The 54,460-nt window shown below is 62.2% G+C and carries 58 protein-coding genes, 1 tRNA gene and 1 pseudogene (2 of these 60 only partly in view); 19 read left to right on the top strand and 41 right to left on the bottom strand.

The window, feature by feature from the left end; genetic code table 11:
- The 3 genes in view from NKH05_RS10725 to NKH05_RS10715 are tightly spaced (at most 60 nt apart) and all read right to left on the bottom strand, a layout consistent with a single transcriptional unit that may run on beyond the window.
- On the bottom strand, positions 1-106 hold the 5' end (the start) of the coding sequence (locus NKH05_RS10725; protein WP_023719850.1) for an ABCB family ABC transporter ATP-binding protein/permease. 1,781 nt of this gene lie to the left of the window's left edge; 106 of the gene's 1,887 nt are visible here — the first part of the coding sequence; its start codon is at positions 104-106; the stop codon falls past the left edge of the window.
- 21 nt (positions 107-127) lie between these two features.
- Complete coding sequence (locus NKH05_RS10720; protein WP_352481836.1) at positions 128-502, bottom strand: ArsR/SmtB family transcription factor; 375 nt, start codon at positions 500-502, stop codon at positions 128-130.
- Positions 503-562: 60 nt separating this feature from the next.
- Positions 563-2,062: a LysM peptidoglycan-binding domain-containing protein gene (locus tag NKH05_RS10715; protein ID WP_023719852.1), complete on the bottom strand. Its 1,500-nt coding sequence runs from the start codon at positions 2,060-2,062 to the stop codon at positions 563-565.
- Between the two features lie 114 nt (positions 2,063-2,176).
- On the opposite strand from NKH05_RS10715, the gene NKH05_RS10710 reads away from it, so the two are divergent.
- A complete protein-coding gene (locus NKH05_RS10710) occupies positions 2,177-2,788 on the top strand; it encodes an LOG family protein (RefSeq protein ID WP_353025377.1) in 612 nt (203 codons plus the stop codon).
- Between the two features lie 70 nt (positions 2,789-2,858).
- Here the strand turns inward: NKH05_RS10710 and NKH05_RS10705 are convergent, their stop codons facing one another.
- Complete coding sequence (locus NKH05_RS10705) at positions 2,859-3,491, bottom strand: LysR family substrate-binding domain-containing protein (RefSeq protein WP_352588864.1); 633 nt, start codon at positions 3,489-3,491, stop codon at positions 2,859-2,861.
- The gene (locus tag NKH05_RS10700; RefSeq protein WP_352588655.1) at positions 3,398-3,775 is read right to left on the bottom strand and encodes a LysR family transcriptional regulator; all 378 of its coding nucleotides are present in this window, start codon (positions 3,773-3,775) and stop codon (positions 3,398-3,400) included. The genes NKH05_RS10705 and NKH05_RS10700 overlap by 94 nt, the downstream gene beginning before the upstream one ends.
- A 118-nt stretch (positions 3,776-3,893) precedes the next feature.
- Here NKH05_RS10700 and NKH05_RS10695 point away from each other — a divergent pair, with 118 nt between their 5' ends.
- The gene (locus NKH05_RS10695) at positions 3,894-4,184 is read left to right on the top strand and encodes a muconolactone Delta-isomerase family protein (protein ID WP_023719855.1); all 291 of its coding nucleotides are present in this window, start codon (positions 3,894-3,896) and stop codon (positions 4,182-4,184) included.
- A 54-nt stretch (positions 4,185-4,238) separates the two neighbouring features.
- On the opposite strand, the gene rarD is transcribed toward NKH05_RS10695, so the two are convergent.
- The 8 genes from rarD to cysS form a co-directional block, all read right to left on the bottom strand.
- On the bottom strand, positions 4,239-5,171 hold the full coding sequence (rarD, locus tag NKH05_RS10690) for an EamA family transporter RarD (RefSeq protein WP_352481840.1): 933 nt from the start codon (positions 5,169-5,171) through the stop codon (positions 4,239-4,241).
- A gap of 127 nt (positions 5,172-5,298) precedes the next feature.
- Complete coding sequence (locus NKH05_RS10685; RefSeq protein WP_352856246.1) at positions 5,299-5,838, bottom strand: hypothetical protein; 540 nt, start codon at positions 5,836-5,838, stop codon at positions 5,299-5,301.
- A 4-nt stretch (positions 5,839-5,842) separates the two neighbouring features.
- Positions 5,843-7,465 carry a citramalate synthase gene (gene cimA / locus NKH05_RS10680; protein WP_353025374.1) on the bottom strand — a complete coding sequence of 541 codons (1,623 nt, stop codon included), beginning with the start codon at positions 7,463-7,465 and terminating at the stop codon, positions 5,843-5,845.
- Positions 7,462-8,418, bottom strand: a complete 957-nt coding sequence (gene pip / locus NKH05_RS10675; RefSeq protein ID WP_352856244.1) for a prolyl aminopeptidase — start codon at positions 8,416-8,418, stop codon at positions 7,462-7,464. Before pip ends, cimA begins: the two co-directional genes overlap by 4 nt.
- Entirely contained in the window at positions 8,415-8,891 is a 477-nt protein-coding gene (locus NKH05_RS10670) for a GFA family protein (protein ID WP_023719860.1), read from the bottom strand. Before NKH05_RS10670 ends, pip begins: the two co-directional genes overlap by 4 nt.
- Positions 8,888-9,379, bottom strand: a complete 492-nt coding sequence (locus tag NKH05_RS10665; RefSeq protein WP_353025372.1) for a GFA family protein — start codon at positions 9,377-9,379, stop codon at positions 8,888-8,890. Before NKH05_RS10665 ends, NKH05_RS10670 begins: the two co-directional genes overlap by 4 nt.
- Positions 9,380-9,385: 6 nt before the next feature.
- Positions 9,386-9,772, bottom strand: a complete 387-nt coding sequence (locus tag NKH05_RS10660; RefSeq protein ID WP_352856242.1) for a VOC family protein — start codon at positions 9,770-9,772, stop codon at positions 9,386-9,388.
- A complete protein-coding gene (gene cysS / locus NKH05_RS10655; protein ID WP_352494858.1) occupies positions 9,769-11,238 on the bottom strand; it encodes a cysteine--tRNA ligase in 1,470 nt (489 codons plus the stop codon). Before cysS ends, NKH05_RS10660 begins: the two co-directional genes overlap by 4 nt.
- Positions 11,239-11,657: 419 nt before the next feature.
- On the opposite strand from cysS, the gene NKH05_RS10650 reads away from it, so the two are divergent.
- Positions 11,658-11,807: a hypothetical protein gene (locus NKH05_RS10650; RefSeq protein ID WP_023677745.1), complete on the top strand. Its 150-nt coding sequence runs from the start codon at positions 11,658-11,660 to the stop codon at positions 11,805-11,807.
- 57 nt (positions 11,808-11,864) lie between these two features.
- On the opposite strand, the gene NKH05_RS10645 is transcribed toward NKH05_RS10650, so the two are convergent.
- Positions 11,865-12,626 (bottom strand): SOS response-associated peptidase, encoded by a 762-nt coding sequence (locus NKH05_RS10645; RefSeq protein ID WP_352814821.1) that lies wholly within the window; start codon positions 12,624-12,626, stop codon positions 11,865-11,867.
- 123 nt (positions 12,627-12,749) lie between these two features.
- Between NKH05_RS10645 and NKH05_RS10640 the strand changes: the two genes are divergently transcribed.
- From NKH05_RS10640 to NKH05_RS10625, 4 genes are all read left to right on the top strand, one after another.
- Positions 12,750-13,175 carry an NUDIX hydrolase gene (locus NKH05_RS10640; RefSeq protein ID WP_352481843.1) on the top strand — a complete coding sequence of 142 codons (426 nt, stop codon included), beginning with the start codon at positions 12,750-12,752 and terminating at the stop codon, positions 13,173-13,175.
- 48 nt (positions 13,176-13,223) lie between these two features.
- Positions 13,224-13,601, top strand: coding sequence for a TIGR02301 family protein (locus NKH05_RS10635; RefSeq protein ID WP_023719865.1), 378 nt, complete (start codon positions 13,224-13,226; stop codon positions 13,599-13,601).
- Between the two features lie 374 nt (positions 13,602-13,975).
- The gene (locus NKH05_RS10630) at positions 13,976-14,233 is read left to right on the top strand and encodes a hypothetical protein (RefSeq protein ID WP_023719866.1); all 258 of its coding nucleotides are present in this window, start codon (positions 13,976-13,978) and stop codon (positions 14,231-14,233) included.
- A gap of 96 nt (positions 14,234-14,329) precedes the next feature.
- Positions 14,330-15,133, top strand: a complete 804-nt coding sequence (locus tag NKH05_RS10625; protein WP_023719867.1) for a hypothetical protein — start codon at positions 14,330-14,332, stop codon at positions 15,131-15,133.
- A gap of 34 nt (positions 15,134-15,167) precedes the next feature.
- Here the strand turns inward: NKH05_RS10625 and NKH05_RS10620 are convergent, their stop codons facing one another.
- Entirely contained in the window at positions 15,168-16,499 is a 1,332-nt protein-coding gene (locus NKH05_RS10620; protein ID WP_352856240.1) for a dihydroorotase, read from the bottom strand.
- A gap of 83 nt (positions 16,500-16,582) precedes the next feature.
- Here NKH05_RS10620 and ygfZ point away from each other — a divergent pair, with 83 nt between their 5' ends.
- From ygfZ to NKH05_RS10605, 3 genes are all read left to right on the top strand, one after another.
- On the top strand, positions 16,583-17,443 hold the full coding sequence (gene ygfZ / locus NKH05_RS10615; protein WP_352856238.1) for a CAF17-like 4Fe-4S cluster assembly/insertion protein YgfZ: 861 nt from the start codon (positions 16,583-16,585) through the stop codon (positions 17,441-17,443).
- Positions 17,443-18,075 carry a YfbR-like 5'-deoxynucleotidase gene (locus NKH05_RS10610; protein ID WP_352856236.1) on the top strand — a complete coding sequence of 211 codons (633 nt, stop codon included), beginning with the start codon at positions 17,443-17,445 and terminating at the stop codon, positions 18,073-18,075. The genes ygfZ and NKH05_RS10610 overlap by 1 nt, the downstream gene beginning before the upstream one ends.
- Before the next feature lie 64 nt (positions 18,076-18,139).
- Complete coding sequence (locus tag NKH05_RS10605) at positions 18,140-20,278, top strand: putative bifunctional diguanylate cyclase/phosphodiesterase (protein WP_352856234.1); 2,139 nt, start codon at positions 18,140-18,142, stop codon at positions 20,276-20,278.
- Between the two features lie 91 nt (positions 20,279-20,369).
- Here NKH05_RS10605 and NKH05_RS10600 read toward each other — a convergent pair whose 3' ends face one another.
- From NKH05_RS10600 to NKH05_RS33110, 10 genes and pseudogenes are all read right to left on the bottom strand, one after another.
- Complete coding sequence (locus NKH05_RS10600) at positions 20,370-20,642, bottom strand: DUF3303 domain-containing protein (RefSeq protein WP_023719871.1); 273 nt, start codon at positions 20,640-20,642, stop codon at positions 20,370-20,372.
- 22 nt (positions 20,643-20,664) lie between these two features.
- Positions 20,665-22,128, bottom strand: a complete 1,464-nt coding sequence (locus NKH05_RS10595) for a RimK family ATP-grasp domain-containing protein (RefSeq protein WP_023719872.1) — start codon at positions 22,126-22,128, stop codon at positions 20,665-20,667.
- Entirely contained in the window at positions 22,125-23,231 is a 1,107-nt protein-coding gene (locus tag NKH05_RS10590; protein WP_352856232.1) for a peptidase C39 family protein, read from the bottom strand. Before NKH05_RS10590 ends, NKH05_RS10595 begins: the two co-directional genes overlap by 4 nt.
- 208 nt (positions 23,232-23,439) lie before the next feature.
- Positions 23,440-24,234 carry an anti-sigma factor family protein gene (locus NKH05_RS10585; RefSeq protein WP_352481851.1) on the bottom strand — a complete coding sequence of 265 codons (795 nt, stop codon included), beginning with the start codon at positions 24,232-24,234 and terminating at the stop codon, positions 23,440-23,442.
- On the bottom strand, positions 24,231-24,749 hold the full coding sequence (locus NKH05_RS10580) for a sigma-70 family RNA polymerase sigma factor (protein ID WP_352856230.1): 519 nt from the start codon (positions 24,747-24,749) through the stop codon (positions 24,231-24,233). Before NKH05_RS10580 ends, NKH05_RS10585 begins: the two co-directional genes overlap by 4 nt.
- A gap of 153 nt (positions 24,750-24,902) precedes the next feature.
- Positions 24,903-27,626 carry a DUF2339 domain-containing protein gene (locus NKH05_RS10575; RefSeq protein ID WP_353025367.1) on the bottom strand — a complete coding sequence of 908 codons (2,724 nt, stop codon included), beginning with the start codon at positions 27,624-27,626 and terminating at the stop codon, positions 24,903-24,905.
- An 84-nt stretch (positions 27,627-27,710) separates the two neighbouring features.
- Complete coding sequence (locus tag NKH05_RS10570; protein WP_352494851.1) at positions 27,711-27,935, bottom strand: PaaI family thioesterase; 225 nt, start codon at positions 27,933-27,935, stop codon at positions 27,711-27,713.
- Between the two features lie 5 nt (positions 27,936-27,940).
- On the bottom strand, positions 27,941-28,717 hold the full coding sequence (gene recO, locus NKH05_RS10565; RefSeq protein ID WP_352788928.1) for a DNA repair protein RecO: 777 nt from the start codon (positions 28,715-28,717) through the stop codon (positions 27,941-27,943).
- Positions 28,718-28,832: 115 nt separating this feature from the next.
- Positions 28,833-29,921: a porin gene (locus NKH05_RS10560; protein ID WP_352481853.1), complete on the bottom strand. Its 1,089-nt coding sequence runs from the start codon at positions 29,919-29,921 to the stop codon at positions 28,833-28,835.
- A gap of 362 nt (positions 29,922-30,283) precedes the next feature.
- Positions 30,284-30,987: pseudogene (locus NKH05_RS33110) on the bottom strand (antitoxin Xre/MbcA/ParS-like domain-containing protein).
- Positions 30,988-31,336: 349 nt separating this feature from the next.
- Between NKH05_RS33110 and NKH05_RS10545 the strand changes: the two are divergent.
- Positions 31,337-32,140, top strand: a complete 804-nt coding sequence (locus NKH05_RS10545) for a CPBP family intramembrane glutamic endopeptidase (RefSeq protein ID WP_352814816.1) — start codon at positions 31,337-31,339, stop codon at positions 32,138-32,140.
- A gap of 105 nt (positions 32,141-32,245) precedes the next feature.
- Positions 32,246-33,742: a winged helix-turn-helix domain-containing tetratricopeptide repeat protein gene (locus NKH05_RS10540; protein WP_352856223.1), complete on the top strand. Its 1,497-nt coding sequence runs from the start codon at positions 32,246-32,248 to the stop codon at positions 33,740-33,742.
- A gap of 45 nt (positions 33,743-33,787) precedes the next feature.
- On the opposite strand, the gene era is transcribed toward NKH05_RS10540, so the two are convergent.
- The 9 genes from era to rpoZ form a co-directional block, all read right to left on the bottom strand.
- Positions 33,788-34,714, bottom strand: coding sequence for a GTPase Era (gene era, locus NKH05_RS10535; RefSeq protein ID WP_352814812.1), 927 nt, complete (start codon positions 34,712-34,714; stop codon positions 33,788-33,790).
- On the bottom strand, positions 34,711-35,436 hold the full coding sequence (rnc, locus tag NKH05_RS10530) for a ribonuclease III (protein WP_031194250.1): 726 nt from the start codon (positions 35,434-35,436) through the stop codon (positions 34,711-34,713). The genes era and rnc overlap by 4 nt, the downstream gene beginning before the upstream one ends.
- Before the next feature lie 4 nt (positions 35,437-35,440).
- On the bottom strand, positions 35,441-36,190 hold the full coding sequence (gene lepB, locus NKH05_RS10525) for a signal peptidase I (protein ID WP_023719884.1): 750 nt from the start codon (positions 36,188-36,190) through the stop codon (positions 35,441-35,443).
- A 77-nt stretch (positions 36,191-36,267) separates the two neighbouring features.
- A complete protein-coding gene (gene acpS, locus NKH05_RS10520; protein WP_023719885.1) occupies positions 36,268-36,681 on the bottom strand; it encodes a holo-ACP synthase in 414 nt (137 codons plus the stop codon).
- Positions 36,678-37,259: a DUF2062 domain-containing protein gene (locus tag NKH05_RS10515; RefSeq protein ID WP_352856220.1), complete on the bottom strand. Its 582-nt coding sequence runs from the start codon at positions 37,257-37,259 to the stop codon at positions 36,678-36,680. Before NKH05_RS10515 ends, acpS begins: the two co-directional genes overlap by 4 nt.
- Before the next feature lie 229 nt (positions 37,260-37,488).
- The gene (locus NKH05_RS10510) at positions 37,489-37,869 is read right to left on the bottom strand and encodes a VOC family protein (protein ID WP_352856218.1); all 381 of its coding nucleotides are present in this window, start codon (positions 37,867-37,869) and stop codon (positions 37,489-37,491) included.
- Between the two features lie 13 nt (positions 37,870-37,882).
- Complete coding sequence (gene pyrE, locus NKH05_RS10505) at positions 37,883-38,461, bottom strand: orotate phosphoribosyltransferase (protein WP_023719888.1); 579 nt, start codon at positions 38,459-38,461, stop codon at positions 37,883-37,885.
- An 86-nt stretch (positions 38,462-38,547) separates the two neighbouring features.
- A complete protein-coding gene (locus NKH05_RS10500) occupies positions 38,548-40,776 on the bottom strand; it encodes a RelA/SpoT family protein (protein WP_352856216.1) in 2,229 nt (742 codons plus the stop codon).
- A 110-nt stretch (positions 40,777-40,886) separates the two neighbouring features.
- Positions 40,887-41,288 carry a DNA-directed RNA polymerase subunit omega gene (gene rpoZ, locus NKH05_RS10495; RefSeq protein ID WP_352481861.1) on the bottom strand — a complete coding sequence of 134 codons (402 nt, stop codon included), beginning with the start codon at positions 41,286-41,288 and terminating at the stop codon, positions 40,887-40,889.
- Between the two features lie 279 nt (positions 41,289-41,567).
- Between rpoZ and NKH05_RS10490 the strand changes: the two genes are divergently transcribed.
- Together NKH05_RS10490 and NKH05_RS10485 are read left to right on the top strand one after the other, a co-directional pair.
- Complete coding sequence (locus NKH05_RS10490) at positions 41,568-42,149, top strand: LabA-like NYN domain-containing protein (protein WP_023719891.1); 582 nt, start codon at positions 41,568-41,570, stop codon at positions 42,147-42,149.
- Complete coding sequence (locus tag NKH05_RS10485) at positions 42,146-42,904, top strand: uracil-DNA glycosylase (protein ID WP_245278617.1); 759 nt, start codon at positions 42,146-42,148, stop codon at positions 42,902-42,904. Before NKH05_RS10490 ends, NKH05_RS10485 begins: the two co-directional genes overlap by 4 nt.
- On the opposite strand, the gene NKH05_RS10480 is transcribed toward NKH05_RS10485, so the two are convergent.
- The 4 genes from NKH05_RS10480 to dapA all read right to left on the bottom strand — a co-directional run bounded on the left by NKH05_RS10480 (position 42,854) and on the right by dapA (position 45,707).
- The gene (locus NKH05_RS10480; RefSeq protein WP_245278618.1) at positions 42,854-43,375 is read right to left on the bottom strand and encodes a hypothetical protein; all 522 of its coding nucleotides are present in this window, start codon (positions 43,373-43,375) and stop codon (positions 42,854-42,856) included. The two genes, NKH05_RS10485 and NKH05_RS10480, sit on opposite strands and share 51 nt — an antisense overlap.
- Positions 43,376-43,484: 109 nt before the next feature.
- Positions 43,485-44,213: a GH25 family lysozyme gene (locus NKH05_RS10475; protein WP_352856214.1), complete on the bottom strand. Its 729-nt coding sequence runs from the start codon at positions 44,211-44,213 to the stop codon at positions 43,485-43,487.
- A gap of 107 nt (positions 44,214-44,320) precedes the next feature.
- Positions 44,321-44,800: an SsrA-binding protein SmpB gene (gene smpB / locus NKH05_RS10470; protein ID WP_023719895.1), complete on the bottom strand. Its 480-nt coding sequence runs from the start codon at positions 44,798-44,800 to the stop codon at positions 44,321-44,323.
- A 25-nt stretch (positions 44,801-44,825) separates the two neighbouring features.
- A complete protein-coding gene (gene dapA / locus NKH05_RS10465) occupies positions 44,826-45,707 on the bottom strand; it encodes a 4-hydroxy-tetrahydrodipicolinate synthase (protein WP_023719896.1) in 882 nt (293 codons plus the stop codon).
- Between the two features lie 225 nt (positions 45,708-45,932).
- Between dapA and NKH05_RS10460 the strand changes: the two genes are divergently transcribed.
- Positions 45,933-47,966, top strand: coding sequence for a lytic transglycosylase domain-containing protein (locus NKH05_RS10460; protein ID WP_352856254.1), 2,034 nt, complete (start codon positions 45,933-45,935; stop codon positions 47,964-47,966).
- Between the two features lie 399 nt (positions 47,967-48,365).
- Positions 48,366-49,259 (top strand): alpha/beta fold hydrolase, encoded by an 894-nt coding sequence (locus tag NKH05_RS10455; RefSeq protein ID WP_352856212.1) that lies wholly within the window; start codon positions 48,366-48,368, stop codon positions 49,257-49,259.
- Between the two features lie 306 nt (positions 49,260-49,565).
- On the opposite strand, the gene NKH05_RS10450 is transcribed toward NKH05_RS10455, so the two are convergent.
- Together NKH05_RS10450 and NKH05_RS10445 are read right to left on the bottom strand one after the other, a co-directional pair.
- Complete coding sequence (locus tag NKH05_RS10450) at positions 49,566-50,624, bottom strand: site-specific integrase (RefSeq protein ID WP_198030509.1); 1,059 nt, start codon at positions 50,622-50,624, stop codon at positions 49,566-49,568.
- 236 nt (positions 50,625-50,860) lie between these two features.
- Positions 50,861-52,045, bottom strand: a complete 1,185-nt coding sequence (locus NKH05_RS10445; RefSeq protein ID WP_023719899.1) for a porin — start codon at positions 52,043-52,045, stop codon at positions 50,861-50,863.
- Positions 52,046-52,494: 449 nt separating this feature from the next.
- Between NKH05_RS10445 and NKH05_RS10440 the strand changes: the two genes are divergently transcribed.
- From NKH05_RS10440 to NKH05_RS10430, 3 genes are all read left to right on the top strand, one after another.
- Positions 52,495-52,585: transfer RNA gene (locus NKH05_RS10440), tRNA-Ser, on the top strand.
- 94 nt (positions 52,586-52,679) lie between these two features.
- Entirely contained in the window at positions 52,680-52,931 is a 252-nt protein-coding gene (locus NKH05_RS10435; protein WP_023721031.1) for a GIY-YIG nuclease family protein, read from the top strand.
- A gap of 98 nt (positions 52,932-53,029) precedes the next feature.
- The gene (locus tag NKH05_RS10430) at positions 53,030-54,181 is read left to right on the top strand and encodes a porin (protein ID WP_352481864.1); all 1,152 of its coding nucleotides are present in this window, start codon (positions 53,030-53,032) and stop codon (positions 54,179-54,181) included.
- Positions 54,182-54,456: 275 nt separating this feature from the next.
- On the opposite strand, the gene NKH05_RS10425 is transcribed toward NKH05_RS10430, so the two are convergent.
- A protein-coding gene (locus tag NKH05_RS10425) for a tetratricopeptide repeat-containing sulfotransferase family protein (RefSeq protein WP_023718349.1) crosses the window boundary here: on the bottom strand, positions 54,457-54,460 show its final stretch. It continues 1,649 nt past the right edge of the window; the window shows 4 of its 1,653 coding nt (coding positions 1,650-1,653); the start codon falls outside the window, past its right edge — the gene reads right to left on this strand; the stop codon is at positions 54,457-54,459.

The raw sequence follows: 54,460 nt of genomic DNA, 5'->3' as shown, positions 1-54,460 counted from the left end.
CCCGCGCCCTCAGGTCGGCGCGGTCGGCCGGCCACATATAGGGCCAGAGATTGCGCAACGTTCTGAAGGTCGAGCCGGAATCGGCGGAAACGGTTTTCTCGGCCATTCTTGTTTACCTTTTTATATCTTAGCGGCCGGAGCAGCAGGAATCGACCAGCGCGGCCAGCGACGCGGAAACATCGGCGAGCGCAGCACGGTCGAGCTCATAGCGCGAGCGCTGGCGGTCAGGCTCGAAGCGGATAAGCCCGGCTTCGACCAGAATCTTCAAATGCTGGGAAACGGTGGACTGCGCCAGGTCGAGATGCTCGACGACCTCGCGACAGCAGCAGGAACGGCTTGCGGAAAGGTGTTTGAGAATTTCGATCCGCGCCGGATGCGAAAGGGCCGCGAGCCGGACAGCGACGGAGCGGCTATCCGGCGTACAGTTGGCCGGCGTGCAGTTGGCCGGCGCGTGTTCATCTGCCGCGCGGCGTCGGTCCGTTACGAGAGAGGATTTGGTCATCGTCCATCGGCGATAAACGATGACTGGCCCTGCCGCAAGCTATCCTGATGGGCAGAACGGCTACTCAGTCTTGACTGGCGCCGTCGTCATCTGGTCGCCCATTGCCTTGAGATCGGCGGGCTCGCCTTCTTTCGATTTCTCCGGCACCTTGAACACCTGCCCCGGCCAGATGCGGTTCGGATTGCTGATCTGGTCCTGGTTGGCGAGATAGATGGTCGAGTAGCGCATGCCCTGGCCATAGACCCGCCGCGAAATCCGCCACAGCGTGTCGTGGCGGCGGATGATGACTGCGCCATTGGCATGTTCGAGCTTGGGGCCCACGGTCTCGGGAGCTTCGCCCGGAGGCGTCGCGACGGCCATTTCGGCCGGGGCCTCGGTGGCAGGAATGGGGGCAGTTGCGGGCGTTTCGGCGGCTGTCGCCGGTGCGGCTTCGGTGGCCGGAGCGTTCGGCTCGGCTGGTTTTACCTCGGCAGGCTTTGGCTCGGCGGGTGCGACGGCGGCAACCGCCTCGCCCGGCTCGCGTTCGAACGGCACGGCGGCACGAGCCACCACCGTCACCCCGTCGGCGTCGAGCGCGTCGACATGGATGGTGTAGGTGCCGACCGGGACGTCGCGTGTCGCTTCGACCAGGAAGTGGCGGTCGGGCGAGGTCTTCGCGTCGCCGAGCAGGATATCATTGGCATAGGCGCGCACCTTGCGGCCGGGATCGGCGACCCCGGCAACGAAAATCTTGTTGCCGTCGATTTCGACGGCTTCGACGACGACCTTGGGCTCCGCCGTGGAAGTAGCAGGCGCTGCCGGTGTGGCGGGCGCTGCCGGAGCCGGTGCGGCTTCAACAGCGGCCGGCGCGGCAGAAGCAGGCGCTGCTGGAACATCAGCCGCCGGGGCGGCCGGCGCTGCGGCAGCCGGCAATTCGGTGCCGGTGGCGGGTGGCTGAACGGCCGCCTGTTCGCCGGTTGGCGGCGAGGCGTCAGATTTTGCCTCAGGGGCAGGAACAGTGAGCAGTTCGGACGGCTTTCCCGGCTCCTCGACCATTGCCAGCACTTGACCGGTGGAATTCTGGGGAATCGAAACGACGGCGGTCTGCGCCGAGGCGGTCACGACATTGTCGGCCGTAGAGCGAAGCGTGATCGTATAGTCGCCGGGCTTCAGCGGATCGTCGAGAATAATGGCAAAGGCGCCGTCGGGACCGGCGACCGTCGAGCCGAGCACAGTCGAACCGTTGAGAATCTCGACCTTGGCGTTGGGCGCTGCATTGCCGGCGACGACGATCGAGCCGTTGCTTTCGACGCGCACGATGTCGAAGGTCGGCACGATCGCACCTGCAGCGGCCGGCGCGGCGGGCGTCGCCGCATCGGTGGACGCGGCGGGCGCAGACGGCAGCCGCCCCTCGGTTGCCGGAGCGACCGGTTTCGAAACCGGCGGCGTCAGCGCCGCGACTTCCGCAGGCGGGGTAGAATTGAGATACGGGTCGAGTGCGCCCGATACATAGGCGGTTCCCGCCGCAGCGACGGAGCCGCCAGCCGCGAACAAAAACGCCTTCAACGGATTAATTGCCATGTTTCCCTGCCCCTTAGCCACCTAATTTCGGTCTAGCCTGTTTTGCCAAAGCCGACAAGAAAAAGCCCGCTCCGGGGCTTGACCATGCCAATAGTCCCTATCACCAATCATAACATGAACACGATTCGATCTGTCTGCGTCTATTGCGGCTCGTCCCCGGGCCGAGATGAAACCTATATCAAGGCCGGACACCTGCTTGGCCGCTCGATCGCCAAGTCCGGCCTGCGTCTGATTTATGGCGGCGGCACTAAAGGTATCATGGGTGCCGTCGCTGAAGGGGCATTAAAGGCCGGCGGCAAGGTAACGGGCATAATTCCACGTTTTCTGATCAACCGGGAGGCGACCGAAATCGCGCTTGACCGGCTCGACGAGCTCGTCATCACCGACAACATGCACGAGCGCAAACACAGGATGTTCGAGAAATCCGACGCCTTTGTGGCGTTGCCCGGCGGCATCGGCACCGTCGAGGAGATCGTCGAGATCATGACTTGGGCGCAGCTCGGACATCATCGTAAGCCGATCGTCTTCGGCAACGTCGGAGGGTTCTGGGATCCGATGCTGGCGCTGCTCGACCACATGGCAACGGAAGGCTTCATCCACACCGCGCAGCGGGTCAAGCCGCTGGTGGTCGAGGACCCGGAAGCGATCGTAGCCGCCATCATGGTGGCGGGATCCTCCGTCGATGCACCGACGGAGGGCGTGCAGTCGGTGATTGATAAAATGTAGAGTGAGTAGGGAGTAGGGAGTAGGGAGTAGGGATAGACACGCGCGCCGGTTCGGAAGGTGTTGTACTTTACTATTCACTATTCACTATTAACTCCTTCATTAACTCCTTCCCTACTGCCTTCCTTAAGTCCGCGATGACCGCCCGCTTGTCCTGACGTCGCCAGGCGAGATGGATCGAGACGGTGCGTTCGAACCACGGCAGATCGCGAAACACGATCTGAGGCGGCGCGGCACTCCGCAGGCTGGCCTGCACCGTCGCCAGCCCAAGCCCGGCGCTGACCAAGCCCAACGACGTCAACGGATCGGTCGTCTCATAGGCTATGTCGGGCAGGAAACCGGCCTTCGCACAGGCGGCGAGAAATTGGCTGCGGTTGGTGTCGTCAGGCTGGCGCACCACCGTGATCCAGGTGCGTCCGTCCAGTTGCTGCGGCAGTATCTCCGCGATTTCGGCCAATGGATCGCTTTCCGGCATCGCCAGAACCAGAGGCTCGCGCATGATGAGCAAGGCGGCGATGTCGGGATCGTCGGCAGAAGGAGGCGTGTAGACGAGGCCCAGATCGAGCGATCGTTCGCGCAGCGCTTCGATCTGCGCGGCGGAACGCTGGCCCTTCAGTTGAAGATGAAATTCGGGCCGGTCGCGGCGAAACTGGCGCAGCATCCGAGCGACAAGCCCGGCATGGACCGCACCTTCGACATAGCCGATGGCGAGACGGCCGACCGTACCGCTGGCGAGATTGCGGCCGAGCTCCTCCAGCCGTCTTGCATGGGCCAGCAGCGCACGCGCCTCGGTAAGAAAGGCGCGGCCTTCGGATTGAGATGAACACGCTGCCTCGCCCTCTCGAATAATGTGATGCCCAGTTGCTGCTCCAGCTGCATGATCTGGCGGCTGAGCGGCGACTGCGAGATGTGGAGCAATTCGGCGGCACGCCCGACATTGCCGGTTTCGGCCACCGTGATGAAATAGCGGAGCTGGCGCAGGTCGAACATTGTTGCTCCGATGCTCAAGTCCCGTGAGGTCTCAACTTTAGCCTAATCAGTCTTGGACTGTCTGGCCAGCCGAAGCGAATATTTTCGCCATTCCAACGGCCAACATCAGGAGATTCCGATGCAGTTCTTTGCCCTTCTTGTGCGCAACACCGAAAAGTTCACCGACGCCGATTTCGCGCCTCTGCTGCCCGGCGAGGCCGAGCAGCGCCGCACGCTCTATGCCGAAGGCGCCGTGCGTCAGGTGTGGAATCGAGGCGACATTCCCGGCAGCGGCATGATGTTCGAGGCCGGCAGCGATGCCGACGTGCGCAGCCATCTCGCAACCTTGCCGCTGGTCAAGGCCGGCATGATGGACATTGCCGCCGTCGTGCCGCTGCAGCCCTATCCAGGCTTCGGGCCGAAGCGCTGAGCGACCGTGAAAGAGGCGGCTGCCGGCATTAGGCCCGCCAGCCGCCTTTCTTCGTTACGCGGATCGAGCGGATGCGGCGACGGTCTTGCGCGCCGAAGAAAACATCGACCAGGAGTACATCGCCAGCGCCGCCCAGATCAGGCCGAAGGCGATGGCCTGAACGCTGCCGAAGGGTTCGCCGAAAATCAGCACCGCGATCAAAAAGACGATTGTCGGCGCGATATATTGCATGATGCCGATGGTGGAGAGGCGCAGCAGCCTGGCGCCGAACGCAAACAACAGCAGCGGCACGGCGGTGACCGGTCCGCAGCCGACCAGCAAGGCGGTGTCGTTCAAGGAGCTGGAGACGAAATGATCCTGTCCTGTGGCGATCAGGAAGACGATGTAGCCGAGCGCCGGCACCGACAGTAGCAGCACTTCGAGCAGGAAGCCCTGGCTTGGACCAATTGGCAGCGTCTTGCGGAAGAAGCCATAGGCGGCAAAGGAAAAGGCCAGCACCAGCGACACCCAGGGCAGCTTGCCAGCGTCGATGGTTAGCACCGCGACGGCGATTGCCGCGAGCACCACCGCCGCGATCTGCAGGCGGTCGAGCCGTTCGCCGAGCAGCAGCGCGCCGACAACGACGCTGACCAGCGGGTTGATGTAATAGCCAAGCGCGGTCTCGATCGTGCGGTCGACCGCGATCGCCCAGACATAGATGCCCCAGTTGACCGAGATCAGCGCCGCCGTCAGCAGCGCCATCGAAATGATGCGCGGCGAACGAACGGCCGCTTTGAAATCGGCAGTGCGGCCCGCCCAGACCAGGACGGCGGCCGCGATCGGCACCGACCAGACGATGCGGTGGGCGATGACTTCGGCCAGCGGCAGATGCGCGACAGCCTTCATGTAGAAGGGCAGCAGCCCCCAAAGCAGGTAGGCGCCGAGCGCCAGCAAGAAGCCGCGACGAGCTTTGGTATCGGCCTCGATTTGAAGTACTTGGGTAGCCATGGCCCAAGGCTATGCGCCAGCGGCCCCGGCAAGACCATCGCAAAGTTCTGATGGATCAATGGAGTCTCGCTGATGGTTCAAGAACCCGGAGTTTTCACCAGTTCATTGAAATGCGCGAAGCCCGCAGTCATTTGGTCTCGCCGGGCGCAGGCACCAATTCCATGAATTCCGCTCCAACGGTGTCGTGACGAAAGCCCGTCACGCATTCTGCCACCTCGATCGGAATATCGGCGATAAAGTCTATGGCGGCAGCACCTGCGTCCTCGCGATCCTGATCTGCGAAGCGCTCGCGGCGGATCTCCTCGAAACAGGATGGAAGGTTTCCTGTCGCTTCCAGGTTGCGCGCACCGTCTGCGCTGGCGTGTCGTATGCTCCAGACTTCGTGCCCGTCGCGCCACTGTTCGGCCCATTGCAGCATGACCGTATCGATATTGTGAACGACGACAATGTCCCTGCCCGTCGAAAGGTTAGCCAGGCGCTTCTCGTCCACCAGGTCCATGTTCACGTCGTTAAAAATGACGACAGACCAATTTTGACCAACCGTCACGCCATTGTAGTCAAAATCAAAAACCTCGTCCGATTGTCCGCTCTGAGCCAGACCGAAAGCCAGCGCTGCCTTCGCGAGTGGCAGACCATTGAATGCGACCCAGCTTATCGTGAAGCCCATTTCCTCACTCCGCCGCGATCAGCCCGGCCATGTCGCGGTTCTTCATCAGCTTGTAGACGATCGAATCCATCAGCGCCTGGAACGAAGCATCGATGATGTTTTCGGAGACGCCGACCGTCCACCAGCGCGCACCGGTGCCGTCATGCGATTCGATCAGCACGCGGGTAATCGCCTCGGTGCCACCATTGAGGATACGCACCTTGAAGTCGGCCAGCTCGAGATCGGCGATCTCGCTCTGGAATTTGCCGAGATCCTTGCGCAGCGCAATGTCGAGCGCGTTGACCGGGCCATGGCCTTCGGCGACCGACATCTTCTCCTCGCCCTCGACCAGCACTTTCACAATCGCCTCCGAGACCGTCTTCAGCTGGCCGTTGGCGTCGACGCGGCGCTCGACCATGCAGCGGAATGAAGTGACGCGGAAGAATTCCGGCACGCCATGCAGCATCTTGCGCGCCAGAAGCTCGAAGCTGGCGTCGGCGCCTTCGTAAGCGTAGCCCTCCGCCTCACGCTCCTTGACCACGGCGATCAGCGCGTCGAGGCGATGGTCGTCCCGGGGCATGTCGATGCCGCGCCGTTTCAGCTCGGCCATGAAATTCGCCTTGCCGCCTTGGTCCGAAACCATGACGCGGCGGCGGTTGCCGACAGTCTCTGGCGGCACATGCTCGTAGGTCGCCGGCTCCTTGGCCAGCGCCGAGGCATGGATGCCGGCCTTGGTAGCGAATGCGGAGGCGCCGACATAGGGGGCCTGCGCTTCCGGCGCACGGTTCAGCAACTCGTCGAAGGCGCGGGACAAGCGCGATATACCGGTCAACGCCTCCGCTGAAATGCCTGTTGCAAAGCGGCCGGCAAAGGCAGGCTTCAACGACAATGTCGGCACGATCGAGATCAGATTGGCGTTGCCGCAGCGCTCGCCTATGCCATTCAGCGTGCCCTGGATATGGCGCACGCCGGCCTCCACGGCGGCAAGCGAATTCGCCACCGCCTGGCCGGTGTCGTCATGGGCGTGGATGCCGAGATGGTCGCCCGGTATGCCGGCCGCGATCACCTTTTCGACGATGGCGCGCACCTCGGAGGGCTGCGTGCCGCCATTGGTGTCGCATAGAACCACCCAGCGCGCGCCGGCATCGTAGGCCGTCCTGGCGCAGACCAGCGCATAATCGGGGTTGGCCTTGAAGCCATCGAAGAAATGCTCGCAGTCGACCATCGCCTCCTTGCCGGCACTGAGCGCCGCCTCGACCGAGGCCTTGATCGCCTCGAGGTTCTCCTCATTGGTGCAGCCGAGCGCGACGCGGACATGGTAGTCCCAGCTCTTGGCGACGAAGCAGATGGCATCCGACTTCGACTGGACCAGCGCGGTGAGGCCGGGGTCGTTCGAGGCCGACACTCCTGCCCGCTTGGTCATGCCGAAGGCGACGAACTTGGCATCGGCCGTGCGACGCTCGGCGAAAAAGGCGGTGTCGGTTGGATTGGCGCCAGGGTAACCGCCCTCGACGTAGTCGATGCCGAACTCGTCGAGCAGCTTGGCGATGGCGATCTTGTCCTCGACGGAAAAGTCGATACCCGGCGTCTGCTGACCATCGCGCAGCGTCGTGTCGAACAGATAAAGGCGCTCGCGAGCCATCGTCATTTCCCGGCAAACACGTCCGTTGCGCGGATCAGCCTGTCGAGGATGCCCGGCTCCGAATAGGCGTGGCCGGCACCTTCGATCAGATGGAAATCCGCTTTCGGCCACGCCTTGTGCAGCGCCCAGGCATAGCGCGCCGGGCACGGCATGTCGTAGCGGCCGTGAACGATGCTACCCGGTATATCCTTAAGCTTCCATGCATCACGCAGCAGCTGTCCCTCTTCCAGCCAGCCGGCATGGACGAAATAGTGGTTCTCGATGCGGGCGAAGGCCAGGGCATAATCATCCTGGCCGAAGGGACCGCTGGTTTCCGGTTCCGGCAGCAAAGTGATCGTCTCGCCCTCCCACAGGCTCCAGGCGCGAGCGGCCTCGACCTGCGCCACAGGATCGCTACCGACCAGCCGTTGGCGGTAGGCGGCCATCATGTCGCCGCGCTCAGCCTCCGGAATGGGCGCCAAAAACCGCTCCCATTTGTCGGGGAACATCTCCGAGACGCCGAACTGGTAGTACCATTCGAGTTCGGCGCGGGTCAGCGTGTAGATGCCGCGCACGACCAGTTCGCTGACCCGCTCGGGGTGTGTCTCGGCATAGGCCAGCGCCAGCGTCGAACCCCACGAGCCGCCGAACACCAGCCATTTGTCGAAGCCGCACATGTCGCGCAGCCGCTCTATGTCGGCGACCAGATGCCAGGTGGTGTTGGCTTCGAGCGAGGCATTGGGCGTCGATTTTCCACAGCCACGCTGGTCGAACAGGATGACATCGTACAGCGTCGGATCGAACAGCCGCCGGTGCTTTGGCGAAATGGTGCCGCCCGGTCCGCCATGCAGGAATACCGCCGGCTTGGCACCGCGGGTGCCGGAGCGCTCCCAATAGACCTGATGGCCATCGCCAACGTCTAGCATGCCGGACTCGAAAGCCTCGATCTCGGGATAGAGGGTGCGGAATTCGCTGCTCATAGTTTCAGGCCCTGGTGCGGCCAGTTGGCCGTCTCGTGATCGGGATGCTGGAAGGAGATGATTGACTCCTGTCGCGCGTAGAAATCCGGATCGTCGTGGATTGGCGCGTCGAAGATCGTCTCCACCCAAGGCAGCCTGGCGGCGTAGTTGACCTGGATCTGCGGCGCCAGATCGGAACGGTCGTCGAAGGCGCCGATGGCGATCTCGAGCGCGCCGGGCTGGCGGTAGGTCAGCGGCGTGCCGCAGCGGGCGCAGAAGCCGCGATCGATGTTGACCGACGACTGAAAGTAACTCGGCTCCTCGCGCAGCCATTCGACGCCGTCGCTCGGCACTGTCACAAGCGCGCCGAAAAACGAGCCGAACTGTTTCTGGCACATGCGGCAATGACAGATCGAGGGGCGGCCGAGCGCGCCGTGGATGCGGAAGCGCACGGCGCCGCACTGGCAGCCGCCGGTACGAACGGTTTCGGTCATGATCTTTCCTCCGGCGGCCATTGTTCGGTGTCATGGTCGGGATGTTGGTAGGAGACGAGGTCGGCGAGATAGGAGGCAGACGAGACGTCGGCCATCGTTTCCTCACCGGGCAATTCGTGGACATGATCCACATAGGGGAGCTTGGCTTCGACACCCCATTGGGTCGTCGGCGCGATCTCCTCGGGGTGGTCGAATGCGGCGATGGCGAGCGCCACGCCGTCGGTCGCTTCGAAGGTCAGCGGCGTGCCGCATTCGGCGCAGAAACCGCGCAACGCCGCATTGGACGAGCGGAAGCGTTTGGGCTCGCTGCGCGTCCAGTCGAGTCCTGCGCCGCGCACCGAGACCAGCGGCAGGTAAAAATTGCCGCTCGCCTTCTGGCACATGCGGCAATGGCAGACGGAGGCATCGCCGAGCGCGCCTTCGACGCGGAAGCGCACTGCGCCGCACTGGCAGCCGCCCGTATACACCGGTCTGTTGTCAAGGCTCATCGCATTTTACTCCGGAGCATGGCAGACCGCCTCGACATTGTTGCCGTCGGGATCGAAGACGAAGGCGCCATAATAGTTCGGATGATAGTGCGGGCGCAGGCCCGGCCCGCCATTGTCCTTGCCGCCGGCGGCGATTGCCGCCGCGTGAAAGGCATCGACCTCGGCACGGCTGCGCGCCGTGAAAGCGACGTGTTGATGATCCTTCGGCTTGTCCTTGCCGACATGCAGCCAAAACACTGGCCGGTCGCGGCCGTAGCCGCCGACCTTGGCGCCGCCGGTATATTCCTGCGGCACCATGTAGAGCAGCGAGGCACCAAGCGGCGCCATCGCCCTGTCGTAAAAAGCTTTCGACACGTCGAAATCCAAAACGGTGATGCCGAGATGATCGATCATCTTTTTACCTCCCAGGTGGTGATGCGTTCGCCGGTGACAGGGTCCTTGCCGTCCTTCAACTGGATGCCTTGCGCCAGCAACTCGTCGCGGATGCGGTCGGCCTCGGCCCAGTTCTTGGCGGCGATCAGCGCGAGGCGTTTGGCGATCGCTTTGGCAATGGCGTCTTCATCCACCTTGGCTGTTGCGACGTCGAAGCCGAGGAACAGCAGCGATGCCTTCAGCAAAGTGGCAGCATCGTTGTCTTCGGCGGCTGCGTTGCTGCTACCAGCGTCGAAATCAACAGCATCGCCAGCCAACTGGGTCAGCAACTGGAATGCGGGATAGGTGGCGAGGTCATCCGACAGCACTTCGATCACATCCGCCGGCACCGATTTTGCCGTTGGCGGCGCCAGATCGGCCGCTCGCTTCCATTTGCGCAGCGTATTCTCCGCCTCTTCCAGCTTGCGTACGGAAAAGTCGATCGGCTCGCGATAATGCGTCATCAGCATCGCCAGCCTGAGCACCTCGCCCGGCCATTTGCGGCCGCCAAAAGTCTCCGTCTCCAGCAGTTCGGTGATCGAATAGAAATTGCCCAGGCTCTTGGACATCTTCTGGCCCTCGACCTGCAGGAAACCGTTGTGCATCCACACCTTGGCCATCGTTTCGGTGCCGTGGGCGCAACGTGACTGGGCGATCTCGTTCTCGTGGTGTGGAAAGATCAGGTCGAGACCACCGCCATGGATGTCGAACACCTCGCCGAGATAGGCGGCCGACATCGCCGAGCACTCGATGTGCCAGCCCGGCCGACCCCTGCCCCACGGACTCTCCCAGCCCGGTTCCTCGGGCGAAGACAATTTCCACAGCACGAAATCCTGCGGGTTCTTCTTGTGCGCATCGACGGCGACGCGGGCGCCTGCCTGCTGCTCGTCGAGATTGCGCTTCGACAACTGTCCGTAGTCCGGCATGGAAGCGGTGTCGAACAGGACTTCTCCAGCTGCGACATAGGCATGGCCGCGTTCGATCAAGCGTTGAATCAAGAGGATCATGTCGACCTTGCCGTCGGGCCTAGGCTCGACGAACTCGGTGGCGCGCGGCTCGACCGTCGGTTCCAGGCAACCGAGCGCCGCCACGTCCTTGTGGAACTGATCGGCGGTCTTTTCGGTGACCCGCCTGATCGCTTCGTTCAGCGACAGCTTGCCCAAGGCAATCTCGCCGCCGAAATCGCGCAGCGCGCGAGCGTTGATCTTGTCGTCGACGTCGGTGATGTTGCGGACGTAAGTGACATGCGCTTGCCCGTAGAGATGGCGCAGCAAACGGAACAGCACGTCGAAGACGATCACCGGCCGCGCATTGCCGATATGGGCGAAGTCGTAGACCGTCGGGCCGCAGACATACATGCGCACGTTGCGCGGATCGATCGGGAAGAAATCCTCCTTGCTCCGCGTTAGCGTGTTGTAGAGGCGCAGGCTCTTCGATGCTTCAGACATACGTGCGTTCCGGTGCGTTACTTTGTTTGAGCATGATCTTTTGGGATCGTGCTCTGGATGGAGTCGGTCACGCCGAGGCGCAAAATCGAGCTCCAGCCTGCTGGCCGGGGCGTTTGTCCAATCTGGGAGGAGATGAGGCGAAAACGTCCAGGACCAGCGCGAGGCTAGTCGATAATGCAAATGCCACAAATGGCGAAAGACGTTTTCATGGCCGGCTTTATCGCCTTGCCCGGTGTTGCCGTCAAGTCGCTACCTTCGCCAAAAATATCGTTGGCTCACAGGAAATGAGCCACTGAAACATTTTATTAAACAGATCGGCACTGTCATGAAACATTCGCCGGCTAGATCAGCAAGCGTCACGATTTGGTCGGATTCGGCCAGCAAACGCAGACACGAAGACGTTACCAGGGAAGAGAATAATGCCTAAGCAAGAATCCAACCGCGCCAAGCAACCGGCGCTCGCCAGCCATTACCGGGCGATCGGCCCGGCAGCAATCGTCGCAGCTCTTCTGCACACCGCGAAGAAGAAGAAGCCGGCACAGAAGATCGTGTCGCCACGCGCTGCCTGAGAATGCCGTCGGGTGAAGATTGAGGCGCTCACGGTGTCCTGGAAATAGTAGCTTTCGCTAAAATAATGTCATTTGACTGTCGTTCGCGCCGGACTTCTGGCGCTTGACCTTCTCGGGCTCAGGCTCGACGACGCCCTTCTCCTGAATCTCCGGCCCGGTATTGGCGACCTTGTTGACGAGGTCGGAAACCGGGATCGCTTCGAAGAAATCGGGCCGGGTGGGTCTCAGCAGATCGGCCACATCACGCGGCTCGAGCGTGCGGCAATCCAGCCAGCGCGCGAAATCCTCGGGATGGATCACCACCGGCATGCGGTCGTGGATATGGGCAGTATCGGCATTGGCGTGGGCGGTCAGAATGGCGCCGGTGTCCATTTCCGAGCCACCCGGCTCGGCATACGTCTCAATCAGCCCGGCGAAGGCGACAAGCCCTCCATGCTTTGGCCGCATCCAATAGGGCTGCCCTCTTCTGCCAGCGGTTTGGTGCCATTCGTAGAATCCCGAAGCCGGTACCAGGGCGCGGCGATGGCGCATGGCAGCGCGAAACGACGGCTTTTCCGAAGCCCCCTCAGAACGCGCGTTGAACAGCAGCGGGAAGTTACGCGTATCCTTGACCCAGGCCGGGATCAGGCCCCAGCGCACCAGCATCGAGCGGCGGTCGGGCAGGTTCGAGCCCGGCGCCTGCGGCAATCCGGCGAGCGCCATCAGCACCGGCTGCGTCGGCGCGATATTGTAGCGGGGCGGAAACTCCTCCAACTCCGCCAGACCGAGAAGGGCGGCGGTCTGGTCCGGAGTGGCGGTCAAGGCAAAGCGTCCGCACATGAATTCAGCTCTCGAATGGGTGACATGTGAAAGTGACCATGGAACCTGCCTTTCGCAACCGCTAAAGCTGTTCGCCGACGGCCGGTCCACAACGGGCTATGCCAATCGAGCGATCGGGAACCCATGGAAGCACGTAAGATCATTCCGGCAGTCTCGGTCTGCGTCGTGCGCGAGAACACGGTGCTGCTGGTCAAGCGGGCCAGACCGCCCTCGCAGGGCCTTTATGCCTTTCCCGGTGGCAAGGTCGAAGCCGGCGAGACGCTGGAACAGGCAGCAAGGCGCGAATTGCTGGAAGAGACCGGATTGCAGGCGCGCAACTACCGGCCGCTGCGGGAAATCCACATCGACGGCAGCGGCGACGGGCATCCGGTCGACTACCGGCTGACGGTGTTTGGGGCCAACTATGCCGGCGGCGAGGCGGTGGCCAGTGACGACGCCGAAACCGCCGCCTTCTATACACTGGCCGAAATGACAGCGATGCAGCTTGCCGATGCAGTGTTTGATATCGCCGACGACCTGCTGGCCACCAGCAAGGGCGGCGCGAACTGAGCTTGAGAATCGCCTTGCAGGCAACAAATTGTTTCAGCACAAGGGCTCATGAACCGCACATCACCGTTTCTCGCCGCCTGCCTCGCCGTTAGTGTGGTTGTCGGCTTGCGTCCTGCCATTGCCGCCGAGGCGCCGTTCGAGCCCGGGCTGTTGCGGCTGGCGGAAGTGCTCGGCTCGTTGCATTTCCTGCGCAATCTATGCGGCGAGAAGGGCGACCGGTGGCGGGCCGAGATGGAAAAACTGATCGCATCAGAAAATCCGAACCCTGAGCGGCGCGCCCGCTTCATCGCCAGCTTCAACCGCGGCTACCGATCCTTCGGCGGCAGTTATACGCAATGCACCGCCTCGGCGACGGAAGCCATCAGCCGCTACATGAAGGAAGGCGAGACACTGTCTCGCGACATCGCCTCGCGCTACGGGAACTGACGGCGGCAGCTGCCGTTCCGGCAAAGCGGAATCAAGCGTCGGCGCTGTTGGCGGCGGACGCGTTCGACACTTCTCCGCTTGCCTCGGGTGAGGTCTTGGTGCAAACCTGATGTTGCACTTTTGCAACTATGTTAACGAAACGTTAGCGCGCAGATGTGAAATTAACTCAAACTGAAGGTTTCCGTCCCCTTGGCCGGCCTAATCGGCTAAGTTTGAAACGGATCGGACGCAGGTTTGCTTAATGCGACGGGTTTTGTAGAAAACGACCAAAAAAATGTCGCATTTACAAGTACTTACTTCGCCTGCGTGTAAAAGGGACAACTCAAGCTTGATCCCTATCCAACGGATCACCGCTTGAAAGGGTGGACATCGCAATGGAACATGGCGTCAACGACATCGACGCGCTGGTCAGGGAAGAAAAGCGCCTGACCGCCGTGGAAAGCCACAGCGAAGCCTGGGCGGAAGGATTGTCGGCGGGGATCGAGCCGGAAATCATCGCCGAGGCAGCCCTCGAAACGGCATTCGGCGAGATGCTGCGAACCAATGGCGAGACCTCGGCGCTTGCCCTGCTCGATCGCATGCGCGAAAAGGTGGTTGCCGGGGCCTTCGAGCCCGAAAGGCTGCGGCACTGACCCCGGTTCTTTGACGACGGCGCGTCGCCGGACATCATGTCCGGGCACATCATGTCCGGGCACATGAGTGGGCCTGGAACCAGGGAGTAGCAGGCGGTGAATTTTTCGATATCAGGCAAGCCGCGCGGCCTGGTCCTCAGCATTTGGCTTATCGCCTCCTGCGCCACGATTCCCCTTGCACTGTTTCTTGCGAGCAGTCCCGCTCACGCCCTCAGCGAGATCAAGCGCGAAGACCTGCCTTCGCCGGTCACGCCGCCGCCCGACGGCGACATGTCGCCGCCCGGAAGTACCGTGCCGATGCCCGGCCCGCTCGGCACGACGCCACCTGCAGCCAGCCAGCCGACTCCGTCCGACGAGCCAAGGCAAACCGAACCGAAAGGGCCAGCGGACGACGGCGGCATGGCCAATCCGCATGTCGATCCGGACGCGCCTGTGCCCGAAGTCGTTTACGACCTTGCCAAGTTGCCGGAACCGGTCAGGCGCATGCACGATCTGATCGTCGAGGCGTGCAAAAGCGGCGACATCGAAAGACTGCGGCCGCTGATCGGCACGGGCGACATGATGACCCAATTGTCGCTGGGCGACATGGAGGGCGACCCGATCGCCTTCCTGAAAGGGCTTTCGGGCGACACGGAAGGCCAGGAAATCCTCGCCATCCTGGAAGAGGTGCTCAATGCCGGCTATGTCCATGTCGATGCAGGCACGCCGCAGGATCTCTACGTCTGGCCGTATTTTTTCGCCCTGCCGTTGGACAAGCTCGATGCCAGGCAGCGGGTCGAGTTATTCAAGATCGTCACTGCCAGCGACTATGACAACATGAAGCAGTTCGGCGCCTACATCTTCTACCGCGTCGGCATCACGCCGACCGGGCAATGGACGTTCTTCGTCGCTGGGGATTGAGTGGTCAGGCCTGGCCCTTATTGAGGCAGGGAGCTTAGCCCGCCAACGCCTCGGAAAACTCCACCGCCCTGCCTTGGCCTGGCGTGGCAATCTCGCCTTCCCACATCACGCGCCGGCCCCGAACGATAGTGCCGACCGGCCAGCCGGTCACCTGCCTGCCGTCATAAGGCGTCCAACCGGCCTTGGAGCCTTGCTGGGCGTTGGCGATGATCTCGCGGCGCTTCAGGTCGACGATGGTCAGATCGGCATCGTAGCCGGCGGCAATACGGCCTTTCCTGGCGATGCCGAAAATGCGCTGTGGGCCATGGCTGGTCAGGTCGACAAAGCGCTGCAACGTCAGCCGGCCGGCGTTGACATGATCCAGCATGATCGGCACCAAAGTCTGCACGCCGGTCATGCCTGACGGCGACGCCGGATAAGGTTTTGCCTTCTCGGCCAGCGTGTGCGGCGCATGGTCGGAGCCGAGGACATCGACAACGCCTTGCGCAATGCCCTGCCAGACCCCCTCGCGATGGCGCGCGGCGCGCACCGGCGGGTTCATCTGGATCAGCGTGCCTAACTGCGCATAGTCATCTGCGCTCAGCGTCAGATGATGCGGCGTCGCCTCGCAAGTCGCGACATCCTTGTGCTGTTCGAGGAAGCCTATCTCTTCGGCGGTCGAGATGTGCAGCACATGGATGCGGGCACGGACCTGGCGCGCGATGCGCACCAGGCGCTCGGTGCAGCGCAATGCGGCGATCTCGTCGCGCCACACCCGATGTGAGGACGGATCGCCCTCGATGCGCTCGCCGAGCCGCTCGCGCAGCCGGAACTCGTCCTCGGAGTGAAAGGCGGCGCGGCGGCGTGTGTTCCTCAGGATCGAGGCAACGCCTTCGTCGTCCTCGACCAGCAGGTCGCCGGTGGACGAGCCCATGAACACTTTTATGCCGGCCGCACCCGGCAGCCGCTCGAGATCGCCAGCGTCTTTTGCATTGTCGCGGGTCCCGCCGACCCAGAAGGCAAAGTCGCAATGCATGCGGCCGGTGGCACGCCGCACCTTGTCGGCAAGAGTCGCCTCGCTGGTGGTCAGCGGATTGGTGTTCGGCATCTCGAAGACGGCGGTGACGCCGCCAAGCACCGCTGCCCGCGAGCCCGTCTCCAAATCTTCCTTGTGCTCCAGTCCCGGCTCGCGGAAATGCACCTGGCTATCGACGACGCCCGGCAGGATATGCAGTCCGCGGCAGTCGATTGTCTCGCCGGCCGACGCCTGGCGGAGATCGCCGATGGCAGCGACGCGCCCACCATTGATGCCGACGTCGCGAAAACCCTCGCCGTCGTGGTTGACCACGGTGCCGCCTGTCAGGATGAGATCGTAGATGGGGGCCATGCGGATCAGGTCTCTTGCGGGGGAAGTGCCAGCGGCTTACGTAATGGCCGACAGTTTTGCAAGATCAGGCTCGTTTTCCCACCATGCCCTTTGCGTCGCTCAGAGATCGCGCACTCGTTTCCGTGTCCGGACCGGATGCCGAGCACTTTTTGCAAAACATCCTGACTACCGACCTCGACGTGCTCGGCAGCAGCGAAGCAAAACCCGGCGCCCTGCTGACGCCGCAAGGCAAGATCCTTTTCGACTTCCTGATCTCGCGCGCCGGCGAAAATGCTTTCCGCCTCGAATGCCGTGCCGAGACCGCTGACGATTTCATGCGCCGGCTGACGCTCTACAAGTTGCGCGCCAAAGTCGAAATTGCCCAGCTGGATCAGCCCGTTGTGACCGTCCTATGGGAAAGCGATTCAACTGCCTCGCAAGTTGAATCAGCACCGTTTGCGGATGCACGGTTCGTCGATACTATCGTTAAGCGCTTCTACGATGGCACTGCCGAAGGAGGCGACCTTGCCGCATGGCAAGCCTTTCGCATCGCCCATGGCATTGCCGAAAGCGGCAGCGACTATGAGCTCGGCGATGCGTTTCCGCATGACGTGCTGCTCGACGAGATCGGCGGCGTCGGCTTCAAGAAGGGCTGCTATGTCGGCCAGGAGGTTGTCTCGCGCATGCAGCATCGCGGCACTGCCAGACGCCGGGTGTTGATCGTCTCGGCCGAACGCTCCCTGCCCGCCTCGGGCGCAGAGTTGACCGTGGAGGGGCGGCCGGTCGGCACGCTTGGCTCGACCGCCGGCACGACAGGCCTCGCCATTGCCCGCATCGACCGGGTCAAGGCAGCGTTCGACGCCGGCCTGCCGATCCTGGCTGACGATGTCGCCGTGTCGCTCACCATCCCGCCCTGGGCGAAATTCAGCTTTCCGCAGGAAGCCGTCGGCGCGGAGGAGGCCTGATGGCGGCCGATCGCGCCGGGGCGCCGCCGCGCGCCTGGCAGCGCATGCTGTCCGGGCGACGGCTCGATCTCCTCGACCCCTCGCCGCTCGACATCGAGATCTCGGATATCGCTCACGGCCTTGCCCGCGTCGCGCGCTGGAACGGCCAGACCAGAGGCGAGCACGCCTTTTCGGTCGCCCAGCATTCGCTGCTCGTCGAAACGCTTGTCGGCGAGCTGATGCCGGATGCCGACGCCGATGCGCGGTTGGCGGCGCTGCTGCACGACGCGCCGGAATATGTCATCGGCGACATGATCTCGCCGTTCAAGTCCGTGATGGGCGGCAGCTACAGGGACTGCGAGATCAGGCTGCAGCGCGCCATCCATCTGCGCTTTTCGCTGCCAGCGGAACTCGACGCGGGACTGCGCGAGGAGATCAAGCGAGCGGATCAGATCGCCGCTTATTTCGAAGCGACGCTGCTTGCGGGTTTTTCAACGGCAGAGGCGACGGAGTTCTTCGGCCGGCCGCGCGGCTTCAATGCCGAGCGCTTCGATGTCACGCCGCGCTCGGTGACCTGGGCGCAGAATGCCTTTCTCAAACGGTTTGCGGCGATCGAGAAGTCGCGACGGCAGACTGCCGTTCCAGCCGGCTGAAAACGGTAAATTAACCGGCAAGGACAAGAGTGCCGTGGTTAACCACGGTCCATAGGCGCGCTACATGCCCGTTGCCGGTATCAAGGCAGGTTCGTCCGTCCGCCGACGACGGGTCAAAGGCGTTGGTCTGCCGCAACGGATTGAAGACGAACTGCGCGAACAGAACGAGCGTTTTTCGGCAGCGGTCGAGAACATGTCGCATGGCCTGTGCATGTTCGATGCCGATGAACGGATGATCATCTGCAATAGGAACTACATCAGTATCTTTCGCCTCGACGCCGATGTGGTACAGCCCGGCATCCGGTTTTTCGACATCCTCCAGCACAGCGTGGACATCGGCATCGCCTCGCAAAGCGCTGAGCAACTCTATGCCATTCGCAAGCCCTATATCGACCAGGCAAAACCTTCCACCTATGAGGAAACGCTTGCAGACGGGCGTATCGTCAACATTTCGCACCGGCCGCTGGCGTCGGGCGGTTGGGTATCGATCTACGAGGATATCACCGAGCAACGGCGCGCCGAGCAGGAGTTGAAGGAGCAGCACCGCCGTTTCGACGCGGCACTTGCCAACATGTCGCAAGGACTTTTGATGTACGACGCGGACGGCAAGCTGATCGTGCGCAACGAACGTTTTCTGGAACTTTACCATGTCAGGCCGGCCGACCTCCCGCTTGGCATGAGCCACCGTGATGCCTTTAAGCGGCTGCTGGAACTGGGCATTTACACAAAGCTCGACCCCGACAGCGAAATTTCGCAAATCGAAGCCTGCCTGCGGGCGGGCAAAACACACGTAACGCATCGCCATCTTGCCGATGGCAGAACGCTGCTGGTTGCACGCCGGCCGATGAGCGGCGGCGGCTGGGTCGCGACATTCGACGACGTGACCGAGCGCAGGCGCGTGGAAGAGCGCATGACCCACCTTGCGCATCACGACACACTGACCAACCTGCCCAATCGCTCGATGCTTCGCGAACGGCTCGACCAAGCCCTTAGCGAGACGAAAGACGGATCGCTGGCGATATTCTCGCTCGACCTCGATCACTTCAAGGCGGTCAACGATACTTGGGGCCACCCTTCCGGCGACTGGCTGCTGAAATGCGTGGCCGAACGGCTGCAACGGTGCCTGCGCAATGAAACGGACGTTGTCGCTCGCTTCGGCGGCGACGAATTCGTCATAATCCAGTTCAATCTCAAAAGCCCGGGCGATGCGGAAAAACTGGCCAAACGCATCGTCGAGATCATCGGAAAGCCGTTTCGCGACAAGCGACACGACATGCGCGTCGGCATCAGTGTTGGCATCGCGCTGTTTCCGAATGACGGCAAGGACACCGACACTTTGCTGAAAAACGCCGATATGGCGCTCTATCGGGCAAAGAGCGAAGGGCGCAACCTCTACCGTTTCTTCGAACCAGCCATGGATGCGATGGTGCGCGCGCGCCGGGCGCTCGAAATCGATCTCAGGGCAGCGCTGTCGCGCCGGGAATTCGAGCTGGATTTCCAGCCGATCATGAACATCGCCTCCGGCGAAATCGTCGGTGCCGAAGCCTTGATGCGCTGGCGTTCGCCAGTGCGCGGCCTGGTGCGTCCGGACGACTTCATTCCGGCCGCCGAGGAGACCGGGCTGATCGTGCCGCTTGGAGAATGGGCGCTGCGGAAAGCCTGCACGACCGCGGCAGGCTGGGCGCCTTTGCGCATCGCAGTCAATGTCTCCGCCGTGCAGATCAAAAGCGGCACCTTTGCCCGCAGCGTCATCTCGGCGCTGGCGTTCTCGGGCGTGCCGGCCAACCGGCTTGAACTGGAAATCACCGAAACGGTGCTGATGGACGAGAGCGATCTGGTGCTCAAGACACTGAGGCAGCTGCGCGATCTGGGTGTGCGCATAGCGCTGGACGATTTCGGCACCGGCTATTCCTCGCTCGGCTACCTCAGGCGCTTTCCCGTCGACAAGATCAAGATCGATCGCTCTTTCACCCGTGACATCGACAGTCGCGATACCGCGGCGATCGTGCGCACCATCATCGGGCTTGGCGCACAGCTGGGCATCACCGTCACCGCCGAGGGTGTCGAGACCGAAGCGCAGCTTGAATTCCTGCAAAAGGAGGGCTGCGTCGAGGCCCAGGGCTATTTGATCGGCGTGCCATCGAAAGCGTCGGACATCAACCGGCTGCTGAAGTCGAACGCGACGATCAGGCAATCCGGCTAAGTGCGACAGCCGGGCGAGCCAGTCATCGGCTCAGCCTGGACATCTGCTATCAATACAATGTCTGGATATACCTCGTCGAAGCGCGCGCAGGTCAGAGATGTCCGCTCAACGCCTCCACCATATCCTTGTTCGTCGCCACGGGAACGATCTCGAATTCGACCAGATCCGCCCATTCGATGACCCACCGCTGCAGGAGTGTGACGTCATCGGCCTCCACCAGCAGGAAGCAGCGGCTCATATCCGCTGCGATCCAGCTGTGGTGCACGAGCAGCGCGTCCGGCTTCAGGCGGCCCTGGTCGCGGAAACGGCGGTAGATCTCCTTACGGTCGCAGCCGCGAAAATCCTCGGTTACGAAGAACAGCATCTTTTTCCCCTCAATTCGGATGTCATCGGCCCGGCCGGTCCAATCGCTCCAGGAACCACTGCGTCAGCCGCACCCAGACCTCGTCTTTTTCGCCGGAGTCTTCCCAGCCGTGGTCGAGGTTGGGGTTATCGTTGACCTCGATGACGAAGACGCCGTCCCTGGTCTCCTTGAGGTCGACCCCGTAGAGGCCGTCGCCGATGCAGCGCGCCGCGCTCACCGCCGTCTCGACGACATGGGCCGGCGCTTCCTTCAGGGTGAAGGTCTTGATGCCGCCCTGGTCGGGCTTGCCGTTGGCCTTATGATTGACGATCTGCCAATGCTTCTTGGCCATCAGATAATGGACGGCAAACAAGGGTTGGCCGCCGAGGACACCGACGCGCCAATCATATTCCGTCGGAATGAATTTTTGCGCGATCAGGAGGTCGGAATCCTCCAGCCATTCGGTTGCGAGCGTCTTTAACTCTTCGAAGGTGCCGCATTTCTTGACGCCGCGCGAAAACGAGGAGTCCGGGATCTTCAGCACCAGGGGGAAGCCCAGCGTCTGCGCCGCAACTTCCAGATCCGAGATGCCGGCTATCATCACCGTCGGCGGCACCGGTACCTTGTTGTAGGTCATCAGCTCGTTGAGATAGACCTTGTTGGTGCAGCGGATCATCGACAGCGGATCGTCGATGACCGGCATGCCTTCCTGCTGGGCGCGGCGGGCAAAGCGGTAGGTGTGGTTGGAGATCGAGGTGGTCTCGCGGATGAACAGCGCGTCGTAATTGGCAAGTTTGGCCAGATCGCGCTTGGTGATCGGCTCGATTTCGACGCCCATCTTTTCAGCGATCTTGGCCCAGTGGCGCAGCGACGAAATCTCCGACGGCGGCAGTTCCTCATGCGGATCGACCAGCGTGGCGAAAGTGTAGCGCGCCGGCGTGCGGCCCTTGGTGTCGCGCCACTCGCGGTTGGTGTAGGTCTCCAGGCACTGGAGAAAGTGCGTTTCCTCGTCCTCGGTCATCCTGGCCAGGGGATGGAAGCCGATCTTGCGGATCGAGGCCCATTCGGCGCTGTCCCTGATGTGGACCTCGAGCGCCGGGGCACGAAACCAGTCGAACAGCAGCTTGGCAAAGCGGTCCCAGATCCTGGACGGTCCTATGCCGAAGAAGATGCAGACCTTCTGCGGGAAAGCGCCGCCCAAATCCTTGCGGCACTTGTTGAGTGCGAGTTCGAGTTCCGGCAACGCGTGCTCATAGAGCTTGCGCTCCGACAGGTCGATCATCGTTTCGACCGTCGGGATGACCTTATGGCCGCGCGAACCGGCGAGCAGCGAGGCGTAATAGCCGCGGCTCTGGTAGCCGTAATTGTTCGACAGGTTGATGACCTTCGGCCGCTGCCCGCGAAACAGTGCCGGATGGGCAAGGTAGTCGCGATTGGTGATGATCTTGTGCGGCGTCGCCACTTGGTCGAGATCGTTCTGCCGGCCGGTAAGGATGACCCAGGTCATTGGCTGTCGCGCTTTCCGAGAGTGATGGCGGCGCGCAATCCGTCGCGGCCGAATTGCGCCATGTTCATGAAGATGCCGTAAGGCACGGGAATGTTGGCAGCATCGAGGATCGTCTCCTGCCGCTCGTCCTCGACCCAGGGGTCGTGGATCAGGATATGATCGCCGTCGTCACCGATGGCCAACACCCAGTGCGGAACCTTTTTGCCGAACATCAGGAAGCCGCTGATCAGGACCAGTACCAGTTTTCCCTCTGCGATCGCGGTGCGAATGTCGTCAAGCCCGAATGAACGGTAATTCACCGGGATGCCGTAAAGTTCCGCGCGGCGGCGAAAGTCGACCTGCGCCAGCTCCATCACCCGGCGCTTGTCTTCGCTGCGCACCGACTGCAGGAAAAGCGCGCCATAGAAGGACACATAGATCTCAGCAGCAAGCCCGCTCTCATAGCCGGCGACGGCCAGCCCGAACGGCTCGCAGCCGCCGGGGCCGGACATCATGAAAACGGTGGTCGCCTCACGCCACAGCCGGATTTCCATCACCGGGTCCGGCACGAAGCCGGGGCCGAAGTAAGCCATCGCCATCATCAGGCAGCATGGTCCGCAAGTGAATTCGCAAGTCTGCTGATAAAACGGCACTTCGGTGGCGACCGGAATGTCGCCACGCAAGGTCTTTTCATAGCGCAGCGCCGTGGCGCCATCCTCGTAATAGTCCGGTTCGCGGCCGATCTTGCGGTAGCCGCTCCGCTCGTAGATCTGGATCGCGCGCGGGTTGTCCTCGCGGACTTCCAAACGAAGCATCATGCGGCCGTGCTCGAAAGCAGCGGCCTCGGCCTCTTCCAGCAGAAGGCGGCCAACGCCACGGCCGCCGAAAAATGGACCGACGGCGATCGAATAGAGCCGCGCGACGCCGCTGCCCTTGCGAAACAGCACGACTGCATAGCCGGCGACGCGGCCATCGCTTTCGCCAACCAGCAGTTCGGCGGTGTCGCGTTCGATCAGTTGGCGAAAGGAACGGCGAGAAATGCGGTCGCTCGAGAAAACAGCTTTTTCGATGGCGGCGAGGTCATCGACGTCGGACGCGCGGGCCTTGCGAATCTCGGCAGGCATGCGGGCTCAGAAAACCTCGATTGGGTTGTGGAAACGACCCCAGTCTAAACATCGGTCACACCAGCCGAAGTGCCAGCATTAAGCAAGCGCTATCGCACCTCGATTAGGGCCGAATTGTGACAGTTTTGACAGCAGGCAGGTCGCGCAAAGGCTTTGAGCGACCTCCGTGTTTCGGCATCGGCGCCGCTCCGGAAAAATGAGATCCTGCTCAGCTTTGCAAGGCCGCCAGAAGCTGGCCATAGGCGCTCTTGGCCACCGCGGCCAGCCGCTCGCGCGGCAGCGAGCCGACGACGGCGCAGCCATAACCCTTGTCCAGCCAGTACACAGCCGCAGGACCATCTTCTTCCGACCCATAGGTGCCCTTGGCCTTGGCAGCCGATTCGGCGGTGACGAAGAGCGAAATGCGCGCGCCCTTGTCGTCCTCGTAAAGCAGCATCGCGGCCTTGCCCTGGCCGGCAGGCAGCAGCCGGCCACCGACCAGTTGGAATCCCTGCGCTGCCAGATCCGGCGCGACGAGCTTCAAACCCACCTGGTTCGACAACCAGCTCTGCAAATGATCCTTGTCGCTTGCCGGCACTTCCACCGCATGCCGCTTTTCGGCGGCATAGATGACGTGGGCGGCGATCGCTTCTTCGGCAAGCTGGTCCTCGGCCGTATTTTCCAGGCCGAGGCCGCCGATGCCGGCAAGATAGCCGCCAGCACCGCCAATCACCAGCATGGCGGCAGCGGCGACCGCAAGCCACCAACGCGAGCGCGACGGCGCCGCTCTGACCACCGACGCCTCGCCAAGCACCACCTTGTTCAGCCGCACCGGTACGGGTTCGTCTAGCACGCCGTTAAAGGCTGCGCGCAATGCTGCCCGGTCGGCGGCGTAGCGTGCACTCTTGGCCTTCATCTCGGCATTGGCCTCGAGCCATGCCTCATAGGCCGTTCGCTCGTCGCCCGGCAACTCGCCATCGAGAGCCATGTGGATGTCGCGTTCGGAGAAATCGCGCCGGCTCATTTCTCGACGATCCTTATCGAGCGGCGGCGCGCGGTATCATCCAGCAGCGCTCGCAGTTCCTCACGCCCGCGCGCGATGCGCGACATCAAAGTGCCGGCGGGGACTCCAAGGATGTTGGCTGCTTCGGCATAGGAAAACCCTTCGATGGCGACCATCACAAGTGCCGCGCGCCGGTCCGGGCTGATCGCCTGCAGCGCGTCGACGATCTCGCGCGAGGCGATGCTCTCGACCTGCTCGGCGGGTGCTGCCTGCGCCTCGCTCGCCTCGAGCCGCAGCATCGCCGCCTCGCCGCGCCGGTTCACCTTGCGCATCTGGTCGATGAACAAATGATGCATGATCGTAAACAGCCACCTCCTGGGGCTTTCTCCTGTCTGCCAATTGTCGAGCCGCACAAGCGCCCGCTCGAGACAATCCTGGACGAGATCGTCGGCGGAATCGCGGTCGCGCAACAGCGAGCGTGCATAGCGGCGCAAACGCGGTATTTCACCAAGGATTGCTGCCTTCTTTTCGTCCATGACCGCTGGTTCTGGAGCCCCTGTCCGTGGTGATTGAACGCGCCTTTGCGGCGCGGCGCAAGCGGCCAGCGCGAAGCGGTCCGCCGCCCCGGTCACCCAAGCAACTGAATAACGCTGCCGATGCCAGCTTTATTCCCGGCCAAATTGAAATCGTCAGCTATTGCTCGTCTCGAGCTTTTCTTTCGCCGCCCTAGTCAGCAGCCGCTGATAAAACAAGCCGATGCCGATGAGCACCGCGCCGAGGCCGATGAAGGACAGCGCCCGCAACACGCCTTCCAGCTCCGACATATCGAAGACGAAGACCTTGAGCACGGCGACCGCGATCAGCGCCGCAGACGCTATGCGCAGCACCTGCGACTTCAGCCAGACACCGGCGGTGAGCAGCACCACGCCGATGGCCAACCAGAGCGCCGAATAGGTATAGGTCTCGACCTGGCCGAGGCCGCTCCACAGGCCGATGAACTCGCCCTTGAACAGCCTCCTGACCGACAGCGTGGCATAGACGAAGGCGAGCACCGCCGCCACAACCGCAAGCATGGCCGCATACCATTTCGGCCGCTTGTCGCGGGTATAGAGCGCCAGTGCGCCTGTCGCGACTGCCGGCAACAGATAGGCGAGGAACAGAAGGTTGAACACCGGAATGCCGCCGGTCGATTCATCCGTCAGCAGCGGGTTCAGCACCACAAAATGCCGGATGACGATGAAGGCGACCGAGAGCACCCCGGCAGCCATCGAGCCGTAACGCAGCACAGAGCTTGGCGAGCGCATGTCGATGGCGACCAGGATTGCACCGGCGCCGATGGCGATCAGCGTATAAATCGCCTGTTCGGCAAGTGTCATCGAGCCGCTGTCGATGACGCCACCATGCATGGCATGACGCACCAGCATGGCAACGGCGAGCAGAGCAAACAGCGCGGCGCCGGCCTCCATGGCGAGGCGCGGCCGGCCATTGGTTGTGCGGGCGAGTTGCCAGGCGGCAAAGCCGAAGGCGAGCGCCGGCACGCCATATCGGAGCAGCAGCCAGTTGAACACGGGTGTTTTCGACAGGAACTCGGCACCGACGATGGTCGGGTCGAAGGCGGCACGGCCGAGCACTGCGATCACCGCACCGACCGAAATCCAGCCAAGCACCGGATAGCTACGCCAGCGCGTCGCCAGTGCCGGCACAACGGCGGCTGCTCCGAGCAGGACGGTTGTCCAGCCGGAGCCAAAGGCCATGTGCAGCATCAGCAGGCCGGCGATCGCCGCGCCGGCGAGCGCGAAGGAGACGGCAGCGCCGCCGGTCAGCGGCGGCGCTTCGCCGCGCGCTATCCATTCGCCGCCGGCGACGAAGATCCCGACCAAAACGGCCGCTGCGGCCGCATAAGCAAGGTCACGGTCGAGATTGCCGAAGGTGAACCAGAGCGCCAGCAGGATGACCAGTGGCGCGACAGCGCTCCAGGCCGCCCATGTGGCGGCGCGCAGCCAGCCAGGAGCCGCAAAACGGCGCGCTGCCCAAAAGCCGGCGCCGATGAAGACCAGGCCCAGCGCGATGCCGATCCTGAGCATCAAGGCATCAGACGCCACAACCGGCACGCCATCGACACCGAGAGCGCCGCCCGAAAAATCGGCGGCGACCGTGGTCGGCGGAATGATGCCGAGATAGACCAGCACCGTCGCCAGCCCGGCGGCGTGCAGCAGTGCAAGCGCTCGCGGCCGGTAGAGCGCTATCGCCACCAGGGCTACGATAAGGGCTGCTCCCTGCAAGGCATCGCCGGCGGCGGCAAAGACCGGATCGACGAACAGGGCCAGCGCTGAAAGAGCGACGAAGAACCCCGGCGCGATCGACGGCCAGTCGAAGCCGGTGTCGGCGACCGCTTCGCTGCGACGGCCAAGCCAAACGAAGGCGAGCACGGCCAGTGTCACCACGTCGATAAAGAGGATGACGGAAAGGTTCGTCCCCGGCGCTTCGGTCATGTAGAAGATGGTCCAGATGCCCGTGGCGACGAAGGCTGCGGCCATCAAGAGCCTCCAGTCGCGGATGCGGGCAATGACGCCGGTGGCGGCGAGCACGATCGCCAGATAGCCAAACAGCGCCCACGGATTGGGCGCCTGCGAGGCGACGAGTAGCGGCGTCACCATGGCGCCGAGCAGGCCGACGCCGGCCAGCGCCTGACCGTGGACCAGGCTTGCCGCGATCGTCGCCACGCCGATGGCGCCGAGCAGCGTGAAAGCGAGCGCCGGGCCGATGAAACCGTAAATGCTGTACGCGGCGTAGACCGTGCCGAACAGGATGAAGGCGCCGGCCGCTGTCAGGATCGCCGGGATATAGGCACCGGCGGCACCTTGCACCGGCACCCTGAAGCCGGTGCGCCGGATGAACTCGCCGCCGCCGACCAGCGCCAGCCCAAGTGCCGCCGCCATGAAAAGCCGCACGCCTGGCCCGAAAATGCCGGCCTCGATCGTGTAGCGGATCAGGAACAGGCCGCCCAGCGCCAGCGCGATGCCGCCGACCCAGACCGCCCAGCGGGTACCGAGCGCCGTTTCGACGTCGGATTGGCGGGCGGCTTTCGCCGCTGCCGCCGGTTGCGCCGGCTCCGGTGCGGACGGCGCCGCGGTATCGGCTTCTGCCTCTGCAGCTGATGCGACCGCTGCGGTCTCGGCCCCTGGCGATGCGGCCATGTCGGCTGCCGCCGCCGGCGGGATTGCGCCATCCGCCGGTTTGCTGTCGTTTGCAGCCGGTTCCTTGGCTTGCGGCGGCAGGACAGGCGCGCCCGAAAGCACGAGGCTGCGCAACGCGCCAAGCTCGCGCTCGATCAGGCCGATACGGCTCTGCTGGCGTGAAATGATGACGAACAGCGCGATGATGGCGACGAGGCCAATCAGGCTTTCAAACATGGCGGTTCCCCCAAACCAGGCCAGTCGTCACTGACATTCAATGTTCAGTGACATTCAAATGCGGCGGCCAGACGGCCGGTCCATTCAACGTGCCGCCAGATTGGCCGCCGGAAAGATCGAGCACGTTTCGGTGCCGAAAGCCAGCAGCTTGCCGTTGGCATCCTTCAGCGCCGCTTCCGAAACCGCCAGCGTGCGGCCCTTGTGCACCACTTTGCCCTCGCACACCACCTCGCCGGTCCCTGGGGTGATCGGCCGCGTCAAATGATGTCGAGGCCGAGCAGCGAAACCCGACCGGGATAGGAGTTCCATTTCGCTCACCTGATGGCTTCGCCGATGGCGGTTTCCCCGGCAAATGCCTTGCCGCCCGCATAATGCTTGCGCAAGGCGGCGAGGAAGCCGGCGCGGGCGCCGGGTGGTTCGATACCGCGCGGCTCGTAGACATGGCGGGTCAAAAAGAAGCCGGTCAGCCGGAAGGCGTCGTCGATCGCCGCCGGATCGGCGCGCAGGCCCGAACCGCGCTGCAGGAAGGCAGGCAGCGCCAGCATCTTGTCGCGCCACGGCGCGCCCGCCGCCCGCGACACGGCGCGGCCGGATTTCGGCGAGACGTAGGCAAGGTCCTGCCTGGTGCCGGTCGCCGCACACTGGCTGAGATCGAGGCCGAAACCGAGTTCGTCGAGAACCAGCAGCTCGAAGCGGGCCACCAGCTCGCCGGCGGCATCGGCATCGTCGAGATGGGCGATCATGACCGCGAGCGTCTCATAGAGACCGCGATGGGCATCGCGCTCGGGCAGAAGACGCAAATGCGCGGCCATTGTCTGCAAGCCGTAAACGGCAACGGCGCTGTCCATCAGCCGGGCGGCGTTCATTTCGATGGCCTCGGCCTGGAAGGTGCCGAGATGTTCGTCGAGCCGCGCCCGCCACAACAGGTCGACGCGGTTGCCGGGCTGCAAGACCGGCTGCTGCTTGCGCGAACGGCCGCCGCGCACGAGACCGAGATGGCGGCCATGCGCACGTGTCATCACCTCGAGAATGGCGCTGGTTTCGCCATGCTTGCGGGTGCCGAGAATGATTCCCTCGTCGCGCCATTCCATGACCAGAGCTTGTCACCGGTTGCATGGCGAAATCAAGATGAGCGACTTATCCGCCGCAAGCCAAAACGGCCCGTAGCGTATCGCTACGGGCCGTTTTGGCGAGATCGTCGTTTGATCAGAACGAGCGCTGGAAGCGGAAGATGCCGCCGATTGCGTCGGCATCGTCGGCATCGAAATTGTCGTAATAATCGACTTCGGCGGTGATCGTGTAACCAGGAACGATGGTGTAGGCGACATTGGCCGCAACGGCGAAATCTTTGTCGTCGGTATAGGAGACCTGGGCGTTCAAAGAGGTCTTCTTGTTGACGGCATAGCTGCCGCCGCCCCAGACGGCAAAGTTGCCAGTCCACGGCTTGTAGAAGTTCTTTGCAACGTTGTCGTCGCTGCCGTAGCCCGCCATCACGAACAGGGTCAGGTCAGTAATCGGCTTGACGTCGAGGCGAGCTTTGCCGGCCCATTCTTCCGACGTGCTGTTATAGGCGCCGACGGCGGTGATCGCACCCCAGTCACCCTTGTATTTCACGCCGCCGACGACAAACGGAACGTAGCTGTCGATCGACTGGTCAGCGCCGGAGCCTGTTTCGACCGAGGCGACTGCCGTAAAGCCGTTACCGCCGTCGAAATAGTAACTGATCAGGTTGGTGTCCTTGGTGCCGTACGGGATGATGGTGTCCTGGACGACGTTGCCGGCGTAGCCGATGAACGAATCATAGACAGTTTCATCCTTGCCGACGCGGAAACCTCCAAGCTGGATCCAGGCGAAGTTCAGGGTAACCGCCTTGTTGTCCTGCACGCTGAAATCAACACCGCTCACGGTGTGTTTGGTATTGCCGAAGTTGAAACGGGTCTCGGTGTAGGTCTTCAACGTGCCGAGCTCGGTTTCCTGGCCGGTCCACGTCTTCAAATTGAAGCGGGCATTCTTGTTCCAGGTCTGCTGTTCGTCACCGTCCATAAGGTCGTGGGTCGTCGCGCCGTCGAAAACGCGGCCACCGTCGCCGAAGCTGGCGTCATAGCGGACATAGCCGCCGATGCGCAGGCAGGTTTCGGTGCCGGGGATATAGAAGTAGCCGGCGCCGTAGACGTCGCAGATCTTGACGTATTCAGCGGGTTCCGGCTCGGCGACCACAACAGCGTCGGCGGCGCGCGCGCCGGAGACCGCGACGAATGCCGCGGCTGAGCCGAGAAGAAGGCTCTTGATATTCATTTTCTGACCTCTCCAGTCAAAGTTAAAAATGGCTTTGGATTCATGGGTTGAACGGCTGAACGCCTCACCCACGTCGAAAAAGGCGCGCACCGCACCCCCTCTTCAGGCGGCGAACATACTCATCCGCATTCCAGTCTCAATGACGATTCCAAAAATAATCAATGTTTGCATAACAGAAGAAATCCATGTTGCACAAATATCACGTCATATTTTATTCACGTTTGCTCCCGGCACAAACGAGACATTGTCACAATTGTACGAAACTATACTTATTCCATTAGCCGGCAAACCGGTCATAGTCCGGTTGACATTCCTTTTACGTGTTATTTTTTGGAATAGACTTCTAACGTTGGCGGCGAAAATCAAGCCAACTTCGCCATCGCTGCGTTCTGTGCGGCAAGAACGACTTCCGCCACCAGATCCTGTTTGAGCATTTCAATGGGAATACGTCCGGCAAGGCCGGGCGCAGGGCCGACCAGCCACGACCAGGCACGCCGCGGATCGGGCATCGCGGATAACACTTCGTTGATACCCGGAGCCGGCCTGCCGTCGACGAACTGCGCCAGAGGAAATACATGTTTGCGGCCACCGGTGCGCAACGCAACGACCTGCCGCTCCGCTGCCAGCGATGCAGGGTCGAGCGCGATATGCCGAGATTTTCCTGCAGGAAGGTCGACCCGGCGACCCGACCGGCCCAGTCCTCGACCCGCATCGCGTCGAGGTCGCCCGTTCCGGCCAGGGGTTGGATGTCTGCCCCTTGGCCTTCGTGCGCCGTCGACAGAGGCGTCCGGGTACGGCGTTCCGTCGCTTCGGCCGCCAATATCCGCACGAACCGCGACGCCATGCCGGGCAATCTTTCCTGCATGGTGTCGATCGCCCTGATGTCGGTCGGCGCAAGCAGGGCGACGGCGGCGGCAACGGCCCCGGCGACCCTGCCCGCTGCGACGACCGCATCGCTGTTCGTCACCTTGCCTTGCCGCGCCAGCACGCGCTCGATCTCAACAGCGACGGCGTTTGCAAACTCGATCTGACGGATGGGGTCGATGCGATTCCAAGTCCCGGTCATGTCCTAATCTGGCTGTTTGCCCGCCTGTTCCGGTTTGCTCGGAAGCGGGTCTTTCGCACAGCCTATAGGCAGGGTGTATGACGGAGAGACGACAAACGGGAACCACGCACGGTCGCAGTGTCGGCAGGTGCTCCAGCCGATCTAACTGACCGATTTTGCATGAAATATCGGAAATTTCTCAGAACCCGCTCAGGATTTCGGGTCGCGCCGGTGCCAATAAGAAACGGGTCGACCGACGTGGTCCACGCATAGCCTTCCCGGAATGATTCGGCCGGCTGTTCAAGATGCAAGTCGACCGATTGGGCAGCCCGGCGACCTCTCATTGTCATCTGCCCGTGAGAGGACCGACATGACTTCTTTCCTGCACCTGGTGCGACAGCATCAGTTGGCTGCCTTCTTTTCGTTGGCGCTTGCCCTGAGCTGGTTTGCCTTCATCCCGTTCTACCTGTCGAATGGCGATACCATTCCCTGGTTTACCTTCGGCCCGATGGTCTCCGGATTCGTTGTCGCAGCCCTTTCCGGAGGCTGGGCTTCGGTCAAGGCCATTCTCGCTTCCGTGGTGAAGTGGCGGGTATCTCCGCTGTGGTATCTGGTGGCATTCGGCCTGCCATTCGGCACGCAGCTTGCCTCGATCCTGGTCAATCCGCTGTTCGGCTCGGCGACGCCGGTCTGGAGCAACATTCCTGCTGTCACTGAGATACTGCCGATCATCGCGCTGTATGCGGTCTTCAGCGGCCCGCTTGGCGAAGAGCCGGGATGGCGCGGCTTTGCGACACCGCGGCTGATGGCCAGCCATTCAGCGCTGGCCGGAAGCCTGATCCTCGGCGCGATCTGGGCAATCTGGCATTTTCCGCTCGGCCTGGTCGGCGATCTCAGCGTCTACGGCACGATCAACGTCGTGCTGGCGGCAGTGGTGTTCACCTGGCTCTATCAGAACACCGGCAGTGTGCTTCTCGCCATTCTCATGCATGTCACCCATCAGAACAGCGTGCGCTTCCTGGGCAAGGTGTTCATCGACGCCGACCATGTGCAGCAGCAATGGATCGGTGTTGCGATCTGGGCGGTGGCTGCCGTCGCCATCGTTGTCTTCTACGGTACCGAAAGCTTCGTCCGCAGGTCGGCAACGCAGCCCACCCTCGCTGGCACCGTCTAATTTGCGGCGCCCAAATCAAAAGCCGCTTTCGGCGGCGACAGACCTTGACCCAGCCCTCCAGCCGTAGGCCAATAAAGGCACGGCTTCAGGGAGCGGGCCGTCTCGATGGCGGGTTCGGCCACTGACCAGGTTTTTCAGTTTGGCGGTTTCACGCTCGATCTGGGCAAAGGTACGCTCGGCCGGGCCGAACAGCCGGCCTTCCTGCGGCCGAAAGCCTACGCATTGCTGACGCATCTCGCCCGCCATATCGGCCGTGTGGTGCCGAAGTCGGAACTGATGGATGCGGTCTGGCCGGGTGTTTTCGTCACCGAGGATTCGCTGACGCAGTCGATTCGCGAGATCCGCAAGGTGCTCGGCGAGGAAACTATACGGACCGTATCGAAGCGCGGCTACATGCTGATCCCTGAAATCGAACCGGTGCCCGAACCCGGCGCACAGCCGATCGTGGCGGTGCTCAGGTTCCGCAATGACAGCGCCGATCCGGCCGACGAAGCGATCGTCGACGGTATTGCCGAAGACATTATCAACGGCCTCGCCCGCTTCGACACGCTGACGGTCCTGGCGCGCAATTCGAGCTTCTCGTTTGCCTCATATTCGCCCAGTGAATGGCCTGTCGTGCGTTCGCGCATCGGCGCCGATTATCTCATCGAGGGTTCGGTGCGCCGGCACGCAGACAGCATCGTCTGTGCGGTCAATCTCGTTGACGCAGCCAGCGCTTCCCAGCTCTGGGGGGATCGCTACCAGGCCGATTACGCCGGGCTGTCCGCCATCCAGCAGGAGATCGTCGAAAAGATCGTCGGCCGGCTGGTGGTTCGGGTGAACAATGCCGGCCTGCAACGTGCCTCGCGGCAGCCGGTAGCCAGCCTCGCCGCCCATGATCTGGTGCTGCGCGGCGTCGCTTTGCTGCGCGATCCGGCGCAAAGCGAACTGAAAGAAGCGGCAGCGTTTTTCGAAGCGGCGATCGTCAGAGACCCGGCCTATGGCCTCGCTTACACCTATCTGGCGCTGTCGCATGTGCTTAACAGCGAATTCGGACCCACCAGCGACGCCGTTCTGACGAAGGCCCGCGACCTGGCCGACGGGGGCATCGCATTGTCGCCGGACCAGGCAACGGCACACCGCATCCAGTCGCTGGTACGGCTCAATATGCGTGAGCACGAGGCGGCCGAGCATCACTTGCGCATCGCGCTCGAGCTCAATCCGGGCGACGCGGACTGTATCGAGCAGATGGGGCATCTGTTGACGATGCGCTGCCGGCCGCTCGACGCGCTCGCCTGGCTGGCACGCGCCATCCGCATCAACCCGCTGCACCCTCATTGGTATCAGTACGATCGCGCGCTCGCGCTATACATGCTGGGCGAATACCGCACGGCTGCCGAGGCGCTGGAGCTGGCGACGCGATCGAGGCCATGGATCCGCACCCGGCTTGCCGCCTGTTACGCTCAGCTGGGCGAGATGCAGGCGGCAAGGCGCCAGACTGCGCTGATCAGCGCTGACGGCTCCAATTTCTCGCCGCTCGACCATGCAAGAACGGGCATCCCCTTCGAAAACGCCTCCGATGCCGAACATCTTGCCGACGGCGTGTCGCTGGCACTTGGGTAATCCTGAGGCGGCCAACAGGCCGCTCGGCGGATCGCCCAAACAGGCTCAGTGCGGAAATTCGAGCCCCATTTCACGGTAGCGCTCGGGATCGTCGCCCCAGTTCTCGCGCACCTTGACGAACAGGAAGAGGTGCACCTTCTGCTCGAGTATGCCTGATATTTCCATGCGCGCGGCCTGGCCGATGGCGCGGATCGTCTCGCCCTTATGGCCGAGCACTATCTTTTTCTGGCTGTCGCGCTCGACATAGATTGTCTGGTCGATGCGCACCGAGCCGTCCTTCTTCTCTTCCCATTTCTCGGTCTCGATGTGGGAGGAATAGGGCAGTTCCTGATGCAGCCTGAGATAGAGCTTTTCGCGGGTGATCTCGGCCGCGAGCTGGCGCATCGGCAGGTCGGAGATCTGGTCTTCCGGGTAGTACCAGGGTCCGGCCGGCAAGGCCTCGGCGAGATAGTCGAGCAGGTCCTTGCAGCCGGATCCGGTCAGCGCCGAAACCATGAAGGTGCGCTTGAACGGCACCCTTTCGTTGGCTGCCGCCGACAATGCCAGCAACGTCTCGTGCTTGACCCGATCGACCTTGTTGAGGATCAACACCATCGGCTGCCGGACATCCTTCAGCCGCTCGAGGATGGCGTCGGCATCGCCCCGGATACCGCGCTCTGCATCGATCAAGAGCAACACGATATCGGCGTCCTTGGCACCGCCCCAGGCTGTGGTCACCATCGCGGTGTCCAACCGGCGCTTCGGCTTGAATATGCCCGGCGTGTCGACGAAGACGATCTGCGCGTTGTTGTGGGTGGCAATGCCGCGCACGATGGCGCGCGTGGTCTGCACCTTGTGCGTCACGATCGATACCTTGGCGCCGACCAATTGGTTGACCAGCGTCGATTTCCCCGCATTGGGCGCGCCGATCAGCGCGACGAAGCCGGAGCGGGTAGCGGGAGCTTCTGTTGCCGGAGCTTCGGTGGCGGTCATGCGGCACTCCCTTGATTGAGCCAGACGCCTTCCCGCTGCAGAAGTGCCGCGGCTGCAGCTTGCTCCGCCTCGCGCTTGGAGCGCCCGCTGCCGGTCGCTGGCGGATAGGCGCCGACCTTGACGCTGACGGTGAACAGCGGATCGTGGTCCGGTCCCTCGCGGCTGTCGATTATGTAAACCGGCACCGCGCCTGCCGCCTGATGCGCCCATTCCTGAAGTTCGGTCTTCGCATCGCGGCGGGCGGCATCGATGGCTTGTGAGCGCGGTTGCCAGTACCTGTGGATGAAGGCACGGGCCGCTTCCAACCCGCCGTCGAGATAGAGCACGGCGATGAGCGATTCCAGTGCGTCGGCGCGCAGATTGACGCGCTTGCGCCCATCGAGGCCGCGTACGTCCGAACCGGCGCGAATGAGTTCCGGCAGGCCGATCTCCTCGGCGATTTCCGCCAGGGCCTCGGCGTTGACCAGGGCGTTCAATCTGAGCGACAGCTCACCCTCGGCAGCGTCGGGAAATGCCGCCAGCAGCATATCGGCAACGACAAGGCCGAGAACGCGGTCGCCCAGGAATTCGAAACGTTCGTAGTCGATACCGGCATGACTGCCGCGAGCGCTGGCATGGGTCAGCGCCCGCTGCAGGCGTTGGTGGTCGCCAAAACTGTGGCCGGTGCGCTCCTTGAGCGCCTCGGCGAGCGCATCTGCGGTCAGCCGTTTTGTCGCCGCCATGGTCCTAATTGACGAAATGGAACAGGCGCGAGGCTCGCATCTGCGACGGCCATTTCCAGATTTCGAGCGGGCTGGCGCTTCCGCCGATCGAGAAGAAGATGAGGTTGGCGCGGCCGACCAAATTCTCTTCCGGCACGAAGCCGACGGTGAAGCGGCTGTCGGACGAGTTGTCGCGATTGTCGCCCATCATGAAATAGTGACCGGGCGGCACCTTGAACTCTTTGGTGTTGTCGCCGATCGAAGCCTGTGTCAGGTCGAGCGTGTCGTAGGTGACGCCGTTCGGCAGCGTCTCGCGATAGACATCGACCGGCCCGTTCTCCTCGGTGATGTCGTGGTTGTCGATCTGCCCGACCTTGACGCGCGGCACAGCGACGTCATTGATGAAGAGCTGGCCATCCTTGACCTGGATCTTGTCGCCCGGCAGGCCGACGACGCGCTTGATATAGTCGACGGAAGGGTCCGGCGGAAACTTGAACACCACCACGTCGCCGCGCTTCGGCTCGGAGCCCCAGATGCGGCCCGAAAAGATGTTCGGCCCGAACGGCAGCGAGTAGCGGGAGAAGCCGTAAGACCATTTGGTGACGAAGAGATAGTCGCCTTCGAGCAAAGTCGGCCGCATCGAACCGGACGGGATCGAGAACGGCTGGAACAGGAGCGTGCGGATGACCAGCGCAAGCAGCAGGGCCTGGACGATGACGCTGACGGTTTCGCCAAGTCCGCCGGATTTCTTCTGGGTTTTTTCAGCCACGCTCATGTCGTCCTCGATTGTGCGTTGGATGGTATAGAGTCTCGGCGCGCGCTGGGCAACGTCATGCCGGTCGTCAGATGCAATCAATGTGGCGCTTCTTCGACCGGCAACGCTTCAATGATCACAAAGGCTTGAGCGAGCGGAAAATCATCGGTGATGGTGAGGTGGATCACGGCGCGGTGCCCTTCAGGCAGGATTTCGTCCAGCCGCGCTGCCGCCCCGTTGGTCAGCGCCATGGTCGGCTTGCCGCTGGCCAGGTTGACGACGCCCATATCGCGCCAGAACACACCCTGCGCCAGACCGGTGCCCAATGCCTTGGCGCAGGCCTCCTTGGCAGCGAAACGCTTGGCATAGGAGGCCGCACGCGCCGCGCGGTTTTCGGAGCGCGCCTGTTCGATCTCGGTGTAGATGCGTTGGATGAAGCGCTGGCCATGACGTTCCAGCGACTTCTCAATGCGTCTGATGTCGATGAGGTCGCTGCCGATACCGATAATCATTCGGCGGGAACTTCCGGCCCGGTTTTTCCGGTCTTTGCGGCTCTTTCGGCCAGACGCTTGCGGCGCTGCTCGTGGAAAGTGACCATACCCCAGCGGGTAATGCCGTAAAACAGCAGGCCGAAAACCAAGCCAAGCGGTATTGCGCCAATGGTCATCGGCTTAAGCACCGGTCCCCACAACTGCGCAAAGGAAAGATTATGCAGCATGTCGCCGAGATGCGCGGGTGGGCCATGCGCCGGCAGGTGTTCATGCAGGATCAGCTTGCCGACCTCCCAGGAGGCGGCCCATAGCAGCGGAAAGGTCAGGGGATTGCCGAAGACCGTGCCGAGTGCTGCCGCCACCAGATTGCCGGCGATCAGCCAGCACAGCATGGCGGCAATGATGAAGTGGAAGCCAAGCGGGAAAAACGACGCGAATACGCCCGCCGCAACACCGGCGGCCACGGCATGCGGCGTGGCCCTAAGCCGCAGGATGCGCTTGGAAAGATACCGCAGCGAGCGCGAGAACGAGCGGCGCGGCCACAAATAAGTACGCACCCGCTCGAAAAAACCATCAGGCTTGCGCCGTCGAAAAAGCACTCTGTTCCTGTTCCTAGTTCCATCAATGGCTTCGCGCCGGCTTTTCCCAGCCGGGGCGCGACAGCCCTATGCTGCGCTTTGCGGTCACCGAAAGGCAACTACGACTTTGATATAGCGATGTGCTAGCCGAAGAACAACGAGGCCGACGGCATCCGCTCGGTCGCCACTTGCGGCAGCCTTGGGTATCGCCATTCTGAACAGGGCATGATCGCGGCGAATTTGAGGAGCCTCAGGAACGATACTCGCTGACCTCGACGAGGTTGCCGTCCGGGTCACGGAAATAGACCGACATCATCGGGCCACGGGCGCCGATACGCTCGACCGGGCCGACCTCTATGGCTACGCCGTTGGCCGCGAGGCTGGCGCATATCTCGGTGAGCGGCCGGGCGGCAACAAGACAGAAATCCCCAGAGCCGGGAGTCGGCGCCTTGGCCTCCGGCTCGAAGGTGCGCCCGACCTCATGCACATTGATCTTTTGCGTTCCAAACAGCAGCGCCGTTGGTCGGTCCGGCTCGTCGAGGCGCTTGAAGCCAAGCACGCGCTGATAGAAGGCGCAGCTATCGTCTACCGAACGAACTGTCAGCACGAAATGATCGATGCCGGTGATCACGGCGGCGGCTCCGTTATAAATTGCGGCTGCCCGGCTTGATCGCCGGTATGGCGGCAAGCTCGGGCGGCAGCCTGTCGGCCGGATAGGCCGGAACCTCGTATTCGGCGAGCGCGATCAGCGGCACGCCGACATCGGTCTTGCCGGCCGAGCGGTCGATAATGCATGCAGCGGCAACGACTTCGGCGCCAAGGCCGCGCAGGCAGTCGATGGTCTCGCGGATCGACAGGCCGGTGGTGACGATGTCCTCGACAATGACAACGCGCGACCCCTTGGCGATTTCGAAACGGCGGAGCCTGAATTCGCCCCCTTCCCGCTCGACCCAGATCGCCGGCGCACCAAGATGGCGCGAGGTCTCATAGGCCGGGATCAGCCCGCCGATCGCTGGGCCGACGACATAGTCGATCCTGCCGGGAACGCCAGCGCGGATCTTTTCGGCCAGCGCCTTGCACAAGCGCTCGGTCTTGTCGGCATGCATGAAAACGCGCGCCTTTTGCAAAAAGACCGGGCTGCGCAGGCCGGACGTCAGGATAAAATGCCCTTCGAGAACGGCGCCGGCCTCGCGGAAAATGCCCAGCACTTCGTCGGTATTCATCGTTCGCTCCATGTCATGGTGAATAGTGAATGGTGAATAGTAGTGAGTAGTGAGAGCACCCTCTTTCACTATTCACTATTCACTATTCACCCATTCACGCGTCGCGCGTCGCTGACGCTCGAATTGTCCTTTAGCTGCGACAGCAGCCGGTTCAAGTGCTTAAGATCCCACACTTCGAGATCGATCAGCATTTCGGTGAAATCGGGCGCGGTGCGCACCATCGATAAAGTGTGGATGTTGGCATCGTTGGATGCGACGACCTGCGCAATGTCGGCCAGCGAACCCGGTGCGTTGATGGCGGTGACCGAGACACGCGCCGGGAACCGCTCCTTGGTGCGCTCGTCAATATCCCAGCGCACGTCGATCCAGCGCTCGGGCTGGTCGTCAAAGGCCTGCAACGCCGGCGACTGGATCGGATAGATGGTGATGCCGGTTCCCGGCTGCACGATGCCGACGATGCGGTCGCCGGGCACCGCCCCCTCCGGCGCGAAGCGCACCGGCAGATCGCCGCGCACACCGCGGATCGGCACCGCATCGTCACGCGGCTGGTTCTTGTCCTTGCGTGCGGCGCGGCCCGGAATCTGGAACAGCATGCCGGCGGCGTTGCGGATCTTCGACCAGCCCTCCTCGCGCTGCTTGGGCGCGACCAGCGTGACGCGCTCGTCCTTGTAGTCAGGAAATACCGCCTTCATGACATCGGTGGAGGCAAGTTCGCCACGGCCGACCGAGGCCAGTACATCCACTATGTCCTTGCGCGCCAGCCGGTGCAGCACCGGCTTCAGGTTTTCCTTGGTGAAGGTCTTGCCGGACCGTTCGAAGGCGCGCTCAAGAATGCGGATACCGAGACCCGAATATTGCTTGCGGATAGCGTTCTTGGTGGCACGGCGGATGGCCGAGCGCGCCTTGCCGGTAACGACCACCGATTCCCACGCCGCCGGCGGCACCTGCGCCTTCGAGCGGATGATCTCGACCTCGTCGCCGTTCTTCAGCTCCGTCATCAACGGCATGATGCGGCCATTGACCTTGGCGCCGACGCAAGTGTCGCCGACATCGGTGTGGACGGCATAGGCAAAGTCGATCGGCGTGGCGCCGCGCGGCAGCGCGATCAGCATGCCTTTCGGCGTAAAGCAGAACACCTGGTCCTGGAACAGTTCCAGCTTGGTGTTTTCGAGAAAGTCCTCGGGATTGTCGCCTTCGGCAAGCTGCTCGATGGTGCGCCGCAGCCAGGCATAGGCATTGGTCTCCTTCGAGATCGCATGGGCGGCACCATTCATCTTGCCGCCGGTATCTTTATAGATCGAATGAGCGGCGACGCCGTATTCGGCGATCTTGTTCATCTGGTAGGTGCGGATCTGTAATTCGACGCGCTGGCGCGACGGGCCGACGATGGTGGTGTGGATCGAGCGGTAGTCGTTCTGCTTCGGCGTCGAGATGTAGTCCTTGAAGCGGCCGGGCACCATCGACCAGGTGGTGTGGATGGCGCCGAGCGCGCGATAGCAGTCCTCCACCGTCTCGACAACGACGCGGAAGCCGAAAATGTCGGACAGCTGTTCGAACGACAGCGCCTTGGCTTCCATCTTGCGGAATACCGACCACGGCTTCTTCTGCCGGCTCTTGACCTCGGCCTTGATCGAATATTTGTCGAACAGCGTGGACAGCGCCTTCTCGATCTCGGACAGCACGCCCTTGTTGCGCTCGAAGATTTCGGCGAGCCGTGCGGTGACGGCGCGGTAGGCTTCGGGATTGATGAAGCGGAAGGCGATCTCCTCCAGCTCCTCGCGCATGCCTTGCATGCCCATGCGGCCGGCCAGCGGCGCGTAGATGTCCATCGTCTCTTCGGCAATGCGCAGGCGCTTGGCTTCCGGCACATGGTCGAGGGTGCGCATATTGTGCAGGCGGTCGGCGAGCTTGACCAGAAGCACACGCACATCTTCCGAGATCGCCAGCAACAGCTTGCGCAGGTTCTCCGCCTGCTCGGCCTTCTTCGAGACGAGGTCGAGCTTCTTCAGCTTGGTCAGGCCTTCGACCAGCTTGCCCATTTCCGGACCGAACAATTCGTCGATCTCGGCCCTGGTCGCCGTGGTGTCCTCGATCGTGTCGTGCAGCAAGGCAACGGCAATCGTCGCCTCGTCCATGTGCATTTCGGTGAGGATGGCGGCGACTTCGAGCGGATGCGAGAAATAGGGATCGCCGGAGGCGCGCTTCTGGTGGCCATGCTTCTGCATGGCGTAGACATAGGCCTTGTTGAGCAGCGCCTCGTTGACGTCAGGCTTGTAGCGCTGGACGCGCTCGACAAGCTCATACTGACGCATCATGGCGGGATCTCGCAATGCTGAAATGAATCATGCGCCGCACTGGCGTACGGCGCATGTCATAGATAGCCACGAAACTGCCGACGCGAAAGTGTCGGCAGTTGTTGCTAAGATCAATAATCGTCGCTTTTTTCCGGCGGTACCAGCCCTTCGATGCCGGCCAACAGGTCTTCTTCGGTCATGCGATCGAAGGTGACGTTGTCCTCGGCGTCGTCGGCATCGGTGGCCGCAACAGTGCTGCCGGTCTGGTCGGCAATCGCCTCGCCATCGGCTTCCGGCTCGTCGACCTCGACATGCTTCTGCAGCGAATGGATGAGATCTTCCTTGAGGTCGTCCGGCGATAGCGTCTCGTCGGCGATTTCGCGGAGCGCAACGACCGGATTCTTGTCGTTGTCGCGAGGTACGGTAATCTGCGCGCCCTGGCTGATTTGACGGGCGCGGTGGCCGGCCAGGAGCACCAGCTCGAAGCGGTTGTCGACCTTGTCGATGCAATCTTCAACGGTTACGCGGGCCATGAGTTGCCCCTTTCATGCCTGGATTTGATGGAAAACAGGCGCGGTCCATAACCCGAACGCCGCCAAAATACAAGCTTTTATGGCGGTGCCCAGCTCTGACGCGGGCCGCCTGCGACGACGCAGCGCCGATCACAATTGCTTGCGGTGCCGCATGGTGCCTTGGATTGCCGTAAAACTGGCGTTATCTCGAACGATGAAGGCCAACAGGTCTATTATCAGACCGGCCGATAGTCGCCACGCATTTAGACGACCGCTTATTTCGAAAAAGGACATTTTTCCATGTTCGATCCTCGTGAAAAAATCGCTCTCTTTATCGACGGTGCCAATCTCTACGCCACCTCGCGCGCGCTGGGCTTTGACATCGACTACCGCAAACTTCTGTCGAGCTTCCAGAAACGCGGCTATCTGCTGCGCGCTTATTACTACACCGCGCTGGTCGAGGATCAGGAATACTCCTCGATTCGGCCGCTGATCGACTGGCTAGATTATAACGGCTTCAAGGTGGTGACCAAGCCAGCCAAGGAATTCACCGACTCGACCGGCCGCCGCAAGATCAAGGGCAATATGGATATCGAGCTGACCGTCGATGCGCTCGAGCTCGCCGATGTCGTCGACCATTATGTCATCTTCTCAGGTGACGGCGATTTCCGCACGCTGGTCGAGGCGCTGCAGCGGCGTGGGCGCAAGGTCTCGATCGTCTCGACCATGGCATCGCAGCCGCCGATGATCTCCGATGACCTGCGCCGCCAGGCCGACCATTTCATCGACTTGATGGCGCTCAAGAATGAAGTCGGCCGCGATCCGTCGGAGCGGCCGGTACGCCGGTCCGAGCCGGCCGAAGTCGACGAGGAAGACTATTGACGGTCGTTGCCTTGACCGCGCCCCTGGCCGCCTCTCCCGAACCCGATCGCGACTGCCCGCTTTGTCCGCGGCTGCACGACTTCATCGCCGAGTGGCGGCAGCGCGAGCCGTCCTGGTTCAACGCGCCAGTGCCGACCTTTTTGCCGCCGGAAGGCGAGGATGCGGTGCGCTTGCTGATCGTCGGGCTGGCGCCTGGCCTGCGCGGCGCGAACCGGACGGGGCGCCCCTTCACCGGCGATTTTGCCGGTGATCTGCTCTACAATACGCTGATCGCGCACGGCTTTGCGCGCGGCGAATTCAAAGCGCGACCAGATGACGGGCTGGAGCTTGTCGGTACGGCGATTACCAATGCGGTGCGCTGCGTGCCGCCGGAGAACAAGCCGGTTGGTGCCGAGATAGCCACCTGCCGGACGTTCCTGGTACCGACGATCGCCCGATTTCCAAACCTGCGCGCCGTGCTGGCGCTGGGCTCGATCGCGCACCAGTCGACCGTGCGGGCGCTCGGCCAGCGCGTCGCCGCCTATCCGTTCCAGCATGGTGGGCAGCAGCAGGCCAATGGCATCGCGCTGTTTTCCAGCTATCATTGCTCGCGCTACAACACCAATACGGGCGTACTGACGCAAGCCATGTTCGTCAACGTTTTCAGTCAGATAGAAGCTTTTCTGAAGACTGAGAGCCGGACGACGCCCGCCGGCGCACAAGCCCTAGATTCGGGTGATCGCGAACAACCAGGCCAAGAGATCCAGCAACCATAGTAACAGTGCAAGCTGCAGCGCGACGCGCAGGCGTTGGATGATCCGCCAATTGCTGGCCATGTCGGATTTGATGCGCAGCGCAAGCGCTCGGTGCATCCCATCCATGGTTGCGGGAGGATGCTGATCGACGAAATCCTGGAGCAGCTTCTCGGGATCGAAACGGAACGTATAGTTATAATATGGCCACACCATAATCGCGACCAGCAGTCCGATAAGAAAAAGCAATGTCAGCGCCAGCCAGTCCCAAGGCCCCACGCCATCCAGGAGCGCCCTGCCCCCAAGGAGAGAACTCGCGAACGCAGTTGCAAAAATCAGATTTCCAGCGCGCGTATTGAGACTTTCAACCACGCCCTGCTGGTGTTGGAGGCCACGCACCGCCTCCGCATAGACAAACGCCAGGCGGGGATCCCCACCGTCCGTCGCAGCAGGCGGGGCGTTGCTGTCATTGGCTGATGAAGGGCGCTCCGGCATCAAATGTACTTAGCACGGCGCCGCCTGCGATATGAATAGCCACCTTGGCGAAGGCTTCGTCGTTCCCGTCATCGCCCACTGAGGGTGCTCTCGCTGGACAGGAATAGCGTCAATCCGACGCCGTCGCTTCAGGCGCTGCGGCAAACAACGCGGCCAGCGTCGCCGGCCCGCCTTGGAGAACATTCAGGTCGACGTCGCCGCTGATGCCGTCGACGCGGCCCCGGTTGTGGTACTGCCAGTAAATCCAGTCGTCATGGCCTGGCCGCAGCGCCAGCGAACGCAGCCAACGCGGGCGGCCGGCTATCTGCCCGGCATAGGCTTGCGCGGCCTCGTCGGTCACATAGAGGATCGCCGTCTTGCCGAACGCTGCTTCGACCGGGCCGAGGAAGGCTGAGAGTTCGGCGCTCAACTGTTCGGGAGTTGGCCGCTGCGGGCAATTGCCGCCGAACTCGATGTCTACCACCGGCGGCAGCAAAGGCTGATCGCGCGGCACCACCGAGATGAAGTTGCGTGCCTGATCGGCACCCGGCCTGCAGAAGGTGAAGAAGTGATAGGCACCGACGGCAAGGCGGGCGGCGCGGGCCGCACGCAAATTGGCGGCGAAGGCATCGTCGACATGGTCGCCGCCTTCCGTTGCCTTGATAACGGCGAAGGCGACATCGTCGGCTGCAACACGCCGCCAGTCGATCTGCCGCTGATGATGGGAAACGTCGATGCCCCTGACCGGATATTTGCCGCGGTCCGGAGAAAACGTCTGGAAGTAGGTATAGCCGCCGGCCAGGACGAGGCCCGCCAGGAGCAGACCGGCCGCGCCCCACAAGACGACCCGGTTTTTCAACAGAGACCTATCCCCATTGGTCCGCCCCTGCCCTCCGCTATGGCTCCGGGCGTTCTTCGCTCGAAAAGCCAAATCACTGGCTTTTCGTCCGCTTCGCGGACCTCTCCTCACCCTCGCTCTTTCAGCAGCCGGCCCTTCTCGCGCGACCAGTCGCGCTGCTTTTCGGTCTCACGCTTGTCGTGCAGCTTCTTGCCGCGGCCGACGGCGAGCAGCACCTTCGCCCGCCCTTGGTCGTTGAAATAGATCTTTAGCGGCACCAGCGTCATGCCTTCGCGGTCGACGCTCTGCGACAGCTTGGCCATCTCGCGCTTGTTGAGCAGGAGTTTGCGGCGTCGGCGCGGCTCGTGGTTGAAGCGGTTGGCCTGCAGATATTCCGGCAAATAGGAGTTGATCAGCCAAATCTCGCCGCCCTCGACCGAGGCATAGCTGTCCTGGATATTGGCCTGGCCCTGGCGCAGCGACTTCACTTCGGTACCGGTCAGCACCAGGCCGGCCTCGATCGTGTCGAGCACCTCATAGGAAAACCGCGCCTTGCGGTTTTCCGCAACGGTCTTGTTGTTGGGATCGGCTTTTCTGACTTGATTCATGATGCGGAGAGGTGGCGCCTCATCCCTAATTTATCAAGCCGGCGTGCTTCATCGCCGCGTCGATCTTCTCGGCGGTCGACGGCTCGACCGTCATTAGCGGCGAGCGCAGCACGTTCTCGACCTTGCCCAGCTTCGACAGCGCATATTTCGCGCCGGAAACGCCGGGTTCCAGGAAAATCGCCTTGTGCAGTGGCAACAGACGGTCCTGCAGGTCGAGCGCCTTGGCGCTGTCGCCGGAAAGCGTCGCCTCCTGGAATTCGGCGCAGAGTCTGGGCGCGACATTTGCCGTCACCGAGATGCAGCCGACGCCGCCATGCGCGTTGAAGCCGAGGGCCGAGGCGTCCTCGCCGGAGAGCTGGATGAAATCCTTGCCGCAGGTGGCGCGCTGCTCCGAAACCCGCTCGACCTTGCCGGTGGCATCCTTGACGCCGACGATGTTCTTGAAGTCGTGCACCAATTGCCCCATCGTCTCCGGGCTCATGTCGACCACCGAGCGGGGCGGAATGTTGTAGATGATGATCGGCAGGCTGGTAGCCTTGGCGACGGCGGCGAAATGCGCGTAGAGGCCGCGCTGCGTCGGCCTGTTGTAATAGGGCGTGACGACAAGGGCCGCGTCGGCGCCCGCCTTCTCGGCATACTGGACCAGGCCAACCGCCTCTTCGGTGTTGTTGGAGCCGGCGCCGGCAACGATAGGAACCCGGCCCTTGGCGACCTCGATGCAGACCTTGACGACTTGGCGGTGCTCGTCATGCGACAGCGTCGGCGACTCGCCTGTGGTGCCGACCGGGACCACGCCCGTCGTGCCTTCGGCGATCTGCCAGGCGATGAAGGCGCGAAAGGCTTTCTCGTCGAAACGGCCGCTCTTTTCGAACGGTGTGACGAGCGCGGTCAGCGAGCCTCTCAGCATGTCGTCCAACTCCTTGGGGACTTTCGGGTTTGTCGTGCGCGCCTTCTAGCCGAAAGCGAAGCGGCGCACCATAGTCTCGACATTGTTGCGCGGCAAGCATTGCGCCAGCAATTGCAATTCGAATGACCTCGAGAAGGTTTTCTTTACGGGCCCTTCATCACAGACGAGTAAGCTTCAATTCATCTGTGTCTGTTGTAGCGTCGAAGAACGGGGATGACCAAATCCATGCCGATCAGGCGGCCTCATCTTTTCGCGCTTATCGGCGCGATCGTCGCCCTGATTCCCGGCGCGGCGATCGGCAGCAGCGTCGATGTGCAGGTTACGTCGGCGATTCCGATGACCGAGCCGCAGAACGATGCGGTGCAGCAGTCCCCGTCCGCGAGCGTCGCGGTGCTGAAGAGCGGTCTCGATGCGCTGGCGGCAAACGACATTGCGCGCGCGCGCCAGGTGCGCGAAGCGCTGCCGGCCAAATCGCTCGACCGGCACATCCTTGCCTGGGCGATCGCGCTCTATGGCGGCGACCAGGTGCCGAGCGGCGACATCGCCGATGCGGCAAAGATGCTGCCGAACTGGCCGGGTACGATCGCCTTGCGCAGGAACAGCGAGCGCGCGCTCTATCGCGAGAACCCCACGCCGCAGATCGTGGTGCGGGCGTTCGACGGCAGCCAGCCGCTGACCTTCGAGGGCGTGCTGATCCTGGCCCGCTCCTATGTAGCGCTGGGCGATACCAAGGCGGCGCGCTCGGTGCTGTCGCCATTCTGGCGCACCGAAAAGCTCGAAGCCAGGGACGAGGCGGCGGTCATTCGCGAGTTCGGTGCGCTGATCCCGGCCGCCGACCATCGCTTCCGCATGGAGCGCATGTTTTATGCCGACCGGGTCGCTTCGGCGCTGCGCGTCGCCGGTCTCGCCGGCGCCCAGCAATTGGCCGATGCCTGGGCGGCGGTCACCAAAGGCGACAAGAACGCGGCCAAGCTGCTGAAGGCGGTGCCGGCAGCGCAGCGGGCGGCCGGCTATCTCTTTGCCGAAGCCGAATATCTGCGCAAGCAGCAGAAATTTTCCGACGCCGCCGCGCTGGTGATGAAGGCGCCGGGCGACCGCGACGCTCTGGTCGATCCGGACGCCTGGTGGGTCGAGCGCCGGGTGCTGTCGCGCGAGCTGGTCGACCAGAGCGACATGAAGACCGCCTACAGAATAGTCGCCGCGCATGCCGCCGAAAGTCCCGCCAATGCTGCCGAGGCGGAATTCCATGCAGGCTGGTACGCGCTGCGCGGCCTCAACGACCCGAGCATCGCCGCCAGGCATTTTGCGCGAATCGCGGAGCTCGCCCAAGGGCCGATGTCGCTGTCGCGCGCCTATTATTGGCTCGGCCGCGCCGCCGAAGTCGGCGGCCCCGGCAATGCCAAGGATTATTTCAGCCGCGCCGCAAGCTACGGCACGACCTTTTACGGCCAGCTCGCCGGCGAGCGCGTCGGCCGGCAGACCCTCAACATCGTCTACCCACAGCCAAGTGCCGCCGACCGCCAGAATTTCGCCACCCGCGAGGCGGTCAGCGCCATCAAGCGGCTGCAGGAGGCCGGCTATGACCGCTATGCCGAGACGCTCTACCGCGACCTCGCCGGGCAGCTGAACAACCCCGGCGAACTGGCGCTGCTTGCGGTGTTGGCGGAAAGACAAGGCAACCATTTCATGGCGCTGAAGATCGGCAAGATCGCCGGCGCCCGCGGCATCGATGTCGGCGCGCTGTCGCATCCGCTCGGCGTCATTCCCGACACCGCCAACATCTCCGGCTCGGGCAAGGCGCTGGCCTATGCGATTGCCCGCCAGGAAAGCGAGTTCAACATCGGCGCAATCTCCAGCGCCGGCGCGCGCGGACTGCTGCAACTAATGCCAGGCACCGCCAAGCAATTGGCGAAGAAGGCCGGCATGACATTTTCTCAGGCCCGGCTGACCACCGATGCCGGCTACAATGCAACGCTGGGCGCTGCCTTTCTCGGCGAGCAGCTCGGCCGTTTCGACGGCTCCTACGTGCTGACCTTCGCCGGCTACAATGCCGGCCCCGCCCGCGCCGCCCAGTGGGTGGCGAAATACGGCGATCCGCGCGGCAAGGACGTCGATGCCGTCGTCGACTGGATCGAGCGGATTCCCTATACGGAAACAAGAAGTTACGTCCAGCGCGTGATGGAGAATTACGAGGTCTACAAGATGCGTATCTCCGGCAAGTACGACATTGTCGGGGATCTGGTGAACGGCCGGGGGTGACGACCGGGCTTCAAGCCAAGTTTGCCGGTTACAGCGTATTTTGTTCTTGCTTTGTGCCGGCAGCTATGCTACTAATTTAACTATAGTGCTGATTCGCACCGACGACCCGCCCAACGAGGCGGGTTTTTGTTTCAGGCTTTGAAAGTTCCGGACGTCGAGTTGGCGGACAGCGGCCCGCCCTGTCCTGCCGGACATCTCCCCAAGGGTCCCACCAGGGGGGAGATCGGCAGCTTCGTGGACAGTGCCTTTCTGCATCCGGCGAAACTTGGCGAAAGCGACGATGACAGCCAATCTCCCCCTTGAGGGACCCTGCAACTTCGGCGCCTCCCCTATTTGACCCTACCGGCCCCTCGCCTGTAGCAGTTGAAACAAGCCAGCAGCGAGAGGAACGGAGTCCACATGGCAACCGAGCAGGGTTTCTCCGATTTCTTCTACGCCGCGCCGGACGGGCTGTCCCTGCACGCCCGCATCTACGGCGAAGCGAATTCCGGCCGCTGGCCAGTCGTTTGCCTGCCCGGCCTGACCCGCAATTGCCGTGATTTTCACGAGCTGGCGCTTTATCTGTCGACGCAGGCGAAGCGCAAGGTCGTCGCTTTCGACTATCGCGGGCGCGGGCAGTCCGCCTACGATGCCGATATCGGCCATTACAATATCGGCATCGAAGCTGGCGATATTCTCGCCGGGCTGGCGGCGCTGAGCATGGAGGAGGCTGCCTTCATCGGCACGTCGCGCGGCGGACTGATCATCCATGTGCTCGGGGCGATGCGGCCGGCCGTGCTGAAGGCCGTCGTCCTCAACGACATCGGCCCGGTGATCGAGACGCAAGGTCTCGCCCATATCCGCTCCTATCTCGACCCCGCGCCCAGGCCGAAGGCGTACGCAGAGGTGGTCCGCGGCCTGCGCAGCACCCATGGCGCCGATTTTGCGGCGCTGACCGATGCGGATTGGGAGCGGACGGCGTCAGCCCTCTACCGCGAGACCGAGGAGGGATTTCTGCCCGATTTCGATCCGAAACTGATCGATACGCTGGCGGGCCTCGATCCTAGCCGGCCGCTGCCCGATCTTTGGCCACAGTTCGACGCGCTGGCGGCCATCCCAATGCTCGTCATACGCGGCGCCAACTCGAAGCTGCTGTCCGCCGAAACGCTCGAGCAGATGCGGACGCGCCATACCGATATCGAGACGATCACCGCTGACGGCCAGGGGCATGCACCGTTTTTGGAGTCCGGGATCCTGCCGGGCAGGATCGCTGGTTTTTTCGATCGGGTGGAGCGGCGGAGCGGTTGGAAGTAAAACCACGGTAAGTTTAAGTAACTCTCTGCCTTATCTTGTACCTGTGAAGCATTCTGGCAGCGATTAACAGCTATGCTGGCGTCCCGGAGAATAATTGTTGGATGTCGGCGCCGCCCCTCATCCGCCTGCTGGCACCTTCTCCCCGTGTAGTGACGGGAGAAGGACAGACGGCCGCAACGCTGACGAACTCCCCTCTCCCCGTTTTTTCACGGGGAGAGGGTAAGGGTGAGGGGCAGCGCCGACTTGATGTATTGGCCTGCAATCCGTTGTCAGATCGACCGACTTACGCCAGATCCACCCAAACCGTCAGGATTTGGCGCTTCTCTTCGCGGGCTTTGGTGCCTTGCTTGCGGCCGGCTCACCTTTTGGTTCCCGCCTTGCCGAAGGTGGAGAGGACAACGGACTTGCCCCGCCGTCGTCCGAACCACTGTACCGCGGCGTCTCAAGCACGGTGACGCAACCGTCGAGATCGTTGGTGGCCAGATGGGCGTAGCGCATGGTCATGGACAGCGTCTGGTGGCCGAGCCACATCTGCACACGCCTGATATCGATGCCGCCCTGGACGAGACGCGAGGCGCATGTATGGCGCAATATGTGCGGCACGACCTGATCGTCGGCGCCAAGCCCGACTTCGGCCTTGGCATCGTTCCAGATGGCACGAAACTGCGCCTGGCTAAGCTTGGTGAACGGGCCTTTAGGCCGGCGGCCCTCGGTGGCCGGCAGCTTGATCACCTCTTTTACCCGCTCGGTCATCGGGATGGTGCGGCTGCGGCCGGACTTGGTGATCCAGAAACTGACGCGGTGCTCCTGGATATCGTTCCAGATCAAGCCCAGCGCTTCGCCGAGGCGGCAACCGGTGTCGACGAGAAAGACGGAAAGCCGATAGGCGTCCTCGCTGCGGCTTTTGATGGCGGCAAACAGCCGAGCCTCCTCGTCCCTTTCGAGGAAACGAATCCGTCCCGCCCGCTCTTTCTGGCGGCGGAACTCGGGCAGGCTGTGGATATCCCCCATCTTGTGAGCCTTGCGCAGCAGTTTGCTGAGGGCAGCCATCTTCCGGTTGATGGTTGCGTTGCTGTTGCCGCGCTGGCGCAAGGTGCCGATAAGGTTGTCGAGGGTGCTTTGGTCAAAGGCGCTGAAACGCTCCCCAAGGAGAATCTCGTCTATTTCGCCGATGAACGAGCTGACATTGTACTTATGCCGCCCATCATCCCAAAGTATATCCCGGTATGCTGAAAAAAGTTCTCCGATCCTGTGCGACTTTACTTCTCGTATCTTGTTGTAACTGTATTTTATCTTTGCAGTTTGAGAAGAAAACATCGAAAAATGATCAGAGGTCCCTCCCTCTTGAATCGCATCGTTCGTCATTATTCGCCACACCCCCGAGTGGATAGGCCTAGACCTACCTGCTTGGCGGTGCCCTTTCAAGAGTTTTAAGCGTTGCGGCCGATTTCATCCACCAGTGGTGGATCCCAACGACATCGTTCCACAACCCTGTTCAGCTACCGAACCCCCTTTTCCTTCTGTTTGCTACCAGTCGCGAAAATAAAACAGCCCGGGCGTTGAAGCGCCCGGGCTGGATTTCAGTTGCTTAAGTCCAGCCCTTAGAACGAGCGCTGGAAGCGGAGGACACCGCCGATGCTGTTTTCGTCGGTAGCACCGGTCCAATTGTCGAAATTGTTGTCACCGAAGTGCAGGTAGTCGACTTCGGCCGTGATCGTGAAGCCGGGAACGATGTCGTAGGCAATGTTCGCCGCGATGCCGACGTTCTCGCCTTCGTCATACGCCGCCTGAAGGTTGAACGAGGTCTTCTCGTTGATGGTGTAAGTGCCACCACCCCAAACTGCCCAGTTGCCGCTCCACTGCTTGTAGAAGTTGCGTGGGATATTGTCGTCCGAACCGTAGCCGGCCATCAGGAACAGCGTCAGGTTCTGCATCGGCGTCACGTCCAGGCGAGCCTTGCCTGTCCATTCTTCCACTGCGCTGTCATAGGCAATGACGCCCGAGATCGAACCCCAGCCCTGCGTGTATTTCACGCCGCCGACGACATATGGAACATAGCTGTCGATCGAATCGTGACCCAGGTGGAGCGCGGTGTTGTCGTCGTTGAGGATAAAGCCTTCACCGGTTTCCAACGACGCCACGGCCGAGAAGCCGTTGCCGGCATCGAAGTAGTACTGGATGACGTTGGTGTCGAAGCCGCCGTAGGGAACCAGCGTATCGTTGATGACGTTGCCGGCGTAACCGGTGAACGTATTGAAGGCCGTTTCGTCCTTACCGACGCGGAGACCACCGAGCTGGATCCAGGCGAAGTTCAGCGAAACGCCTCTGCTGCCAAAGCTGGAGAATTGTGCATCAGGGGTGGCCGGGTTGCCGTCGAGATCGACCCCGTGATAACCGGTTCCCCAGTTGAAGCGGGTCTCGGTGTAGGTCTTCAAGGTGCCCATCTCGGTTTCCTGGCCGGTATAGGTCCTCAGCGTGAAGCGAGCCTGCTTGAAATAGCCGTCGTTGACATCGTCCCTGCCTTCCAAGGCTTCCGAAAGGTCTTGGTAACGGGCACCAGTGAACGCGCCCGCATCGCCGGCGGAGATGTCATAGCGGACGTAGCCGCCGATGCGCATGCAGATTTCGGTGCCGGGGATGTAGAAGTAGCCAGCGCCGTAGACGTCGCAAATCTTGACGTATTCAGCGGGTTCCGGCTCGGCGACGACGACGGCGTCGGCGGCGCGCGCACCGGAAACTGCGATCAGTGCCGCAGCGGAGCCGAGAAGAAGGCTCTTGATGTTCATTTTCTGACCTCCAGTCAAAAGTTAAAAAACGGGTCTGGGTATTCTTTGCTGAAGGACAGCGTTCCCTGCCCCATCCCCACTACCGAAAAAGATGCGCACCGCGCCGCTCCTTCAAACCCGACATTACCCATGAGACGGCGGCGTTCAACCACGATCGTACCGGCAAAAGGTTTGTGTTGGCGCTATACCCCGGCGTTGTTGCACAAATGACACGATTTGGCCTCACTCCGAAAGCTCCCGTTAACCAACAGCCCTTCGCAAGCCGTTGCAAACGGCGGATTCCGGCGATGGTCGGCCCGAAATGTGACCATGGCGCGAGTCGCGAACCAGGGAATCGCCGCAGAATCGCCACATCGCTGGGCGGCGCTTTGGCGAAGGGTCGATTTTTCAAGGATAATACCGCCAGCTTGTTGATTGTGCCGGCGCTTTTCTTTATCCACCGGCGCAACGGAGAGGTGGCCGAGTGGTCGAAGGCGCTCCCCTGCTAAGGGAGTAGAGGTCAAAAGCTTCTCGTGGGTTCGAATCCCATCCTCTCCGCCACCCTACGCCCTGCGGGCTTCGGGTGGCAGGCCACCCGGAACCGCATTTTGGGCGTAGGGTGTCGCCCGAAGCTACGAAGTAGCGTAGGGGGACTATGTGGTACGTCTATTTCCTGCAACTTCGTAACGGCGATGTCTACGTCGGGTCGACCAACGACCTTCGGCGCCGCTTCGAATCGCATCGATCAGGCTATGTGACTTCGACCAAGGCCTATCTGCCTGTAACTTTGAAGTCCTACATCGGGGTTGAAACCGAGGCCAACGCACGGCAACTCGAGCGATATTTCAAGACCGGTTCAGGCAAGGCCTTCGCCAGTAAGCGTTTTTGGCGGACAGGGCCTCACTGACGGCCTTAGGACTTATCTATTTGAAAATATAAATAAAAACAGCCGAACGAGCTGCTTTTTGCCGACCTCCGCCCTCGATTCTGACTGGAGGTCAGAAAATGAACATCAAGAGCCTTCTTCTCGGCTCCGCTGCGGCACTGATCGCAGTTTCCGGTGCGCGCGCCGCCGACGCCGTCGTCGTCGCCGAGCCGGAACCCGCTGAATACGTCAAGATTTGCGACGTCTACGGCGCTGGCTACTTCTACATCCCAGGCACCGAAACCTGCCTGCGCATCGGTGGCTATGTCCGCTATGACATCGGCATCGGCGACGTCGGCTCCTTCGACGGTGCGAAGACCACGGACCAGATGGACGGCGGCTCGCAGGATACCTACTACAAGCACGCCCGATTCACGTTGAAGACCTGGACCGGCCAGGAAACCGAGCTCGGCACCTTGAAGACCTACACCGAGACCCGTTTCAACTGGGGTAACCACAACGATTATCTTGATGACAACTTTAACGGCGGTACGAGTGTTTCGCTGAACTTTGCCTGGGTCCAACTCGGTGGTTTGCGCGTCGGCAAAGACGAATCGGCCTTCGACACGTTCATCGGCTACGCCGGCAACGTCATCCAGGATACGCTAGTCCCCTATGGCGGCTTCGACACCAATGTCGTCCAGTACTACTTCGACGCCGGCAACGGCTTCTCGGCCGTGGCTTCGTTGGAAACCGGTTCGGGCAGTGCCGATGCGGATCCTGGCATTTTCCAAGACAGCAACAGCGGCAATGATTCGATCGACAGCTATGTTCCGTATGTGGTCGGCGGTATTAAATACACGCAGGGTTGGGGCTCGATCACCGGTGTTGCCGCCTATGACAGCACTTGGGAAGAGTGGGCCGGCAAGGTTCGCGTCGACGTTACGCCGATACAGAACCTGACACTGTTCGTCATGGCCGGTTACGGTTCGGACGACAACATCGACCGCAACTTCTATAAGCAGTGGGGCGGCAACTGGGCAGTTTGGGGTGGTGGCACCTACACCATCAACGAGAAGACCTCGTTCAACCTCCAAGCATCGGTTGACGACGACAAGAACTACGGCGTCGCCGCGAACATCGCCTACGATATCGTTCCCGGCTTCACGATCACTGCCGAAGTCGATTGGGCTCGCGACGGTCAGTTTGATAAAGCCTACGATCGCAACTGGACCAATGCCGACGACAAGGACAGCGTCGGCGGGATGCTGCGCTTCCAGCGCTCATTCTAACAATCCGAACCTGATTGAGATCGAACCCGGCGGGCCAACCGCCGGGTTTTTCGTATCGGGCGACGCAGCTAACAACTCTCGGTGCATGAATACAGGCTGCCACTGAATACCTATCGCAGGGCTGAGCTGGTCAATTGTAATGCTCGCCGCGCCCGCTTGTCCGAACGTGCAAAAAATGAAGATCTTGGCACGATCTGAAGGGCTGGCCTACAGGATCAACGGATCTCGACAGCAAGTCACCGTCGACCTCGGCCTGCCGAACGCCACCCACTCGTTCAA

The organism is Mesorhizobium sp. M1399, from assembly GCF_040317735.1.
Taxonomy (GTDB): domain Bacteria; phylum Pseudomonadota; class Alphaproteobacteria; order Rhizobiales; family Rhizobiaceae; genus Mesorhizobium.
Note: the sequence above shows the minus strand (reverse complement) of the source record. Positions and strands in the feature narration are given on the sequence as shown.

What these genes read in the sequence shown, in the direction of transcription:
- NKH05_RS10720 (WP_352481836.1), bottom strand. Translation starts at nt 502, where the DNA reads ATGACCAAATCCTCTCTCGTAACGGACCGACGCCGCGCGGCAGATGAA.
- NKH05_RS10715 (WP_023719852.1), bottom strand. Translation starts at nt 2,062, where the DNA reads ATGGCAATTAATCCGTTGAAGGCGTTTTTGTTCGCGGCTGGCGGCTCC.
- NKH05_RS10710 (WP_353025377.1), top strand. Translation starts at nt 2,177, where the DNA reads ATGAACACGATTCGATCTGTCTGCGTCTATTGCGGCTCGTCCCCGGGC.
- NKH05_RS10700 (WP_352588655.1), bottom strand. Translation starts at nt 3,775, where the DNA reads ATGTTCGACCTGCGCCAGCTCCGCTATTTCATCACGGTGGCCGAAACC.
- NKH05_RS10695 (WP_023719855.1), top strand. Translation starts at nt 3,894, where the DNA reads ATGCAGTTCTTTGCCCTTCTTGTGCGCAACACCGAAAAGTTCACCGAC.
- rarD (WP_352481840.1), bottom strand. Translation starts at nt 5,171, where the DNA reads ATGGCTACCCAAGTACTTCAAATCGAGGCCGATACCAAAGCTCGTCGC.
- NKH05_RS10685 (WP_352856246.1), bottom strand. Translation starts at nt 5,838, where the DNA reads ATGGGCTTCACGATAAGCTGGGTCGCATTCAATGGTCTGCCACTCGCG.
- cimA (WP_353025374.1), bottom strand. Translation starts at nt 7,465, where the DNA reads ATGACGATGGCTCGCGAGCGCCTTTATCTGTTCGACACGACGCTGCGC.
- pip (WP_352856244.1), bottom strand. Translation starts at nt 8,418, where the DNA reads ATGAGCAGCGAATTCCGCACCCTCTATCCCGAGATCGAGGCTTTCGAG.
- NKH05_RS10670 (WP_023719860.1), bottom strand. Translation starts at nt 8,891, where the DNA reads ATGACCGAAACCGTTCGTACCGGCGGCTGCCAGTGCGGCGCCGTGCGC.
- NKH05_RS10665 (WP_353025372.1), bottom strand. Translation starts at nt 9,379, where the DNA reads ATGAGCCTTGACAACAGACCGGTGTATACGGGCGGCTGCCAGTGCGGC.
- NKH05_RS10660 (WP_352856242.1), bottom strand. Translation starts at nt 9,772, where the DNA reads ATGATCGATCATCTCGGCATCACCGTTTTGGATTTCGACGTGTCGAAA.
- cysS (WP_352494858.1), bottom strand. Translation starts at nt 11,238, where the DNA reads ATGTCTGAAGCATCGAAGAGCCTGCGCCTCTACAACACGCTAACGCGG.
- NKH05_RS10650 (WP_023677745.1), top strand. Translation starts at nt 11,658, where the DNA reads ATGCCTAAGCAAGAATCCAACCGCGCCAAGCAACCGGCGCTCGCCAGC.
- NKH05_RS10645 (WP_352814821.1), bottom strand. Translation starts at nt 12,626, where the DNA reads ATGTGCGGACGCTTTGCCTTGACCGCCACTCCGGACCAGACCGCCGCC.
- NKH05_RS10640 (WP_352481843.1), top strand. Translation starts at nt 12,750, where the DNA reads ATGGAAGCACGTAAGATCATTCCGGCAGTCTCGGTCTGCGTCGTGCGC.
- NKH05_RS10635 (WP_023719865.1), top strand. Translation starts at nt 13,224, where the DNA reads ATGAACCGCACATCACCGTTTCTCGCCGCCTGCCTCGCCGTTAGTGTG.
- NKH05_RS10630 (WP_023719866.1), top strand. Translation starts at nt 13,976, where the DNA reads ATGGAACATGGCGTCAACGACATCGACGCGCTGGTCAGGGAAGAAAAG.
- NKH05_RS10620 (WP_352856240.1), bottom strand. Translation starts at nt 16,499, where the DNA reads ATGGCCCCCATCTACGATCTCATCCTGACAGGCGGCACCGTGGTCAAC.
- ygfZ (WP_352856238.1), top strand. Translation starts at nt 16,583, where the DNA reads ATGCCCTTTGCGTCGCTCAGAGATCGCGCACTCGTTTCCGTGTCCGGA.
- NKH05_RS10610 (WP_352856236.1), top strand. Translation starts at nt 17,443, where the DNA reads ATGGCGGCCGATCGCGCCGGGGCGCCGCCGCGCGCCTGGCAGCGCATG.
- NKH05_RS10605 (WP_352856234.1), top strand. Translation starts at nt 18,140, where the DNA reads ATGCCCGTTGCCGGTATCAAGGCAGGTTCGTCCGTCCGCCGACGACGG.
- NKH05_RS10600 (WP_023719871.1), bottom strand. Translation starts at nt 20,642, where the DNA reads ATGCTGTTCTTCGTAACCGAGGATTTTCGCGGCTGCGACCGTAAGGAG.
- NKH05_RS10595 (WP_023719872.1), bottom strand. Translation starts at nt 22,128, where the DNA reads ATGACCTGGGTCATCCTTACCGGCCGGCAGAACGATCTCGACCAAGTG.
- NKH05_RS10590 (WP_352856232.1), bottom strand. Translation starts at nt 23,231, where the DNA reads ATGCCTGCCGAGATTCGCAAGGCCCGCGCGTCCGACGTCGATGACCTC.
- NKH05_RS10585 (WP_352481851.1), bottom strand. Translation starts at nt 24,234, where the DNA reads ATGAGCCGGCGCGATTTCTCCGAACGCGACATCCACATGGCTCTCGAT.
- NKH05_RS10580 (WP_352856230.1), bottom strand. Translation starts at nt 24,749, where the DNA reads ATGGACGAAAAGAAGGCAGCAATCCTTGGTGAAATACCGCGTTTGCGC.
- NKH05_RS10575 (WP_353025367.1), bottom strand. Translation starts at nt 27,626, where the DNA reads ATGTTTGAAAGCCTGATTGGCCTCGTCGCCATCATCGCGCTGTTCGTC.
- NKH05_RS10570 (WP_352494851.1), bottom strand. Translation starts at nt 27,935, where the DNA reads ATGGAACTCCTATCCCGGTCGGGTTTCGCTGCTCGGCCTCGACATCAT.
- recO (WP_352788928.1), bottom strand. Translation starts at nt 28,717, where the DNA reads ATGGAATGGCGCGACGAGGGAATCATTCTCGGCACCCGCAAGCATGGC.
- NKH05_RS10560 (WP_352481853.1), bottom strand. Translation starts at nt 29,921, where the DNA reads ATGAATATCAAGAGCCTTCTTCTCGGCTCAGCCGCGGCATTCGTCGCG.
- NKH05_RS10545 (WP_352814816.1), top strand. Translation starts at nt 31,337, where the DNA reads ATGACTTCTTTCCTGCACCTGGTGCGACAGCATCAGTTGGCTGCCTTC.
- NKH05_RS10540 (WP_352856223.1), top strand. Translation starts at nt 32,246, where the DNA reads ATGGCGGGTTCGGCCACTGACCAGGTTTTTCAGTTTGGCGGTTTCACG.
- era (WP_352814812.1), bottom strand. Translation starts at nt 34,714, where the DNA reads ATGACCGCCACCGAAGCTCCGGCAACAGAAGCTCCCGCTACCCGCTCC.
- rnc (WP_031194250.1), bottom strand. Translation starts at nt 35,436, where the DNA reads ATGGCGGCGACAAAACGGCTGACCGCAGATGCGCTCGCCGAGGCGCTC.
- lepB (WP_023719884.1), bottom strand. Translation starts at nt 36,190, where the DNA reads ATGAGCGTGGCTGAAAAAACCCAGAAGAAATCCGGCGGACTTGGCGAA.
- acpS (WP_023719885.1), bottom strand. Translation starts at nt 36,681, where the DNA reads ATGATTATCGGTATCGGCAGCGACCTCATCGACATCAGACGCATTGAG.
- pyrE (WP_023719888.1), bottom strand. Translation starts at nt 38,461, where the DNA reads ATGAATACCGACGAAGTGCTGGGCATTTTCCGCGAGGCCGGCGCCGTT.
- NKH05_RS10500 (WP_352856216.1), bottom strand. Translation starts at nt 40,776, where the DNA reads ATGATGCGTCAGTATGAGCTTGTCGAGCGCGTCCAGCGCTACAAGCCT.
- rpoZ (WP_352481861.1), bottom strand. Translation starts at nt 41,288, where the DNA reads ATGGCCCGCGTAACCGTTGAAGATTGCATCGACAAGGTCGACAACCGC.
- NKH05_RS10490 (WP_023719891.1), top strand. Translation starts at nt 41,568, where the DNA reads ATGTTCGATCCTCGTGAAAAAATCGCTCTCTTTATCGACGGTGCCAAT.
- NKH05_RS10480 (WP_245278618.1), bottom strand. Translation starts at nt 43,375, where the DNA reads ATGCCGGAGCGCCCTTCATCAGCCAATGACAGCAACGCCCCGCCTGCT.
- smpB (WP_023719895.1), bottom strand. Translation starts at nt 44,800, where the DNA reads ATGAATCAAGTCAGAAAAGCCGATCCCAACAACAAGACCGTTGCGGAA.
- dapA (WP_023719896.1), bottom strand. Translation starts at nt 45,707, where the DNA reads ATGCTGAGAGGCTCGCTGACCGCGCTCGTCACACCGTTCGAAAAGAGC.
- NKH05_RS10460 (WP_352856254.1), top strand. Translation starts at nt 45,933, where the DNA reads ATGCCGATCAGGCGGCCTCATCTTTTCGCGCTTATCGGCGCGATCGTC.
- NKH05_RS10455 (WP_352856212.1), top strand. Translation starts at nt 48,366, where the DNA reads ATGGCAACCGAGCAGGGTTTCTCCGATTTCTTCTACGCCGCGCCGGAC.
- NKH05_RS10450 (WP_198030509.1), bottom strand. Translation starts at nt 50,624, where the DNA reads ATGACGAACGATGCGATTCAAGAGGGAGGGACCTCTGATCATTTTTCG.
- NKH05_RS10445 (WP_023719899.1), bottom strand. Translation starts at nt 52,045, where the DNA reads ATGAACATCAAGAGCCTTCTTCTCGGCTCCGCTGCGGCACTGATCGCA.
- NKH05_RS10435 (WP_023721031.1), top strand. Translation starts at nt 52,680, where the DNA reads ATGTGGTACGTCTATTTCCTGCAACTTCGTAACGGCGATGTCTACGTC.
- NKH05_RS10430 (WP_352481864.1), top strand. Translation starts at nt 53,030, where the DNA reads ATGAACATCAAGAGCCTTCTTCTCGGCTCCGCTGCGGCACTGATCGCA.